43 protein-coding genes and 1 pseudogene (1 of these 44 running past the window's edge) are annotated in these 57,671 nt (G+C 65.9%); 19 read left to right on the forward strand and 25 right to left on the reverse strand.

All coding sequences use genetic code 11. The features are described from left to right. The first annotated feature begins 549 nt into the window (after positions 1-549). A complete protein-coding gene (locus tag QF819_05620) occupies positions 550-1,110 on the forward strand; it encodes an ATP-binding domain-containing protein (GenBank protein ID MDP6802641.1) in 561 nt (186 codons plus the stop codon). Positions 1,111-1,173: 63 nt separating this feature from the next. Here QF819_05620 and QF819_05625 read toward each other — a convergent pair whose 3' ends face one another. Further along, positions 1,174-2,643: a FlgD immunoglobulin-like domain containing protein gene (locus QF819_05625; protein MDP6802642.1), complete on the reverse strand. Its 1,470-nt coding sequence runs from the start codon at positions 2,641-2,643 to the stop codon at positions 1,174-1,176. Positions 2,644-2,843: 200 nt separating this feature from the next. Between QF819_05625 and QF819_05630 the strand changes: the two genes are divergently transcribed. Next, positions 2,844-4,589 carry a FlgD immunoglobulin-like domain containing protein gene (locus QF819_05630; protein MDP6802643.1) on the forward strand — a complete coding sequence of 582 codons (1,746 nt, stop codon included), beginning with the start codon at positions 2,844-2,846 and terminating at the stop codon, positions 4,587-4,589. On the opposite strand, the gene QF819_05635 is transcribed toward QF819_05630, so the two are convergent. Further along, positions 4,579-5,271: a DUF998 domain-containing protein gene (locus QF819_05635; protein ID MDP6802644.1), complete on the reverse strand. Its 693-nt coding sequence runs from the start codon at positions 5,269-5,271 to the stop codon at positions 4,579-4,581. The genes QF819_05630 and QF819_05635 overlap by 11 nt on opposite strands. 228 nt (positions 5,272-5,499) lie before the next feature. Here QF819_05635 and QF819_05640 point away from each other — a divergent pair, with 228 nt between their 5' ends. After that, positions 5,500-6,522 (forward strand): malate dehydrogenase, encoded by a 1,023-nt coding sequence (locus tag QF819_05640; GenBank protein ID MDP6802645.1) that lies wholly within the window; start codon positions 5,500-5,502, stop codon positions 6,520-6,522. Positions 6,523-6,530: 8 nt separating this feature from the next. Here QF819_05640 and QF819_05645 read toward each other — a convergent pair whose 3' ends face one another. Continuing rightward, entirely contained in the window at positions 6,531-6,758 is a 228-nt protein-coding gene (locus QF819_05645; protein MDP6802646.1) for a hypothetical protein, read from the reverse strand. 643 nt (positions 6,759-7,401) lie between these two features. Here QF819_05645 and QF819_05650 point away from each other — a divergent pair. Continuing rightward, entirely contained in the window at positions 7,402-8,415 is a 1,014-nt protein-coding gene (locus QF819_05650) for an SMP-30/gluconolactonase/LRE family protein (protein MDP6802647.1), read from the forward strand. 10 nt (positions 8,416-8,425) lie between these two features. Here the strand turns inward: QF819_05650 and QF819_05655 are convergent, their stop codons facing one another. Continuing rightward, positions 8,426-8,629, reverse strand: coding sequence for a hypothetical protein (locus QF819_05655; GenBank protein ID MDP6802648.1), 204 nt, complete (start codon positions 8,627-8,629; stop codon positions 8,426-8,428). Positions 8,630-8,699: 70 nt separating this feature from the next. On the opposite strand from QF819_05655, the gene QF819_05660 reads away from it, so the two are divergent. Both QF819_05660 and QF819_05665 read left to right on the forward strand, forming a co-directional pair. Then, positions 8,700-9,527: an ATP-binding protein gene (locus QF819_05660; protein MDP6802649.1), complete on the forward strand. Its 828-nt coding sequence runs from the start codon at positions 8,700-8,702 to the stop codon at positions 9,525-9,527. Beyond that, on the forward strand, positions 9,524-10,534 hold the full coding sequence (locus QF819_05665) for a tetratricopeptide repeat protein (protein ID MDP6802650.1): 1,011 nt from the start codon (positions 9,524-9,526) through the stop codon (positions 10,532-10,534). Before QF819_05660 ends, QF819_05665 begins: the two co-directional genes overlap by 4 nt. Here QF819_05665 and QF819_05670 read toward each other — a convergent pair. The 4 genes from QF819_05670 to QF819_05685 form a co-directional block, all read right to left on the reverse strand. Further along, the gene (locus tag QF819_05670) at positions 10,531-11,835 is read right to left on the reverse strand and encodes a multiheme c-type cytochrome (protein ID MDP6802651.1); all 1,305 of its coding nucleotides are present in this window, start codon (positions 11,833-11,835) and stop codon (positions 10,531-10,533) included. The genes QF819_05665 and QF819_05670 overlap by 4 nt on opposite strands. An 85-nt stretch (positions 11,836-11,920) precedes the next feature. Continuing rightward, complete coding sequence (locus tag QF819_05675; protein ID MDP6802652.1) at positions 11,921-12,565, reverse strand: response regulator; 645 nt, start codon at positions 12,563-12,565, stop codon at positions 11,921-11,923. A gap of 119 nt (positions 12,566-12,684) precedes the next feature. After that, entirely contained in the window at positions 12,685-13,698 is a 1,014-nt protein-coding gene (locus QF819_05680; GenBank protein ID MDP6802653.1) for a sulfotransferase, read from the reverse strand. 120 nt (positions 13,699-13,818) lie between these two features. After that, positions 13,819-17,295 carry a FlgD immunoglobulin-like domain containing protein gene (locus tag QF819_05685; GenBank protein ID MDP6802654.1) on the reverse strand — a complete coding sequence of 1,159 codons (3,477 nt, stop codon included), beginning with the start codon at positions 17,293-17,295 and terminating at the stop codon, positions 13,819-13,821. Positions 17,296-17,561: 266 nt separating this feature from the next. On the opposite strand from QF819_05685, the gene QF819_05690 reads away from it, so the two are divergent. The 3 genes from QF819_05690 to QF819_05700 all read left to right on the forward strand — a co-directional run bounded on the left by QF819_05690 (position 17,562) and on the right by QF819_05700 (position 20,665). Next, positions 17,562-18,359: a DUF547 domain-containing protein gene (locus tag QF819_05690; protein ID MDP6802655.1), complete on the forward strand. Its 798-nt coding sequence runs from the start codon at positions 17,562-17,564 to the stop codon at positions 18,357-18,359. Positions 18,360-18,452: 93 nt separating this feature from the next. Next, positions 18,453-19,589 carry a glycosyltransferase gene (locus QF819_05695; protein ID MDP6802656.1) on the forward strand — a complete coding sequence of 379 codons (1,137 nt, stop codon included), beginning with the start codon at positions 18,453-18,455 and terminating at the stop codon, positions 19,587-19,589. Beyond that, positions 19,586-20,665, forward strand: coding sequence for a glycosyltransferase (locus QF819_05700; GenBank protein ID MDP6802657.1), 1,080 nt, complete (start codon positions 19,586-19,588; stop codon positions 20,663-20,665). Before QF819_05695 ends, QF819_05700 begins: the two co-directional genes overlap by 4 nt. A gap of 24 nt (positions 20,666-20,689) precedes the next feature. Here QF819_05700 and QF819_05705 read toward each other — a convergent pair whose 3' ends face one another. Beyond that, positions 20,690-20,800 carry a helix-turn-helix domain-containing protein gene (locus QF819_05705; protein MDP6802658.1) on the reverse strand — a complete coding sequence of 37 codons (111 nt, stop codon included), beginning with the start codon at positions 20,798-20,800 and terminating at the stop codon, positions 20,690-20,692. 108 nt (positions 20,801-20,908) lie between these two features. On the opposite strand from QF819_05705, the gene QF819_05710 reads away from it, so the two are divergent. Next, the gene (locus QF819_05710; GenBank protein MDP6802659.1) at positions 20,909-21,223 is read left to right on the forward strand and encodes a FlgD immunoglobulin-like domain containing protein; all 315 of its coding nucleotides are present in this window, start codon (positions 20,909-20,911) and stop codon (positions 21,221-21,223) included. After that, positions 21,220-22,086, forward strand: a complete 867-nt coding sequence (locus QF819_05715) for a hypothetical protein (GenBank protein MDP6802660.1) — start codon at positions 21,220-21,222, stop codon at positions 22,084-22,086. The genes QF819_05710 and QF819_05715 overlap by 4 nt, the downstream gene beginning before the upstream one ends. On the opposite strand, the gene QF819_05720 is transcribed toward QF819_05715, so the two are convergent. The 8 genes and pseudogenes from QF819_05720 to QF819_05755 form a co-directional block, all read right to left on the reverse strand. Next, positions 22,083-22,520, reverse strand: a complete 438-nt coding sequence (locus tag QF819_05720; protein MDP6802661.1) for a FlgD immunoglobulin-like domain containing protein — start codon at positions 22,518-22,520, stop codon at positions 22,083-22,085. The genes QF819_05715 and QF819_05720 overlap by 4 nt on opposite strands. Continuing rightward, positions 22,521-22,694: pseudogene (locus tag QF819_05725) on the reverse strand (thrombospondin type 3 repeat-containing protein). Between the two features lie 923 nt (positions 22,695-23,617). Next, positions 23,618-24,490, reverse strand: a complete 873-nt coding sequence (locus QF819_05730) for a DUF6345 domain-containing protein (protein MDP6802662.1) — start codon at positions 24,488-24,490, stop codon at positions 23,618-23,620. Between the two features lie 98 nt (positions 24,491-24,588). Next, positions 24,589-26,220: a GMC oxidoreductase gene (locus tag QF819_05735; protein MDP6802663.1), complete on the reverse strand. Its 1,632-nt coding sequence runs from the start codon at positions 26,218-26,220 to the stop codon at positions 24,589-24,591. Beyond that, complete coding sequence (locus QF819_05740; protein MDP6802664.1) at positions 26,217-26,678, reverse strand: hypothetical protein; 462 nt, start codon at positions 26,676-26,678, stop codon at positions 26,217-26,219. Before QF819_05740 ends, QF819_05735 begins: the two co-directional genes overlap by 4 nt. Beyond that, on the reverse strand, positions 26,671-27,582 hold the full coding sequence (locus QF819_05745; protein MDP6802665.1) for an NAD-dependent epimerase/dehydratase family protein: 912 nt from the start codon (positions 27,580-27,582) through the stop codon (positions 26,671-26,673). Before QF819_05745 ends, QF819_05740 begins: the two co-directional genes overlap by 8 nt. Before the next feature lie 23 nt (positions 27,583-27,605). Further along, positions 27,606-28,910, reverse strand: coding sequence for an adenosylhomocysteinase (ahcY, locus tag QF819_05750; GenBank protein ID MDP6802666.1), 1,305 nt, complete (start codon positions 28,908-28,910; stop codon positions 27,606-27,608). A 65-nt stretch (positions 28,911-28,975) separates the two neighbouring features. Then, on the reverse strand, positions 28,976-29,911 hold the full coding sequence (locus QF819_05755; protein ID MDP6802667.1) for a metalloregulator ArsR/SmtB family transcription factor: 936 nt from the start codon (positions 29,909-29,911) through the stop codon (positions 28,976-28,978). Between the two features lie 161 nt (positions 29,912-30,072). On the opposite strand from QF819_05755, the gene QF819_05760 reads away from it, so the two are divergent. Together QF819_05760 and QF819_05765 are read left to right on the forward strand one after the other, a co-directional pair. Next, positions 30,073-31,944, forward strand: coding sequence for an endonuclease/exonuclease/phosphatase family protein (locus QF819_05760; GenBank protein MDP6802668.1), 1,872 nt, complete (start codon positions 30,073-30,075; stop codon positions 31,942-31,944). Between the two features lie 257 nt (positions 31,945-32,201). Continuing rightward, the gene (locus QF819_05765) at positions 32,202-32,402 is read left to right on the forward strand and encodes a cold-shock protein (GenBank protein MDP6802669.1); all 201 of its coding nucleotides are present in this window, start codon (positions 32,202-32,204) and stop codon (positions 32,400-32,402) included. Positions 32,403-32,411: 9 nt separating this feature from the next. On the opposite strand, the gene nadA is transcribed toward QF819_05765, so the two are convergent. The 7 genes from nadA to pepF all read right to left on the reverse strand — a co-directional run bounded on the left by nadA (position 32,412) and on the right by pepF (position 46,872). After that, entirely contained in the window at positions 32,412-33,758 is a 1,347-nt protein-coding gene (nadA, locus tag QF819_05770) for a quinolinate synthase NadA (GenBank protein MDP6802670.1), read from the reverse strand. 93 nt (positions 33,759-33,851) lie between these two features. After that, the gene (locus QF819_05775; GenBank protein MDP6802671.1) at positions 33,852-35,222 is read right to left on the reverse strand and encodes a sulfatase; all 1,371 of its coding nucleotides are present in this window, start codon (positions 35,220-35,222) and stop codon (positions 33,852-33,854) included. Between the two features lie 16 nt (positions 35,223-35,238). Next, the gene (locus QF819_05780; GenBank protein MDP6802672.1) at positions 35,239-37,794 is read right to left on the reverse strand and encodes a hypothetical protein; all 2,556 of its coding nucleotides are present in this window, start codon (positions 37,792-37,794) and stop codon (positions 35,239-35,241) included. Between the two features lie 214 nt (positions 37,795-38,008). Further along, positions 38,009-40,144 (reverse strand): glycoside hydrolase family 9 protein, encoded by a 2,136-nt coding sequence (locus tag QF819_05785; GenBank protein ID MDP6802673.1) that lies wholly within the window; start codon positions 40,142-40,144, stop codon positions 38,009-38,011. A gap of 103 nt (positions 40,145-40,247) precedes the next feature. Next, positions 40,248-42,785 carry a T9SS type A sorting domain-containing protein gene (locus tag QF819_05790; GenBank protein ID MDP6802674.1) on the reverse strand — a complete coding sequence of 846 codons (2,538 nt, stop codon included), beginning with the start codon at positions 42,783-42,785 and terminating at the stop codon, positions 40,248-40,250. Between the two features lie 103 nt (positions 42,786-42,888). Beyond that, on the reverse strand, positions 42,889-44,970 hold the full coding sequence (locus tag QF819_05795) for a GreA/GreB family elongation factor (GenBank protein ID MDP6802675.1): 2,082 nt from the start codon (positions 44,968-44,970) through the stop codon (positions 42,889-42,891). Positions 44,971-44,994: 24 nt separating this feature from the next. Beyond that, positions 44,995-46,872 carry an oligoendopeptidase F gene (gene pepF / locus QF819_05800; GenBank protein MDP6802676.1) on the reverse strand — a complete coding sequence of 626 codons (1,878 nt, stop codon included), beginning with the start codon at positions 46,870-46,872 and terminating at the stop codon, positions 44,995-44,997. Between the two features lie 178 nt (positions 46,873-47,050). On the opposite strand from pepF, the gene QF819_05805 reads away from it, so the two are divergent. The 5 genes from QF819_05805 to QF819_05825 all read left to right on the forward strand — a co-directional run bounded on the left by QF819_05805 (position 47,051) and on the right by QF819_05825 (position 54,254). Beyond that, positions 47,051-47,662, forward strand: a complete 612-nt coding sequence (locus QF819_05805) for a penicillin-binding protein activator LpoB (protein MDP6802677.1) — start codon at positions 47,051-47,053, stop codon at positions 47,660-47,662. A gap of 4 nt (positions 47,663-47,666) precedes the next feature. Next, the gene (locus QF819_05810) at positions 47,667-49,073 is read left to right on the forward strand and encodes a hypothetical protein (GenBank protein ID MDP6802678.1); all 1,407 of its coding nucleotides are present in this window, start codon (positions 47,667-47,669) and stop codon (positions 49,071-49,073) included. Positions 49,074-49,187: 114 nt separating this feature from the next. Then, on the forward strand, positions 49,188-49,496 hold the full coding sequence (locus QF819_05815; protein MDP6802679.1) for a hypothetical protein: 309 nt from the start codon (positions 49,188-49,190) through the stop codon (positions 49,494-49,496). A 72-nt stretch (positions 49,497-49,568) separates the two neighbouring features. Further along, positions 49,569-52,160 (forward strand): FlgD immunoglobulin-like domain containing protein, encoded by a 2,592-nt coding sequence (locus tag QF819_05820; GenBank protein ID MDP6802680.1) that lies wholly within the window; start codon positions 49,569-49,571, stop codon positions 52,158-52,160. 15 nt (positions 52,161-52,175) lie between these two features. Then, positions 52,176-54,254 (forward strand): S8 family serine peptidase, encoded by a 2,079-nt coding sequence (locus QF819_05825; protein MDP6802681.1) that lies wholly within the window; start codon positions 52,176-52,178, stop codon positions 54,252-54,254. Between the two features lies 1 nt (position 54,255). On the opposite strand, the gene QF819_05830 is transcribed toward QF819_05825, so the two are convergent. Next, positions 54,256-56,106 (reverse strand): DUF2723 domain-containing protein, encoded by a 1,851-nt coding sequence (locus QF819_05830; GenBank protein ID MDP6802682.1) that lies wholly within the window; start codon positions 56,104-56,106, stop codon positions 54,256-54,258. Positions 56,107-56,166: 60 nt separating this feature from the next. Between QF819_05830 and QF819_05835 the strand changes: the two genes are divergently transcribed. Continuing rightward, positions 56,167-57,671 carry the 5' portion of an acetate--CoA ligase family protein gene (locus QF819_05835; GenBank protein MDP6802683.1) on the forward strand. 739 nt of this gene lie beyond the right edge of the window, so only the first 1,505 of its 2,244 coding nucleotides appear in the window; its start codon is at positions 56,167-56,169; its stop codon lies beyond the right edge, outside the window.

Below are 57,671 nucleotides of genomic sequence, written 5' to 3' on the forward strand. Positions count from 1 at the left end.
CTGCGACAACCACTACTACGTCTTTGTGCTCCTCCACGGAGTTGGCATGCGTCCAGACTTTCATATCGTTCCAAGTGACGTTGTGGCCGAGCATATTTCGACAAACCACAGGCAATGGCTAGCCCGCCCCAAAGCAGACGGCAGCCCTCGGAAGGACTCCTCGATGCGAAATTTCCGCGACTCCGATGGCAAATACAAAGAAAGGTGGACCACTCTCAACCTGTGAGACAGGCCGGACACGAGATCGCTGGGTGGCAGCGGAGCACGGTGCGTCTGCCGAGACCCATCTCCGCCAGAAACTCGGAAAGAGTAAGCGTCTTCAGGGGGCCGATAGACACGGGTTCTGTCTCGCGCATCGACCGGAGGCCCTTTGCGACCCCGCGACTTTCGTCGGTTGCGCCGAATTGGCCCATCTCCATCTAGGGATCTGATATCGATTTCATGTAGTTCAGCGTGTCGGTTCCGGAGAAATTCAGCCATGCTTGATTGTTTCGGCAATTCGATTTGCCAGGCTACATCCTTGCTCACCTCCAGGATATCTTTAGCCCTGTGATAGACGCGTCTTGCCCTAGCCTTCTTGTCGAGAAACTTCCGTCGCAGGACCTCTCGACGGTCCCTTGCGGTCACCTTCCCCAACCTGGCAGCCAGTCTGTTTACCCTAACCCTAGATGCGCGGAAGATGAGGCAGAGGCGCCACAGTTCTGGCCCGTAGCCGCGGAGTCGCTCGTCAAGGCCACGCGCCGGACTCTTCACCGCATCATCAACGAGGACGCCGTCCCCCCGGGCGAAGTCGCCATTCTCACGGTCCGCAAAGCCGAGGACAGCATTCTCGCCCGCGAAGACAAGCTCGGGAACTTCCGGCTTCACATCGGCAGGCCCGGCTCACGCAGGGCGCCCGGCAAGATCTCGCTTTACTCCATCCACCGGTTCAAGGGGCTGGAGAGCGATGTCGTGTTGCTCATCGTGGAGGAACCCGGCCACAAACCCCGGCAGCCGCTGAACGACCTGATCTACATCGGGGCTTCCCGCGCCCGCGGGCACCTGGTGCTGCTCGGCCGGGAAGCGACGCTCCACCGACTGCATGAGGGGGCGGCCGCCGGGGTGGAGTGACCGGCCACCCGGCCCCGGCCCGGGCGGGAGTCTGTCTGCAAGGTCGAAGCCGCCCCGACTCCCCTATTTCACCCGCACGATTCTCCCCGAGACACGACCGGTCGGCGCGTCCACGCGACACCAGTACACGCCCGCCGCCACGGACCTTCCCGACGCGTCCCGCCCGTCCCACGCGACCGATGGCGCCCCGGCCCCCGCCCGGAGCGTCCGCACGAGCCGCCCCGTCGTATCGAACAGGGAAACCGTCGCGGCCTCGCCCGGCAGGCTTGCGCGGAAGGAGATCGTCGTGGACTCGCGGAACGGGTTGGGGGCGGCGCGAACCGTGGCACCCGCAACCACGCTCTCTCCCGCAGTCACCGCGCCGTCTCCCGCGACCCGTGCGATATACAGGTCGAACACCGGAAACAGCCCCGTCTGCCCCGTCACCCAGTATCCGCCGTCCGACGCCGCACCCAGCCCAAACGCGATGTCCCATGTGTTCCAACCCGGCGCGGAGTGAAACGCCAGCGTGCCCGTCGTGTCACCGCTCGCGTCCATCGCCACGAGATACGACTCCAGCCCGTCCGCTCCTGTCGTGGCCACGCCCGCCGCGAAGAACCCGCCCCCCGGTTCCGGGAGCACCGATGACGCCGCATCCGCCTGCGTCCCGCCCACGGTGCTCTCCCACAGCATCGCCCCCCATGCGTCGGTCCGGAAGACCCAGAACTGGTCGTCCCCCGCAACAGCGGACCTCGTCTGCCCCGCCACGACAAACCCGCCGCCGGACACTTCTCTCACGGAGAAGGTCAGATCCCGGTCCGCGCCGCCGTAGGTCGCCTCCCATTCCGTCAGGCCGCCCGCATCCGTCTTGACGAGATACGCATCCACGCCGCCCGCCCCGTAGGAGGTGGTCGAACCGGTGAGAACGAACCCGCCGTCGGCCGTCGCGTGCCCCCACTGGCAGTCCTCGTCTCCCGCGCCTCCGTAGGTCGCCTCCCACAGCGTCGCGCCCGTTGAGTCCGTGCGCACGAGCAGGAAGTCGCTCCCGCCCGCACCGCTCGACTTCGTCTCCCCGGCGATCGCGAAACCGCCGTCGGGCAGCGTCTCAATCCACTGCCCGTCATCGTGCGCGGCGCCGCCCCAGGTCTTCTCCCACTCCACCGCGCCTCCCGCGTTCGCCCGCACGACATACACATCGCTCTCCCCCGCGCCGCTCGACTTCGTCTGCCCCGCCATCGCCACGCCGCCATCCGGCAGGACCACGAGCGCCCGGCAGTCCTCCCATCCGGGGCCGCCGTATGTCCGCGTCCAGAGCGTGTCGCCACCGGCGTCCGCGCGCACCAGGAGCGCGTCCGTGTCTCCGGCGTTCTGGGAGTACCCGCCGACGAAAACACCGCCGTCAGCCGCCTCCGCGATCGCGTGCCCTTCCTGCCATCCGGGAAGCGCGACGAGGTGTGTCCATGATGTGTCGGGGGGGGCTGCGAGAGCCGGCGGAGCGAGAAGCGCGGCGGCAGCCACCAGCGTGCCTGACGCGAGGAAACGGGTTCGCTGCATGAGAAGCCTCCGGGGGGAGAGGGAACGCGGCCAAGCGACCCCAGCATACCACCTCCCGCACAGCCGATTCCATCCTGCCGCCGAATCCCCCCTGCGGCACGCCCGGACCGCTTCCTCCCCCTCGCTTGCAAGCGGCACGCAGTGAGCGGTATCCTTGCCGTGGGTCCACGAGACCACAAGGCCGGCCCGGGAGGACATCGATGATCCGCTTCCCCGCAAGGGCCGCCGTCTGTGCGTCCCTGTTTGCACTGGCTCCGCTCTCGCCCGCGTCGGCTTCCGCGCCGCCCGTCTTCAACCTGCAGCTTCCCAGCGACGCCACCGGAGGCGGCCACCTCGCCGTTCGCGTCACGCTTCCGCCTCCGTCGGTCGGGCCGCGCTACTCCGACGGAGCCCCGGTACTCGTACTGTCGCCGGGCGGCCATACCCCCGGGAGCCTCACCGGCGGAGACATCCTCGCCGGGAAGGGCTTCGCGGTACTCACCTTCCTCTATCCCGGCGGCTCCTCCGGCCCCTACTCCAGCGACGGCCTCTACGACTACCGGGGCGCGCTCTGCCGCATGGCCCTCCGCGATGTCATCCTCTTCGCGGCCGGACTCAAGACGGACACGCTCTCCCGCACGATCCACGATGTCGCCCCCATACCCGTTCGCACCGGCAACCTCGGGGTGCTCGGCTCCTCGAACGGTGGTCCCGCCACCATGGCCACCCTCGCGAACCACGGCTCGGAACTCCCCGCGCTGTCCTACTTTGTCGGGTGGGAGAATCCGACCGGCGGACAGACCGTATTGGGCGAGGTCGGCGTCAAGGACCGCGACTGCGACCCCTCCGTCGACGACGACGGCAACGGAGTCCCCGACGACGACGGCGACAACCCCTACATCACCGCCTACTCGGACACTTCGATCACGATCGACTTCACGAACCTGGCCTTCGACCCCACCTACACGCGGACCGTCCTTGATCCCGGTGGCGTGCACGCGCCGTATCCGCACACCGGCGTGCTCTTCATCGACGGGAACGCGAACGGAACGCTGGACTTCGACCCGTCGGACCCCACCTGCCTGGACCTCGACGGGAACGGCACGATCGACATCGGCGAGGACTACTTCTTCAATCCGCTCCCCGCGTACATCGGCGGGGCGCTCCAGTTGAATCACTCCAATGAAGTGACGCGCGCGGCGGCAGCCTCCGGAGTCTACGGAGCCTCCTGGCCCTCCGTGGTCGCGGACACGGCTCAGGCGAGCGCCTACTGGGAGCTGCGCGACCCCACCACTCAGTACGATGAAGTCGCCGCAAACCAACCCGGACTCCGCTGCATGCTTGCGTTCGGGCAATCCGACCATGTGCAGGCGCATGCGGGCCATCCGCACATCCAGCAGGCGTACCACGGCCTCACGGCAAACGGTCTCTGGTGCCGCCTCAACCCGGACGAGGTCTACTACCGTGAGGTCGTCGCGGCTCCCGCTCTCCCGCCCACCGACACCGACGCCGGAATCGCGGTCGCCTGGCCCGACATGTGGGACTACTGCGAACCGTATGGGCTCTCCAGCAATGCGGGGGCGACCGCGGGCGTCATGGAGATGGCCGACCGCACCCGCTACGGCGTCTGGAGCACGAACCTCGACGCGCTGGTCACCAGCGCAACCGGTGTCGACGCCATTCCGCCCGCGACCGCCACCGCTCCCGCCGCGCGCCCGAACCCCTTCGGCACCGGAACCGCCATCTCCTGGACGATGCCCGACGCGGGGGGCGCATCGCTCTCGATCGTGGATGTGCGCGGGCGTGTCGTCCGCACGCTCACCACGGGCGCGATGTCAGCCGGTCCGCAGGAGACGCACTGGGACGGACTCGACAATGCTCACCGCCCCGTACCCGCCGGCGTCTACTTCGCGCGGATCGCCGCCCCCGGAATCCATCGCACGGTCAAGCTGACTCTCATCCGATAGGCGATGAAGCGTCGCCGCGGCGCAGCAGATGCGCCGCGGCGACCAGAACAAAAACTACGGCAAGCGCAATCACGCACCACTCCAGCAGGGCCAGCAATCGAACTGCGGGCCGGGCGGACAGCGCATACGCTTCGAAGTTCCGGTGGGCGGCCATGAGTTCGCCTTTGGGGGCAGCGGTGAATGCGACGCATCCCGCGAGAAGCGCACGGCTCGCCCGATACAGGCCGCGTGCCCGGCCTTCCCGGGCCGCCTGACGAAACACCGCCGTGTAGAGAATCGCCCCAATCATCAGGAGCCAGAAGTACACCGCCGCCAGAACCAGATGCGGACCGCCGCCGCCCATGGGGACCAGGCCGACCAGCACGCCCGCAAGGCCCGTGGCCACGCCGACTCCCCCCGCCACGAACCCCCACCGCGTCCCTTCGAGTCGCGCCACTCTCCACAGAATCGGCGTGAACAGGAGCCCGGCAAGTGCCACGCCTCCATTGAACGCCCACGCGCGCGGCGACGACTCCGCCCAGCCGAGTTCGGATACGAAGTGGTTTGCGAACGAGTACCCCGGTCCACCCGGCCGATCATAGGCCAAGACTGCGGCAGCCATGCCTCCCGCCATGCACGCGACTCCCGCAATCCCCGCCACGGCGACACACCTCTCCCGCCGCGCACCGTGCAAATCCCGCATCCTGCTCTCCCCCCGTTTGTCCGCGGCTGCGCAGGATATTGCACGAGTGCCTGCATCGTCACGCACTCTTCGCCGCCCGCACGAAGCCGCGCCCTCCCTGAATCCCTTGATCTTCCGGTGTTCACCCGTACATTGGGCCAGTATTGGGGCGCGTCCGTCCCGGTGGCTCTCCCGGCGCGGAGGGCTTCCTGCCCGGACTCAATCGTGGGTTGAACAAGGAGTGCTGAAGTGCTTGAGAAGATCGGTGTCATCGGCGCAGGAAACATCGGGGGGGTGCTCGTTCAGGAACTCGTCCGGCGGCAGCTGGCCCGGACGATCGCGGTCACCGACCCGGCTCCCTTTGTGAATCCGGAGGATCCGCCCGAGAGGCAGGAGACCACGAAGAGCCAGTCCGTCGCGCGCGGCAAAGCGCTCGACATCCTGGAAGGAACTCCGCTCCTCGGCAGCGATGTCTCCGTGGAGGCCGGACGCGACTACGATGTGCTCGCGGGCTGCGACATGGTGATCAACACAGCGGGCGTGCCGAGAAAAGCGCGTCCGGACGGGACCTTCCCGTCGAGAGATGAACTCCTGTCGATCAACCTGAAGGTGACCGGCCAGGTGGCGAAGGGGATCGCGGACCACTGCCCGGATGCCACCGTCATCTCCGTCGCCAATCCGCTGGACGCCATCGTCTACACGCTCTATCGGAAGCTCGGCATCCCGAAGAACCGCCTGATCGGCATGGCGGGGGTGCTCGACTCGGCGCGCTACCGCTGGTTCGTCGCGCAAGCCGCCGGTGTGAGCGTGGACAATGTGGAGGCTCTCGTTCTCGGCGGCCACGGCGACACCATGGTTCCGGTGCGCAGCTGCTGTCGGATCGCCGGAATGCCCGTCGAGAAGTTCGTGTCCTCCGAAGACCTCGACGCCATCGAAGCCCGCACCCGAAAGGCGGGCGGAGAGGTCGTCGGTCTCCTGGGATTCGGCTCGGCGTTTGTGTCGCCCGCGCTGTCAGCGCTGGAGATGGCGGAGTCCATCCTCTTCGATCGCAAGAAGGTCACCCCGGTCTGCACCCTCCTCGAAGGGGAGTACGGCGTAGACGGTCTCTTTGTCGGCGTGCCTGCGGTGCTTGGTGCCAATGGCGTGGAGAAGATCATCGAGACCGAACTCACCGATGCCGAGGCCACCGCACTGGAGGCTTCCGTGTCCGCAGTGCGGACCACCTGCGAGGATGTCGACCGCATGCTGGAGCAGGCCACCCCGGCTGGCTGATCCGCGGATCACTTGCGACTGCCCCGATCCGTGAGTAGGGTCGGGGCACGCCGTTGGCAGAGCGCCTCCCCCACGGTTTCCACCATTCCCCGGGGAGGTCCCGCACCATGCTCGCCATCTCGGAAGTACGACGCCTCTTGAGCGTTGACACCCCACTGGAACTCCCGCCCGCCCGCCACCGCGCGTCCCGGCTCCTGCATGCCCTTCGCGCCGCGATCCGCCCGGCTGCGCAGCATCTGCACACACTCCGCGTGGGCGCCACGCGCTTCTGGGCCCTGGGAGAAGAGGCACCCCATGCGCTGGAGTTGTTTGAGCGACATGTGCTGGAACACGCCCTGGGCCTGCCCACCCGGCCTGTCCCCGAGTTCGGCGCGTCACGCCGGCAACCCGGAGTTCATCGAGAAAAGTGCAAGGTTCACAGAGAAACACCGCTCCCTGTCAAGAAAGGAGACCTTGCCGTCCGCTACTTTTCTCATCCCGGTGCCAGCTTGCACAAGAAACCCCTGAAACCACCGCAACTACCTGCAGTTTCACCTGTTGCGGGCTCCTTGGTTCGCAAGAAAGCGTCATAAACAATGCTCCCACCCTTCCAGCATTCGACGCTGAAATCATACCGCCTCCCTCGCAAACACCGTCAGCTCAGAACCTTAGCTTTTTACTGTCACCACCCCCTCTTCCCTGCTATAATATTCAACGAGTGGGAGAACTCTCGCCGGAGGTCTCCTTCTGTGGCGTGGAGTATCTGATCGGATCTCTGCGCAGTGCCCGGCCGAAGTGAACTCGGCTTGGCGGATCAAGCCCGGCACCGCACGGCCCGATTCAGAGGAAGGGCCGGGGAAGCCGATCGCTTTTCGAGTGGGTGGCAATGTGGAGGCTGGTGTGTTCAGAAAGCGAACACAAGGACTGATCGTGAAGGCGTTCGGGCTGCTCGTGTCGGCTCTTTGCGTGATCGCGATCGTGTCTCCTCCCGCGTCCGCCGTGAAGGCTCCTCCGGAGTATCTGTTGTCATGGGGAAGTCCCGGGAGCGGGGCTTCGCAGTTCTCCAGCCCGGCAGACCTTGCTGTCGGACCGGACGGTTGCGTGTATGTCGCCGACACCTACAACCACCGCGTCCAGAAGTTCTCCCCCGACGGGGCGTTCCTCGACTCATGGGGCGGCATGGGTTCCACCAACGGGCACTTCATTCAGCCCGCCGGGATCACCGTCTCCGATGACAACACCATCTTTGTCGCCGACACATTCAACCACCGGATTCAGAAGTTCTCGTCCGCCGGGATCTATCTCCACTCCTGGGGTTCGTTCGGAGCGGGTCCGGGTGAGTTCAGCAACCCCACCGGGCTCGATACCGACGCCGTCGGCAATCTCTATGTCGCGGACACCTACAACAACCGCATCCAGAAGTTCGCGCCTGACGGCACCTTCCTCGCCGAGTGGGGAAACATGGGCTTCGGCCCCGCCCAGTTCAACAGTCCGTTCGGGGTAGCCGTCAGCGTACTCGGCTATGTCTATGTCTCCGACACCTACAACTACCGCATCCAGAAGTTCCTCACCGATGGGACCTTCCTGGACCAGTGGGGAGGCATGGGCGGCAGCAACGGGTACTTCTCGGTCGCCAATCGCCTGACGACCGACGGGCGCGGACGCGTCTTCGTCGCCGATACCTACAACCATCGCGTTCAGGGCTTCACGGGCCACGGCAACTACTTCACCTCCTGGGGGTGGCTGGGAACCAATCCCGGCTGGTTCTACTTCCCCACCGCCGTTGCGATCGCGCCGGACGACGAGCACTACTATGTTGCGGACACGCTGAACAACCGTATCCAGAAGTTCGGCCCGGCGGTCATCGGTCTGGCCGATGCTTCCTGGGGCAAGGTGAAGAGCCTCTACCGCTAGGCCACGCCGCTCACGGCGTTTCTTCCGCCACACCCGGCCAGACTGCCTGCTCACCCTTCTCCCGCCCCGTCCGGTCAAGCACTCCGCTCCCTCTGCCGATACCCCGCTGGGAGGCTGTTTCTCCCGCCATCACTTCCGCATGGGGTCCGGGACTCCCGGACTCATCGCACGCTTCCGTCTTGAGGGGATCGATGAGCATCCTGAATACCGGCATCCGGCAATCCCGTGCCTCCCACTCTGTGGCTTCCGCGACGAGGATCCCGACTCTTCGCGAAATCTTCGGAATGGGTTACCGTCGCGGCATGGAGAGCGAAGCGACTCGACGCTCCGCCGAACTCGAACTGGCTCTGGAGAAAGCTCTCATGGCCAGCGCCGCGAAGAGCGCCTTCCTCGCAAACATGAGCCACGAAATCCGCACGCCGATGACCGCGGTCCTCGGCTACGCGGACCTGATTCTGGACGCGGAACTCTCCCGCGAGGACCTTGCCGAGTACGCGGGAATCATCAAGAGCAACGGGGAACATCTGCTGCAGATTCTCAATGAGGTTCTGGATCTCTCCAGGATCGAGGCGGGGGAACTGGTCATCGAGCACATCGACTTCGATCTGCCCCAGATGATTCAGGGAATCGTGTCCACCATGCGGATTCGGGCCGCCGAGCGGGGGATCACGCTGGTCGTGGACTACGAGGGCGAAGTCCCGGGCATCATCCGGGGAGATCCGACACGCCTGCGCCAGATCCTCGTGAACCTTGTCGGAAACGCCATCAAGTTCACGAGAGAGGGCAAGGTCGGAATCGTCACGAGGAGGAAGCCGGGGAGCGACGGCAACACGCTCCAGGTGCGCGTCGAGGATTCCGGGATCGGGATCCGCCCGGAGGAAATGGCGACGATCTTCGAGCCCTTCACGCAGGGAGACTCCTCCACCGCACGCAAGTACGGCGGAACCGGACTGGGCCTCAGCATCTCGCGCAGACTCGCACGGGCTCTCGGCGGCGACATCAGGGCAACCAGCCGCCTCGGCGAGGGCAGCGTCTTCGAGTTGAGCTTCGCGCTGGCTCCGTCGCACGGGATTCCCCACCCGGCCCCTGAGAAGGAGACGCCCGCACCGTGAACTTCGCGAAGCGTGGCGCCCCCTGCCACGAACCTCGCCTGCCCGCGTTCGCGTCCACAGCCACGCTTCTCCTCACGCTGCTCACATCCACATCCTGCTCCCCCGGCGGGGAATCGGAAAGCACCCCACCGTTTCTGGAGACGCCCAGCGCCGCCCTGTCCGAAGGCCGGATCGAGGATGCGTTCCGTCTTCTAGTCAAGGTGTGCGCGGACCACCCGGACTCCCCGCAGGCCCACCGGCTTCTCGCGCAGACCTGCCTTCGCGCCGGACGCACCCGTCGAGGCGTCCGTGCGATCACCCGCGCACTGGAACTGAACGACGCGGACCCAGAGTCGCACCGGATCTCCGCGCGCCTCGACGATTCCCGCTTCCATCCCGTGGATGCCATCGCCTCCGCGCGAAGGGCGCTGCACCTCGATCCCGTTCACCTGGAGGGCCACCTGCTGCTCGGCCGCCTTCTTCTGGGCGCCGCTGACAACGAAGGCGCGGTCGTCGCATTCCGAAGAGCGCACGAGCTCGCCCCGGAGAGTTCCCCGGCCCTTCGCGGCCTTGCCCGGTCGCTGGTGCTCGCGGGCCATCAGGACGAAGGCGACCCGCTGGTGGAGGAATACCTCCGCAAGCATCCCCGGGACGGGGAACTCGTCCACCTGCGCGGACTCTCACGAATGCGCGGGGGGGATTTCGACGGCGCGGAGGAGGACTTCCGCGCAACCATCCGGATGCAGCCGCACATCCCTTCCGCGCACTACAACCTGGCGCGGATCCTTCGCCAGAGTGAGCGGCCGGAAGAGGCGGAGCGAGTCCTCGCCACCTTTCATGTGGTGAACAAGCGCGACCGCGAAATCCGCATTCTCCAGAGGGTGCTCCTGGGCCGGCCGGACGACATCTCCGTGGCAAGGAAACTCGCGAGACTCCTGGAGAAGGCGAAACGCACCGAAGAAGCCGCGCGCGCCGCCGCACGGGTTCGGGAGCTGCGCAGAGAGGCTGAGGAGCAGAGCCGGGGCTAGCCCGTCACCGCCACGGTATACGATGCGCTCCACATATCGAAGATCTCGATCGGAAGCAACTCGGGAAGATCAATGGCGCGCAGAATGGGCGGGGCGATCGGTCGGAACCGAAGCATGATCTCCACCGTCAGCGGTCCGGAAGCCGCCGCGGGGACCGTCACCGGATAGTGCGCGGTGCGCGTGCTCATGTACGGAAGGAGCAGCGAATCGTCGATGGAGGTGGCCACAAACGAAAGAAGCGTGCGTTCCCCGTCTGCGTCGTAGAGCTTCGAGTGGAACAGCGTGAGATCCGGATCCTCCGCCACCGTGACCAGGTCTCCGTTGGCCAGAAGGTACCCTGACCGATACACCGACGCACCGGCACTGTCCGTCACGGCAATCGAGACCCACATCTCCCTCGAAAACGAAACGCCCGACGGGATGGAGTGCCCGGTCTGGTCGTTGGTCACGCGAACCACCACATCCAGCGCCTCGCCCGGGGCCGCTTCTGCCGGGATCCCTTCCACACTCACGGAGACCGCATTCTCCAGCAGATCCTGAATGTCCGCCTTCTGCGCCTCCAGATCGATCCCCTGAAACGGGGCGTAGGCGTAGTCCACGCCGACCACCGTATGCCGGTGGATTCCCTCGCGGACGGGCGAATCCGTAGCGGCACGACCCGTGTAGGTCTTCATGTGGCAGGTCTGGCATTCCACCCCCATGCCGGAGAGGTTGGTCTGCTGCCATTCGCGGAATGTGTTCTCCAGCCCGACCCCATCCGGTAGGTCCACCTGATGGCAAGGTGCGCAGATCGCGGAAGACCCGAAGAACGATCGGTGAAGAGACGGGTGGTCCTCGTTCGGGACGGGATCCGTCATCCGCCCGTACTTCGCGCCCGTGGGGTCCAGATCCGCAAGGAAGGAAATGTCCGCGACAGGCGGCACTTCCGAGATGGAATGGCAGACATCGCAGGACAACCCGTGCTCCGCCAGATCCTGCGGGTCCACGCCGGGGTCCTCCATCTCTTCCGCGCGAGCCTGCGAAGGACCATGACACTGAATGCACTCTTCTCCGACGCCTCCCGCGCCCATTTCTTCCGCGATCTCCCGCAGGCGAAGCATGATGGGATCCGTCGCGCCGTATGCGTGCATGGAACGCTGCCACTCCTGAAGATGCTGCGGATGGCAGGAGCCACAGTCTTCCGGGCTGTCAAAAAGGCCCGAGGCATCTCCCGAGCCCGGACCCGTCCCGCTTCCGGAGCATGCGACGATCAGAGTGACCATGCCGAGGAGTGTGAACGCGCAAACCAGCCTGACGGGCATCGGGACCTCTCATCATGACGCGCACGGGTGGGCAACCGGTATCGGCATCATCATACCGTGATCGCCCCGCACCGGGAAGAGGCCTTCAGGATCCGGTTGAACTCGGCGGCTGGCGGCGCATCTCGTCGAGGTCCGGCTTCAGGTGCTCCTGATAGCAGTCGGGGCAGACGCCGTGGCTGAACTCGGCGTGCGAATGCCGTTCCACATAACTCTCGACTTCCGTCCAGTAGTTCCGGTCATCGCGGATCTTCTTGCAGTAGGAGCAAATGGGGAGCAGTCCTCGAAGCGCCTTCACCTGCCCGAGCGCGGCCTCCAGCTCGAACACGCGTTCGGCAAGCTTCGCCTGAAGACTGACCATTCGCGCTCCGACGCTCAGTCGGGCTTTGAGTTCGTCCTTGTCGAAGGGCTTCGAGACATAGTCGTCAACTCCCGCACGCAGCCCTTCAAGCGTGTCCTCCCGGCTTCCCTTGGCCGTCAGCATAATGAGGTACCGTGCGGAGTGTTCGCCCGAATCCTCCTCGGCCTCGCGAAGGCGTCGCACAATCTCCAGACCTTCCATCCCCGGCATCATCCAGTCGAGCACCACCAGGCGGGGCGCATCGGGTCGTTCGAGCAACTCCCACGCCTCGATCCCGTCGCGCGCGGACACCACCTCGTATCCCCAACGCCCGAGGAAGGTCTCCAGGACCCTCAGTGAGGTGGGATCGTCTTCGGCAATCAGGATTCTCAAGGTCTTCCCCGGATGCACGGCAAGGGATGGTCAGTGCGAAGAGTCTCGTTCTCTCCTCTGAATCGGCCCGGGGGAGGACACCCTTGACGGGGGATCCGTGCGTGGAAAAGCGAGCTTGCCTATCGTCGCCGGAAGAGAGTGAAGACGCGGCGGATCTTGGAAATCCTGACCGGCTTGAGTCCGCGAAAGAGCATATTGAACAGCCGGACGGGTATGAGTGACAGGATTCGCGCCGTCTCCGGAAGGGACGGTGGAAGCATGCCGGAACGCGAGGAACGCGCGAAGCCGAGCTCTTCCATGACGCCGCCGAAGACCCGCTCACCGATCCAGACCTCCGTCTTCGTGAGTTCTGTCCGCCACCGGTCCCGGGAGTCCGTGAAGATCCCGGCGGCCGTTCCGGACGCCGCCTCGTCTCCGAACGAAGTGTTGGCGGAGTCCACGACCACCATCGCGGGGTCATACTCGACGCCGATGTGATCGCAAAGGAGACGCGTGTGCGCCTCCGGATCCGCCACCAGGTCTTCGTAGCGAAGTTCATGAACCGCCGCGCCCCACGGTTCCCCGCGCGCTTCCAGAAGTGCGGTCATGTAGCTTCGCCAGAGGAGAGAGTTGGTGATCGGGTTGTATCGCTCCCGGTAGGTGGACACTTCCCGGCGGTGGTAGTTCTTGTACGAGGCAAGAAAGGCGCGGGGGTCCCGGATGAGCGCCACGATGCGCGCGTCCGGAAACCACCGGAGGATGGTGGAAAGGTAGAGGATGTCCTGCGGGCTGGAGTCTCCCCAGAAGTCCGCGTGCTTCAGGTCCGCACCCGTTCGAAGCAGCACTTCCAGAAGCGCCCGGTAATCACCGCCGGCCGCTCGCACCCGGTCCCGGTATACATCCGGCCCGAGGACATCGGCCAGCAGAGGATCGCTGCCGTACTCCGCCACGATCCAGCGAATCCGTTCGATCGCGCGGTCCAGCGATGCGTCCTCCGAGAGATCCCCGAGCCGAGCGCGATCGTCGAGAATCCGCTCGAAGAAGTGGACTTCGTCCAGCAGGTGAATCCGCGGATGACGGTTGAGAATCTCTTTTGCGAGGGTGGTGCCCGTTCGCGGCGAACCCACGACAAAGACCGGTCGTCCCAAGGCCAAAGCAGCCGTCCTTCCTCGGGGAGGGGCGAGGGAAGCTCCACTCTAGCACAACTGGGGAATACCGACAGCGAGCGCAGGCGTGGGCGGCCGGAAGCAATCGGCCGACCGTCCCCTCCCCCGTCACCGCAGGAGCGTCACCTTCCGCGTGCCGGAATGCCCGGAGAGCGTGTATCGCACGAAGTAAACGCCAGCCCCCACCGCCACGGAGGCATCGTCGGTGCCGTCCCAGTTCAGCGTGTGCCCGCCGGACAACGCGGGACCGGACGCCAGTCGACGAACGAGGCGACCGCTGACATCGAAGATGTCAATCCGCAGGTCGCCCGACCCCTCGGGAACATCATACCGGACTGCGGTCTGCGTGCGGAAGGGATTGGGAGAGACGCGGTGCGACGCCGCGATGGCCGGGAGCGAACCCGGGCCGACATCGGTCGACGGGCTTCCCATGCGCACTCCATGCGTCCACTCCACCACGAGATCCGAACACGCGGGATTCACTCCGAAAGTCGCGACGGAATGGGAGGAACGCCAGCGAAGATCCGTGCCCGTGTGGACGACCGGATTCCACGCGCCGTCCGGGAGGATCGCCTGCCAGTTCGCGCCTCCGTCCGCGGTGATCTCCCAGGTGACCGTCTCGGCCTGCGTCGTCACAAGACGCACGCCGGTGATCGGTTGCGCCCCCCCGGTGCCGAGTCCCACGATCACGAGCCCCGCCCAGTGGTCCGCCACGAATGCGTAGTTCCCCCGCGTCGCCATGGAGATGGCATACGACGGGAGGCCCAACGCGGGACCGAGAACCGGCGCGGCCGGGTGAGTGATGTCCACCATCTGGAAGCTGGCCCCGTCGGATACGAGCGCGTACGCCCCCGCAACCGAAACACCCACGGCGTCTCCCGGAGTCTCCAGAGAAGCCGCCACTTCCGGCGCGGTCGGGTCGGTGACATCCACCACCGTAAGACCCGCCCACCCGTCCGCCAGGAATGCGTGATTCCCGTAGACGGCGACCTCCGTCATCCATCCCGGAGACCGGACGCTTCCGGCAAGCACGGGTGCGGACGGATCCGTCAGATCGAAGACACGCAGGCCATAACCCTTGTCTCCCGCGAAGAGGTACTGCCCGGAGATCTCCAGGTCCACGGCAAAGTCGGGTTTTGCGAGTGTGGCAACGAGAGACGGCGACGCGGGGTTCGACACATTCACCACCGCAAGGCCGCGATGGCCGTCCGCCACGAATGCGTAGTCACCGTGGAGCGCCACATCAAACGCATCCCCCGGCGTGTCCACGCTGCCGAGAAGCGTCGGCGCCGTCGGGTCCGAGACATCGTACCCGTGGAGACCCCGGAATCCGTCGGCCACCCACGCCACATCCGCAACGACCGAGACCGCGCGCGCGTAGTCGGGCGTTCCCGCGCTTCCGGCCAGTTCCGGATTCTCCGGGTCGGAGACATCCACGACGACCAGCCCCTGCGTATAGTCCGCGACAAATGCGTAGTCCCCCGCCACGGCCACACCGTGCGCGTAGTCCGGCGTATCGTACTGCCCGACAATCGCGGGATTGGCTTCCAGGCGCACCGGCATGGGGTTTGAGAGTGCAAGCGACTGCCCCGTGTTGCGAAGCGAGTCGAAGGCGGGGTCCATCGTGGCGATCCGCGCCACCTGCAGGCCCGAGTTGCCGTCGGCAACGCAGAGCAGCGTCCCGGATACCGAAAGCTGGTTCGCCTTGTCCGGCGTGTCCATGCCTCCGACGATCACCGGGTGGTCTCCGTCCGTGATGTCCATCGTGACCACCCCGCCGAACTTGTCCGCGACGAACAGTCGGTTCCCCCACACGCGCACGCAGTGCGCATAGTCCGCCGTATCCACCGTCGAGCCCACGACCGGATGGTCCGGGTTCGTCACATCGACCACGGTGACGCCCTCGTACCCACAGGCCACGAATGCGCGGTCCCCGGAGATCGCCACGGCTCGCGCATACCCGGGAACCGTGGTCGATCCGACGGCGACGGGGTTCAGCGGGTCGGAAATGTCCACGACACCCAGTCCATCCAGATTCCCCGCGAGGAACGCCCGGTTCCCCGCGACCGCGATGTCCCATGTGTAGCGCGTCGGAGAGAGGATCGTCGCGGCTTCGGTCGGATTCGTCGGGTCGGAAATGTCCACAACGGTCAAAAACCCGGTGACTGAATCGCAGATGTAGACATAGTCCCCCTCGACGGCCATCTCCTCCAGTTCGGTGGCCGTCGTCTGGAGCGACCCGAGAAGTACGGGGTGGGTCGGGTCGGACACATCCACCGTGTAGAAGTCGTCATGCCGCGAGTTCAGGAGTGCCAGGTCCCCGTCCACCAGAACGCTGTGGTGATCTTCCGGAAGCGGAAGCCCTCCGGCGAGCACCGGATTCCCGGGGTCGGAGACATCCACGACGGAGAGCCCGTCTTCAAAGTCGGCGACGAAAGCGTAATCCCCGTCGAGGAAGACATCCCGTGCGTAGCCGGGAGTATCCAGCGAGGCCAGAAGCGTCGGATCGGGGACGGGTTCGCTGATCCGGACCGCCACCAGATGCGAAGCTCCCGCTCCGGACGCCGCCACGAATGCGTGGAAGCCGCTGAGGGCGACCGCCTGCGCCGAAGCCACGGCGACCACGCCGGCTTCCGGAAGCGGTGCGAAGGGATCGGAGACATCCACCTGGAGAATCCCCGCCTCCCCGGCGGCGACCCACGCCCGATCCCCGTCGATCGCCAGATCCAGGGCGGAACCCGGGAGTGAGGCAGCGCCCGCCGCGACCGGGTGCGCCGGATCGAAAATATCCACGCCGCAAAGACCCTGATCCGCATCCGCAATCCACGCCGTTTCTCCCCGAAGGGCGACCGCTCGCGCTTCGCCCGGCGTGTTGAACAGCGCAAGCGGCACGGGAGCCGCCGGATCGGTGACATCGAGAACGGAAAGCCCCGCCGCGCCACAGGCGACAAACGCACGATCCCCGGCGACCACAACATCCAGCGCGGGGGCGGTGCCGGACTCCGTCGCGAGAAGCGTGGGTGAAGCAAGGTCGGAAATGTCCACAACATGCACGCCGCCCGACCCCGCCGCGAGGAAGAGCCGGTTTCCGCGCACGGCGATTCCCTGTGCGTCGCCCACAAGAGGCAGTTGCGCCAGGAGTCCGGGAGCCAGGGGATTCGTCCCGTCAAAGACGGCCAGCCCCGCCGCGCCGCACGCGACAAAGATGGCATTCCCCTTCACGGAAACCGCCAGTGCTTCTCCGGGGGTCGCGATCCCGACACGCGCGGAACCCGGCGCCGTCGGATCCTCAATGTCGAACACGGCCAGCCCGGCCAAGCCACACGCCACAAAAGCGCGATCTCCCGACACGGCCACATCCATCGCATCCCCGGAAGTACCCGCCGAACCGATGACGCAAGGAACCGTCCCCGCGCCGGGGTACAGCTTGAGTTCCGCCTCCACCGTATCCCACCAGGCGGTCGTGGCCGCTTCGTCCCGATGGATGACGGTGGAGAAGTCCTCGTGGAAGGACTCGGCAAGCACACCGGAGACCGGGCAGAGCATCGCCGCAGCCGCCACCGCTGTCACCTTCGCCCGTCGCACCACAACATCACCTCGCCGTTGGGGCTGAAATCCTTCCCTATTCCTCTCCGATCCTCGCGAGTATATCACAGATAGCTCGATCGCTGCGTCTCTCTGTTGAATCCTCTTGCATCATGCCTGATTTTCGCGTCCGCCAGCGCAGATCCACCCCTCTCCGCTAATGGCCCCCGCTTCGCCCTGGATCGTGCCCGGGCCGGGCGGATCGGGTCTGGCGCTCCTCCGCTCGCTGCCGCACAGTACGATCCACCCTCATCCGGAGGTCCGCCATGAACACCACGAGGCACCGCTCACCCGGCGCGCCGGGGGCGTTCGCCCTTGTCGCCGGGATGGTTCTCATCGGCATCGTGGCCGCGGCCGCCCCTTCCGTGGATGCATCCGAGGCCTTCGACCACGCTCCCTTCGACGAGCTCCTTTCGGAGTATGTCGCTGCGGATGGCGTGGACTACGAAGCCTGGTCCGCCTCATCGACGGATCTCGCGGCGCTCGACTCCTACATTGCGTCGGTGGCTGCGAAAGACCCCGCAACGCTCTCCGGAGATGCGGCTCTCGCGGCGTGGATCAATCTCTACAACGCGTTGACGCTCCAGCTCATTCTCACGCACTACCCGCTGGACGGAATACGCGATCTCCGCAAGCCGTGGGATCGGAAACTCGTGACGGTCGCGGGGCAGGAACGAACGCTCAACGACATCGAGCACGGGATCATCCGCAAGACCTTCAGCGAGCCACGCATCCACTTCGCCGTGAACTGTGCGTCGAAGGGATGTCCGCCGCTCCGGCCCGGTGCGTACACAGCGGACGCGCTCGACGCACAGCTGGAGGAGCAGACGATCGCATTCCTCCGAACCGCCCCGGACAACTTCATGGACGAGAAGGGGGATCTCCACCTCTCGAAGATCCTCGACTGGTACGCCGGGGACTTTGAGAAGGCGGCCGGGTCCGTGGCTTCCTTCGTCGGGCGATATCGGGAAGATGTTTCCCGCGCGCTGGATTCCGGAAAGGTGCGCGTTCGCCATGAATCCTACGACTGGTCGTTGAACCGGGTGCCGCTCCCGCTGGAGTGACAGGGCGCCCGGGAGTCGCGACCGTTGACGATTCCCCGGGCCGCGTTTATCGTCGCGCGGATTCGCTAATGAGGGCCTTCGGCCGGGACGCCCATGGACATCCTCTTCATCGTCAACTCCTTCTCAACTGGCGGGTTTCAGCAGCTCACGCTGGACCTTGTGCGCCAACTCACGCCGCGCGGGTTTCGCTTCCGGATGGTGTGCCTGAAGAGAAGGGGAAGCCTCGCCGACGAACTCGAAGCCGCCGGGTGCCCGGTGGACGCGGGGTTCCTGCGCCACAAGTTTGATGTGTTCGCTCTGTGGCGAATCCTCCGTGCGTTGCGCGGCGACCGGAGCCGACTGATCTTCAGCGAGCCCGGCCGGAACGCACTGCTGGTGGATCGCGTTCTGGCGGCCCTCTCCCCGGGTCGGGCGCATGTCTCCGCCATTCACGCGACCGGCAGATGGGGTCACGACCATATGTTCAGCCCCGATGTGCGCTGGATCCTCCGCCGGCTGAACGGAGTGATCGCCTGCGCGGGCGTGCAGAAGGAGTATCTCGTCCGCGAAGAAGGCATCTGCCCGGACAATCTCCATGTGATTTTCAATGGCGTGGACCACAGGAAGTTCCGCCCGCTGGACCGCGCCGGTCTTCCGCCGATTGCGGACGGCCCCGCTCCCGGTGAGAAGGCCGTGGGGATTGTCGCGTCGCTCACCCCCGAAAAGGCGCACGATGTCTTCGTCCGAGCGGCAAGACTCACACTGAACGCGGTTCCCGAAGCGCGCTTTTACATCCTGGGGGATGGTCCCGAAAGAGAACGCATCGCGACGCTGATCCGGGAGGAATCGCTCACCGACTCTGTCAAACTGCTGGGCCGCCGCCGGGATCTTCCCACATTCCTGCCTCGACTGGATCTCCTGGCGCTGTCCTCGCACCCGTTTCGGGAAACGCTTCCCATCTCCACGACCGAAGGAATGGCGTGCGGCATTCCGACGGTGAATACGGAGGTCGGAAGCGTGCGCGATCTTGTGGTCGACGGGGAGACCGGCTGGATCGTCCCCCCGGGAGATCCGGAAGCGCTCGCCGCCGCCTTCGTGCGCGTACTCGAAGATCCCGCACAAGCGGCGCGCATGGGCGCGGCGGGAAGGCAACGCGTCGAGGATCACTTCACGCTCGACCGAACCGTGAACGACTATGCCGATTACTTCCGGCGCATCGTCGGCGGGAACCAGGAAGAGGACCGTTCATGAAACTGCTCGTCGTCTCCAACACCTTCCCGTCCCCGCGCAAACCATACGGCGGCACCTTTGTGAAGGAGCAGGTCGCGGCACTCCGGGCTCTCGGAACCGATGTGGATGTGATCGGAGACACCGGAGAGGGGAAAAGCCCGCGGGATATCCTCTGCAAGTACCTCCGGCTCTTTGCGAAGACGGTTCGCGCCGTCTTCCGAACTCGATACGATGCCATTCACGCGCACTACATCTTCCCGACCGGCACCATCGCGCTGCTGGCGGCCACCCTCCGGCGAACGCCGGTCATCGTCACTTCGCATCGCGGAGACATCTACCACATGCCGCAGCGCGCCCGCGTGCTTCGCTTCCTCACCGGCTGGACTCTCCGGCGTGCCGCGGCCATCGTGGCGGTCAGCGAAGAACTCAAGGCCGACATCATCAGCGGCTACGACATCCCCCCCGAGAAGGTCCGCGCGATTCACATGGGAGTGAACACGGACAAGTTCACTCCCGGAAAGAAGGCGGCGGCAAGGGAGAAGGTGGGGCTGTCGACCGATGGGCCGCAGGCGTTGATGGTTGCGCTGAAGTTCGAGCGGAAGGGCGGGCTGGTGCTTCTGGACGCGCTCTCCAGGATTCGCGACACCCTCCCCCCCGGACTCCTGGTCCATGTGGTGGGGACTCCGCCGGAAGCTCGCTGGACGGAAGCGGCGGCGGAACACGGCGTCGCGGATCTTCTCCGGTTCCACGGATCCATGTCGCACGATGCGGTCGCGTCCTGGATCATGGGATGCGATCTCTTCCTGCTCCCGTCGTACAGCGAGGGACTGCCGATCTCGCTGTTGGAGGCCATGGCCTCCGGCCGCGCGGTGATCGCTACGCCTGTCGGGGGCGTGCCGGAAGTCGTCCACCACGGCGAAAACGGGCTCCTGGTGGAACCCGGCGACGCCGCGCAACTGGCGGACGCACTTTCCCGAATGCTCGCGGATGCCAACCTTCGCGACAGCATGGGCGCAGCCGCCCGGACCACCGTGGAGGCCCACTCCACCAGAGAAAGTGCCGCGGCGGTACTCCGAATCCTGGACGGTATTCTCTAGATTCGCCTTGCGCGGACGGGCACTCTAGCCGTCCCGCGGCTCCTTGCTCTCCTTCAGCCGACGCCAGAGGGTCGTGCGACTGATCCCGAGCGCCTGCGCCACCCGTTCCCGATTGCCGCCGTAGCGCTCCATCATCCGAAGAAGGTCGGCGGAGTCGTGGCGGCGGCCGGTCTCCCTTCCGCTTCCCGGGGCAGAGGCCGGCTCCGCCGCCGGATCCCGGATCGCTCCGGGGAGATCCCCGTCGTGGACGCCGGGTGGAGCGCGACAAGTGCGTCCACCCTCGCGCTCTCCGCCTTCCCCAACCCGGCCGGGTCGGGTACTGTGTTCGACTATTCGATCCCGGCGGCGTCCGGAGAGGGCCACGCCGAGATCACCGTCCACGATGTGGCGGGAAGAGTGGTTCGCGTCCTGTCCGGCGCACCCGGCGGTTCCGGACGGCATGCCGTTCCGTGGGACGGTCTGGACGCAAGCGGCCACTCCGTTCCCGCCGGAGTGTACCTCTGCCGGGTCCGGCACGCCGCCGGGTCCGCCACCGGAAAGGTGACGATCCTCCGATGATCCCCCTTCGCATACTGCTCGCTTCGGCGGTCCTCTTCGCGGGGACCGCCTTCGCGGCGGACGCACCCTCCGCCACCGGCGCGACGACCTACGGTTCTCTTCGCGAAGTCGTACGCGAAGGCCGCCTCGACGCCCGCGTGCGCCTGGACGAGATCACCCCCGGACCGCACACCTATGCCCTCGGCGCACTGGCGGACCTGGAGGGAGAGGTCACCATCGTGGATGACGAGATCTGGCTCTCGCGGACCGATGAGGACGGCACGGTCGTCACAGAGCGAATGCGAACCAGCGAGGCGGGTGCGGCCGCGCTCGTCGCGGCAAGAGTGGACGGATGGACGCGTCACTCGGTCGGGCAGGATGTGCCGTTTGAGGAACTGGACGCTTGGATTCTGAGGAGTGCTCTTGTCGCGGGCGTGGACACTTCGTCCGCGTTCCCGTTCATGGTGGGCGGGTTCGTGCGTGACCTCGACTGGCATGTCATCGTCGGAGATCGGCTGCCGCCCGGCGCGTCGTCCCACGAGGAGCACATGGCCACCGCCGTGCGCGACTCACTCGATGTGACCCACGCTACGCTCCTCGGCTTCCACTCCACCCGCCATCACGGCGTCTTCACGCACCACACTACCAACACACACCTGCATGTCGTCATGAAGAAGCCGAACGCGTCCGGCCATGTGGATGGAGTCACGGTCCCGGCAGGCGCATGGCTCCTTCTGCCGGAGCGCGCACCGGAAGTCCCGGAGGAAGACCCGACGGAGGCAGGCGAAGCGACCGACCCGACAGACGCAGGCGAAGCGACGGAAGCCGACGATGCCACCAACACGGAGGTCGGCGAGCAAGAAGCCGACCCGGAGGCGAACTAGCGGAGGATCGTGACCTTCTCCATGGCCGATCCGGAGATCGTCCGCACACGGATAAAGTAAACTCCGCCCGCAACCTGTGTGCCTTGCGCGTCCTGACCGTCCCATGCAACGCGATGAGTCCCCGTCCGCTCGAAGACCTCTTCGGTGAGGTTCCGTACAACGCGTCCGTGGATGTCATACACATCCACGCGAACGAGCCCGATCGAGTCCTCGCCGAGCGTGAACTGAACGCCTGCGCTGAGACCCACCGCCGGGTTCGGGTGAACGCTCAGAGAGAGCGGCGTGACCGCAGAGCCATCGGGCAGCGGGCCGATGCCTGTTCCGGCACCGCACAGGCTGCCATCTCCTTGATAAGTCCCGCTGTCCGCGGCGCAGATGGCCGCCGTCAGGACTTCGCAAGTGAGGTCGAGCAGGATGCAGGCTCCTTCGGCCATGTCACAGGCATCCCCGAATCCGTCTCCATCGCTGTCGATCTGGCTCGGATTGTAGATGTCAGGACAGTTGTCGCACGGATCACCGGCGCCGTCGTCGTCACGGTCCTCCTGCCACGGGTTGGGCCGCTCGGGACAGTTGTCTTCGGCGTCCGGCTTCCCGTCGAGATCCCAGTCCCCGGGTAGATCGACCAGTGGCACGACCAGCACTTCCCCGGAGCGCGGATCCGAGAACGCCACGACCGCCGCCGGCAGGAAGCGTTTCCCCACGGGTGCGTAGGCGATCCGGATGCCCATTTCCACCTCCGCGCCAAACTCCGCTTCCCAGACCCTGTTCGCGATGGCGTCCACCACACTTGCCCGTGGGAGAAGACTGAGCCCGGCGGGCACCTCAAAGCGCGGCCAGACAACGAGAAGCCGCGCAGGTGTCGCCAGGTTGGAAACCGCCACTCGCACATGGGATTCAAACACCGGGAATCCGTTTGCGGTCCGCACCACGGTCACCAGCTGTTCCCGGTCGTGGCTCGGCTCCTCGCCGCCCGGACCCACGGGAGTCCCGATCACCGTCGCGACGGAGACACCCGCGCGCTCCGCTGCGGGAATACCGAGCGCATCGCAGACTCCAAGTACCACCTGCTGCGCAACCCCCTGATCCACTGCGGAATGCGGCGAGGTGTCGAAGTCGAAGCGGCGGGTCTTGTTGGCCCATCGAACGCGCCCGATGCCGCGGTCGATCTTGACGAACTTGGTGTCTCCGGCGTCGTGCGCCTCGGTGAGCAGCCCTTCCGTCACGATGTCCCCGGGCGCGGGAAGATCATTCACCGCCAGCGCTACCTGCTGGACATCGACGCTTGCGAGCCAGTCGGGGCCGGGCTGGACGTCGAGCATCCCGGAACTGTAGGCGGGAAGCGTGGACTCGATCTGGTTCTTGTAATCCTGAAGGGTGAGGTTGCGCGGAAGATCCTGCTCGGGCGGGGCCTCGTCCGCCATCACCCCGGGAGCCGCCGCAACAAGAAGAGCCCCGGCCAACAGTACGCGACAAGCCCGCGCCATCACGAATCTCACGCCACTTCTCCGCATGATAGAACTCCCGGTTGTCATCAAGGGTGCGCTTTCGGGTCACAACCGGAGATGGAGATATAGCAGAAGTAAGTAGATCCCGGATCGGAGTAGACATAGTCGTACTCCTCGTTGCTGACACGGGACGACGCGTTGCTGGAGCTGTTCCCGGCGACCAGCGAAACCGGGCAGTGATCGTAACCCCAGGTCCAGAACCCGCCGCTGTACTGATTGTCGGCCCAGGACTCCGCGATCGAGATGTCGAAGGCGTCGTCGGAAAACCCGCTGTAGCGACCGTTGAAGAGCGTGCTGATCCACATGAGCCCGTAGAACCCGTTCACCTGATGCAGTTCGTTGTAGGCATTCATCCAGTTTGAATACCCTTCATTGAGGTCGCACATGCTGTGGCAGGACGACAGGTGCAGGAATTCCAGATCGTGGTCGCCCAGCTCCATGTGCGCCTGCCATGCGCCGCAGTTCCCGCTTCCCGATTCGTCCACGCGCACGCTTCCCCGCCATTCGCCCGGAGCGCCACCGTTGTGCGAGCCGTGCAGGGCGACCATCAGCGCATCGACATCGTCCACATTGTCGTTGGAATCATCGTCACCCCAACTGACGATGTCGTCGTCGGTGAACTGGCTGTCGACAATGGTGCCGTTCTTGTAGAAACCGTCCCGGGACCATGCCTTGGAACTGTGTCCACCCGGTGTCGATCCAGAATCGGTGAAGTCGTCGTACCAGGCGTCCGCCATGTTGTCCCATGAGGAACGAGTGCTGCCCGAGCAGCTGGAGTTCCACTTCGTCACAACGAGAACAAGCGCTTCCTTTTCGGAAGAGGAGGGAGCGCCCGCCGCAAGGGCGAGGACCGGCAGAAGTGTCGGGAGAGCGATCGCGAAAACGAGGGAGCGAGTCATGCCTCTTCTCCGGAGGGAGACAGGGAAACGGAAAGCGACCGCATCAGGATATCACTGTTGGCTAGACACATCCACCAGAAACGACCGGTCGGAAGTCATCAAGCCTCACTTCGTGCGTCCGCCATCCGGTCCGCGACGCGCGTCGCGTTCGCCATCAGGGTGAAGGTGAGGTTCTTTGACGGAAGAAACGGAAATACGGAACCGTCGACCGCATAGAGGTTCTCCCAGTCGTGGCTGCGCCCTTCCGGGGAGGTGGTGAGCGGCGCGGGCGAAAGCGACATCGGCAGCGTCCCGGCGTAATGGACGCTGGCGCCCATGGGGCGCGTGTGGGCCATTCCCGGCACCGCGAAGCACCCCAACTCCCGCAGCGCACCACGCACGCGCCGCACCGCCCGGCGGATTCGCCCGGGCTCCCCGCGTGGCGGTTCGTAACGAATGACAAGCCGCGCGTCCTCGCCCGGCGCCCCGTCCTCCAGCGACAGGTGGCAATCGTCCCGCCGGTGGTCGGAGAGATTGACATTCACAAGGCCCAGCGCGGCGTGCAGGTTCCCGAACACGCGAAGCGCCGACGCCATGTCGAGCGGAAGGTTCTGAACAATGGGGTGGATCATCGTCGCCTTGAGAGTCGTCACAATCCCGTGGATGGAATCGGCCGCGGAGTCCCCGTCGATGCCGAGCAGCACCTGATGGTACTGATAAGTAGCCGGATCGACCGGCCGACCGGCCATTGCCGGATTCACAAACGGCACGAGAATCTGGCGGTTGTCCATGAGTCCGGGCAGACGCACGCTCCGGCCCGTGTCCCGGCGAATCGACTCCATGACGATACGGCCCGTCGAGAGAGTGCCCGCCGCCAGAACCAGAACTTCGACCGGAGTCTCCTCCTCCGCGCCGCCACCGGCTGGCCTCGACACAACCCCCAGGACGCGACGGCCTCCGTCGGTCCGGAAGCGAGAGACATAGCGACCGCTCCGGTAACGGAAGCCCGGATGACGCAGGCACTCCTCCAGCGTGTGGCCGGGTGTGTAGAGCGCTCCCACCGGACACCCCGGCAGGCACCGACCCAGATAGCCGCACGCGCCACGACCGTCGCGGTCCTCCAGGAGAACCGCCACGCGCGACCGCCCCACGCGGCAGCGGTGCTTGCTCCGGAGAGGCTCGCGGCGATCCCGCGCACGATCCAGCAGCACCCGGGAGTGCTCGTCCAGGTCGCCCGGAGTGCCCAGGTTCGCATGGACGGGCATCCAGGGAGCGAGATCGTCCTCGACTCCCGTCACGCCGATGCGGGCCGCAATCTCCCCGTACCGGGAGAGCAGATCATCGGACGAAAGCGGAAACTCCTCCAGATCGGCCGCGCCAAATGGAAACGCCCCGGCAGTCCACGCCTGAGCCAGCCCACCGCGCGCGAAGGAGATCAGCGGCTCAAACCCCGCGGCCCTGAACTCGAAGGACTCCTCGCGTTCGAACACATACTCCTTCCCGGGAGGGAATCCGTAGTACTCCTTCTCGCCGCCCGGCAGCGTCAATCCTTCGAAGTGCTCACCGAGAAGATGCCTGACCGGATCGGTCAGGTTCCGCTTCAGGGCCGGGAAGGTGTCGTCCGGGTTGGGGGGCGCGGGTCCGTCCCGCCCGACATCGAACATCTCCACTTCCCACCCGCGATCCAGGAGCGTTCGGGCAAAGTGCACGCCGCTCGCGCCGGAACCGACGACGGTCGCGCGCTTCGTCATGCGCGCCCTCCACTCCTGCGTCGCAGCGCCAGGTGCGCCGGGCCGAATACCGGGATGGAGAACGCCGCAAGCACCGCGAAAGCCGCCGCGCGAAATGCCGCATCCAGAAACGTGCGCGTGCGACCCGGCGCGGTGACGCGGTCCACGGCGGCGTCCGTCGGGGCGACACTCTCCAGGAGCGCGACAAGAAGCGACAGTTTCCGGCGAAGCAACCCGCCGCGACGGAAGAGCGCACAGTAGGAGTCGGCGAAGCGCGTCAGTCCGTGACCGCCCTGCGCCACTTCGACCACAAGACGATCGAAGGAGTCCGCCCCGCCGGGAGGCTCCACCACCCCTGCCGCGTGCGCCTGCACATACTTCTCCAGAATGAACATGGCGGGGCCCTCGCCGAGGATGTACCGACCCAGCGTCCGGCCTTCGTCCTCCAGAATCCTCCGGGGCGAACGAACCTCATCCATCGGCATCCATCTCCTGAATCATGGCATCCAGACTCCTCCAGGCACGCCCTTCGCGAGGGCCGGGAAAGTCCGCCCGAGCGGAGCCATCGCACAGGAACGCATAGATCTGCGCGGCCGTCACGGGAAGCACCGGCCCCGTGACCGATTCGATCGCGCCGAGAACCGCGACCGCCGCGCGGCCGGGAACGCGCAGCAAGCGGGGAGAACGCCCGCACACCGCTTTCCCGATCCGCGCAAGAAGCTCCGGCCACGGCACCGCCTCCGGGCCGCCCGCGTCCAGAACTTCTCCGTCGAATCGGTCCCCTTCGACGATCCCGGCCAGCACTTCGGCGACATCGTGCACATGCACCGGCTGCACGCGGGAGTCTCCAAAGAGCGGAACCACCGGAGCGCGAACAGCGCGCGCCAGCGAACGGCCGATGGTGGACCCGGCACCCAGCACCACCGTAGGCCGCACGATCGTGTGAGCAAGGCCGCTGGCCGCGACGATTCGCTCCGCTTCCGCCTTGGAGAGCGCGTAAGGGTAATGCCGAACACCCGGATAGGCGGCGGCGATCGTGCTGACATGGAGGAAGCGTTTCCCTCCCGCGCGCACGCACGCATCTACCAGCGCACGCGTGCCGTCCGCATTGGCGCGAAAGTGCTCTGCGGAGGACGCCTTTCCGGTGAGCGCCGCACAGTGCACGACCACCTCGGCCTCTTCCAGTGCGGCGGCATACCGCTCCGGGTTCAGGAGATCCCCGGACACACGACGCACGCCGTCCCCATCCGGAAGAGGCCCCGCCCCGCGACACAGGCACGACACGCGACGCCCCCCGCCCGCAACGCGAGCGAGGAACGCGCGTCCGACAAATCCCGTACCGCCCGTCACAAACAGCGGGGCGCGTGCGCCGTCTTCCCTCATGCCGGGCTCACCATTCCCTCCGGTCAGTACCGATAAAACTCCGGCTTGTACGGCCCTTCCACCGGAATCCCGAGGTAGTCGGCCTGCTCGGGCGTGAGTTGCGTGAGCTTCACGCCGAGCTTGCCCAGATGAAGCCTGGCGACTTCCTCGTCGAGGTGCTTCGGCAGCATGAACACGCCCACTTCATAGTCCGAGCGCTTCGCCCACAACTCTATCTGTGCCAGCACCTGATTCGTGAACGAGTTCGACATCACGAACGACGGATGCCCGGTCGCACAGCCCAGATTCACCAGCCGTCCCTCCGCGAGCAGCAGAATGTGGTTCCCGGACGGGAGCTTCCATCGGTCGACCTGCGGCTTCACCTCTTCGCGTTCGGCGTTCTTCTGAAGCCAGGACGCTTCGATTTCCGAATCGAAGTGCCCGATGTTGCAGACGATCGAGTCGTTCTTCATCCGACTCATGTGCTCACCCGTCACGACATCGCAGCACCCGGTCGCCGTGACGAAGATGTCGCCCACGGTACAGGCCTCGTCCATGGTCGTGACTTCGTAGCCCTCCATGGCCGCCTGCAACGCGATGATCGGGTCCACTTCCGTGACGAGCACGCGCGCACCGAGGCTCCGCATGGCGTGCGCGCATCCCTTCCCGACATCTCCGTAACCCGCGACCACCACGACCTTCCCCGCGATCATGATGTCCGTCGCACGCTTGATCCCGTCCGCAAGAGATTCGCGGCATCCGTAGAGGTTGTCGAACTTGGACTTCGTGACGGAGTCGTTCACATTGATCGCCGGGGCGGACAGCTCTCCCGACTCGTGCATCTGGTAGAGCCGCCGAACGCCCGTCGTCGTTTCCTCGGTAATCCCGCGGATTCCCTGGAAGTAGTCCGGGTACTTGTCATGGACGAGCTTGGTGAGGTCCCCCCCGTCGTCGAGAATCATGTTGAGCGGCTGCCCGTCCGGGAAAACCAGCGTCTGTTCGATGCACCAGTCGTACTCCTCTTCCGTCTCGCCCTTCCATGCGTAGACGGGCACGCCGGTGACGGCGATGGCCGCCGCGGCATGGTCCTGCGTGGAGAAGATGTTGCAGCTCGACCACTGTACTTCGGCGCCGAGTTCGCGGAGCGTTTCGATGAGCACCGCCGTCTGGATCGTCATGTGAAGACACCCGGCGATCCGTGCACCGGCCAGCGGCTTCTCCTTGCCGAACTTCCCGCGAAGCGCCATCAGCCCGGGCATTTCCTGCTCGGCCAGCGTCATCTCCCGCCGGCCCCAGTCGGCCAGCGTGATGTCGAGAACCTTGTATCCGGGTTTCGTCGTCGTGTTCAAGAAAGATCTCCTTCCGTGGAATGGTCCTCCGCGAAGCCCGTCCGGGCAAGCGCGAAGGGTTGAGGTCAGGGTTTCATCGCTTCCATCAAGACAACATCCGGACCCGCGAGACTCCGCGAATCCGTCGATACAAGCCGGTGCGTCACCCGCGTGAAGCCCGCTTCCCGCAGCCAGGACACAAGCTGCGGCGGCGAGAATCCGGGCCAGCGGGCGCCGAGGGTTTCGCGGAGGTCCTCGTCGCCGTGTTCGGCAAGGTCCGCGATCACCAGCCGCCCCTCGGCGGCCAGGCCACGCCGGATCTCCGGCAACACGCCTCTCACATCGGCGATGTGTTGCAGGACAAGGTTGGCGACCATGACATCGGCCTCGCCGTCGGACAGCGGCAGGTGCTCCAGCGCACCCAGCCGAAGGTCCACCTCGGGGAGTTCCCGCGCGTCGATCCGCCGCCGGGCGATCCCCAGCATCTCCGCCGACTCGTCCACCCCAATGAGGCGAGCCGACACCCGCGCGAGATCCCGAAGCGCAAGCCCGGTGCCCGTCCCCAGGTCCACGAGCGTCTCCGCGCGCCCCACGACTTCCACCAGGGCGTCCATGTGAGCCGTGGGGTCAAACGCGGCGGCGCGCCGCTCCTCGTACTCCGGGGCGATCTCGCGGAAGAACGCCGAGGTCTCCCGGCGACGCTCCGCGAGAGCACGCTCCACCGCGGGGAGGTCGGGCGAGTCCGCCCCGGCGAACTCCTCGCGCAGGCACCCGAGCAGCCGGGACGCGTGCGAATCCTCCCCGGCGGGTGCGGAGGAGTAGAACGCCCATGTCCCGGCCCTCCGAACCGTGACCAGCCCGGCATCCTTCAGTATGCGAAGGTGCCGGGAAACCGACGACTGACCGAGACCCAGGATTCCGGTAAGCTCCGCCACATGAAAGGGGCCGTCCGTCAGGATCCGGAGAATGCGAATCCGGTTTCGATCGGCGACCGCCTTGGAGGCGCGCAGGATTTCTTCCACGAAACGCCTCCGGGGCGGGAGCGGGAGCGGGAGATATATCGCTATATGTCGATGAATCACTTTAGCACGCGTTTCACCCTCCGCGCAACCCCCTCCCGGTGTTGCGTTGATTGGGGTTGGAGACGCGTCCGCCCGACTCCAGGGCGTGCAGGCGCCACTTCATGACTCGCAATCACTTCCTGACCGCGCTCGGCGTCGTCCTTGGCCTGCAGATGCTCCGGGGGCTCTTCCCGCTGCTCGTTTTTGGGCTGGGAGACCGCTTCGGCTGGCCCGCGCCGGTGCTCGGACTCATCGGGCTGGGGACGCTGGGAATGGCCTTCCCGCTCTGGCCGGCCATGCGCCGGGGGAGTGCGTGTGTGGCTCCGGCAGCGCTGTCTCTGGTGGCGCTCCGGCTCCTCTTCCAGATCCGGGCGGTGGATCCCGTCGCTTCAGCGGGGATTGCCGCAGCCGGGGTTGCCGCCTTTCTCGCGCTTCTCGCCGCGCTTCGCCGTGCCATCCCCGCGCGGGATGTGGCGCTGGGGGTCCTGGCGGGGATCGGCCTCGACGCCGCCCTGCACGCCGCCGCGGGAACGCGCCCCCTTCATGCGTCGGGCGGGTGGGCGGCCGCCGCGGCGGTCTCCGTGGCACTGGCCACCGGAGTCACGGCGCTGTGCCCCCGGCGAAAGAGACCCGCGCAGTCTCCCGCCTCGTCCTTCGCCGAGCGCACCACAGGTCTGGCGGATCTGGGATGGGGACCGCTCTTTTTCCTCTCATTGGAGTGGCTTTCGAATGTCGCGCGGCTCTCGGCAAGAACGGGGCTCTCCACCCCCGCCGCGGGCACCGTTGTGGTACTCGGCGCGGCACTGGCCATCGTGGTGGCGGGAGCGGTATGTCGGGTTCGCCGGGGGTCACTCGCCACCACGCTTGCCGCCGGGCTTCTCCTTGCCGCGCTCGCATGGGCGGCGGAGTCCGGCTCCCTGCCCGCCATCCCGCTCCTTCTCGCGGGGCAGATCGCCGCGGCGTTCCTTGCGCTTCGTCTCGGCGCGTCCCGCCCGGGGATCGCCTCCGGCGTGGCCTTCGGAACCGGGTTTGCGCTCCTCGCCGCCCTGGTCTTCGCGGCCTACGGCGGCTACCAGCTCCCCCTCCCCTTCGGACGCGCCGCCGTCCATGCATTCGCCGCGGCGGCTCTGGCCACCGCTGCCGTTCGCCGGCCCGCCCGCCCGGATCCCGCCCGCCTCTTCCGGCGCGCGCCCGTGGTCGCGATGGTCCTCGCGGCCGCGGCGCTTCTCCCGGCAGCCCGGAGCCTGCGCCGTCCCGCCCCGCCGCCGCCTCTTCCGGCAGATGCCGCTCCGGGCGAACTTCGCATCATCACGCTGAATCTACACAACGGCTTCGACGAGCACGGGCGGTTCGCGCTGGACCGGATGGTCGCCTACCTGCGCGACGCCTCCCCCGATGTGATCGCTCTTCAGGAAGTGAGCCGAGGGTGGCTGACAAACGGCTCCGCGGACCTCTTCGAACTGATCTTCGGCGAACTCGGGTTTCATGGAGTCCATGGCCCGTCGGAAGGGGCGGACTGGGGGAACGCCATCTTCTCGCGACTCCCCATCATGGAGTCGACCACGCATCCGCTTCCCCCGGCTGACCTCCTGGTGAAGCGAGGCTGGACGACTGCCCGCTTCGATGCGGGGGGACGCATCGGCGGGTTCCTCCTGCACGCGACTCACTTCCACCATCCGGACAGCCCCGCCGACGAGGCCGTCCGCGTGCGGGCAGCGCGCCACCTGGCCGGGCAACTCTCGCAGGAGACCGGGATTCTGCTCGGCGACTTCAACGCGGAACCGGCGTGGGACTCCATGCGGATCCTGCGCGAAGCGGGCTGGACGCACGCATTGGATACCTCCGAAGGTGAGTCCGGGGCTACCTGGCCCGCAAGTGACCCGCACCAGCGCATCGACGCCATCCTGTTGCGTGGAGAGCTGAAGTGCGTGGAAGCGCGTGTCGGGCCGGCCGTCGGCTCCGACCACCGGCCTGTAGAGGCCCGTATTCGCTGATTTCCGGGGAAATCGACGCTCCCCCCCCCGACCTTGACCGTTCGCGCACCCTGCCCTACGATGACCCCGATGGACGGACTCAGCCCCCCATTCGCGGGTTTCCCGCTGCGCTCTCTCCCCGGAAGATCTTCGGGCCGGCCTCCCCGGTCCGTTTTCCGGAGAGTCCCGGTCCGTCCGGATTTCGTTCACAGACGCCGTGGAGAGAACCGTTCTCCGGGGCGTTTCTTCGTGGGCCAGAGTCAGGAGGTGATCGTTTGATGCACGAAGGCACCGTGAAGTGGTTCAACGACTCCATGGGATTCGGCTTTATCTCAAGAGAATCGGGGCGTGATGTCTATGTTCACTTCACCGCCATCAGAGCCGATGGATTCCGCACGCTGAACGAAGGGGACCAGGTTCACTTTGAGGTGAAAGCGAAGGGCCGGGGACTCCACGCGGAGAATGTGATCAAGGTCTAGCCCGGCAGGTCACCCCCGGGCGGCGGCGTTCACCACGGAGATCATCCGCTCCAGAGCGGCGCGCGCGTCGCGAACGATGCGCGTCCGTTCTTCCTCCGGCAGGCGGTCTCTTGTGCCCGTCACTTCGTCGACGGAATCTCCGGGCAGTACACGGTTGATGTCCGGCGGGCATCCGCGACGGAGCAGATCCAGAATGCCGACAAGATGCGGCGGGTCGTTGCGTGACATCGTCGCGCATCCGCACTCCATCGCCCCCGGGCGCCCGGGAATGTCCGCCATGTGGACCACTTCCACTCCACGCAGCGCGGCCTGCTCCCGCGCGTTTCTGACGAAGTGCCCCTCGGTCGCGACCGCGAGGCACGAACCGGCGGGCGCGTTCAGAATCTCCCGCCAGAGGTACTTGGTGGAGCCCGCGCCATCCGCCGCGTCCACGACGGCCCGCGGGCACTCGGGGTGTACGAGCACCCGATGCCCCCGGACGCGCCAGTACTCCACCTGCTCGGTGGTAAAGACCGTGTGCACGCCGCAATGACTCCCCCACAAGATCATGCGCGCGCCATCCAGCCGCTTCCGGTCCGCGGGGGTCAGTTCATCAACCCGGGGGAAGCGCCCTTCTCCGGCAGGTTCCCACACGAAGAGATCCTCCCGAGAAATCCCGGCCCATCCCGCCGCGACCTCTCCCAGATGCCGATCCGGGACGAACAGGATTCGCTTCCCTTCGCCCAGCGCCCACAAAACCACATCCCGCGCGTTGGAGCTGGTGCAGACAGAACCGCCCGTCTCTCCGGCCAGCGCCTTCACGCGCCCGGAAGTGTTCATGTACGCGACCACGAGAAGATCGTCGCCGAAGCGTTCGCGCAGGTCGGTATAGACCGGTTCGACCATGTGCTCCTTCGCCAGCATCTCCATGGTGCAGCCTGAGCGCGGGTTGGTGATCCATACCTGCTGATCGGGACCGGCGAGAATCGCGATCGACTCCGCCATGAAGTGAACGGCGGACTCGACGAAGATCCGCGTCTCCGGAGATCGCCGGGTCTGGAGCGCCAGTTCATACGAATCCGCAATGTGCCCCCCGTATCGCTCCACGAGTTTCACGATCTCCCCGCCCATGTAGTAGTGCGCAAGAAGCACCATCTCCGGACCGAAGTGTTCCAGCGCGGGACGGATGTACCCGTCCATCCAGGGGAGAACGCTCTCCGGCGTTCGATCCGGAAGCGCCAGGTACTCTTCCGCGTACGGGCGGAACTCATCCTGATACCGATCCAGCGGGAAGTCCTGCTGACAGATCGGCATATCGGGGATGATACGGATGCCGCTGGGGTTCGAAGGCGTTTCCGCCGGGGAAGTGTCGTTCATGAAACCCATCCGACCTTCGGGTGAAGCAACGCCGCGCCCTTCGCCGCGTCCGCGCAGGCAAGCGTACTCCGCGTCGCTCTCGACCGGAAGAGGCTACTGCACATATCCGATCGCCTCCAGCGACCGGCGGATCTCCTCCGGCACATGGCGCGTCTCATGGGTTCGCGCGCGCTCCTCCCAGTCGTGATCGGCACACCAGACGCGAAGCCGCGCTTCCAGTTCGTCTTCCATCTCCGGGAGTTCGCCGGCGTGATTCACCAGTTCCTCCGGATCCTCCTCGATCAGAAACAGCTCCCGCTCCCCGAAACGGATCCACGCAGGCGGCTCCGTCCGGCCCACCCGATACGCGAACCCCGACGGATTTGACACAAACCGATGCGACTCCGTTCGCACCGAAAGCACCCGGTTCTCCAGTTCCGAAAAGGCCGCGGCCTTCCCGCGTGCACCGGGGGAACCCTCGGCAAGCCCGCGAAGGCTCACCCCCTCCCATGCGTCCGGCGCGGAGATGCCCAGGTAGTCCAGCACGGTCGGGGCGATATCGAGCGCCTCCACAATCCCGGGCGCGATCCTCCCCGCGGGCACCTTCCCCGGCCAGCGCAGCATGAGCGGAATGCGCAGGGAGGAGTCATAGATCGACGCGGAATGGTTGATGTAGAAGTTCCGCTGATAGAGGTCCTCTCCGTGATCGGAAGCCAGAACGACGAGCGTGTTGTCGTCGAGTCCGGTCTCCTGAAGCGTCTCCAGCAGCCGTCCGATCAGTCGATCCACGGCCACGATCTCGGCATCGTACCGCGCAATCAGGTGATGCAGGTCGGTCTCCGGCAGTTCGCGGCGCTCGGCGGTGATGCGATCCATTTGCTCGATGCTGCCGTCAATGGGACCGTCATAGCCACGATCGAAGAGCGGGGTCAGAGGAACCGGCGGCTGGAAGGGCCGGTGCGGGCCGAAGAGGTGGATCCAGAGGAAGAAGTTGCCTCCCTGCCGGGCGCGAAGCCACCCCGCCGCCTGCGTGGCCAGCGATGCATCCTGATCGCGCATGTCGAACGACACGGAGAAACCGGGCCACTCCGCCTTCCCGCTGTTCGACAGGAACGATGCACAGTCGTACCCGCGCTTCGCCAGAACCTCGGCGATTGTCTGAGCGCCGTCCTCCAGCGCCTGTCCGTTCCGGCGAACGCCGTGCGTCACGGGATGAAGCGAAGTCAGAACCGTCGCAAGGGTGGGCCATGTCTGCGCGCGAGGGGCGAAGGTGTCACGAAAGGTGACGCCCGATGCAGCCAGCGCGTCCATGGCGGGAGAAGTCGGCCTTGCGGAACCGTAGCACCCCAGATGCGAGGCGCGCAGCGTGTCCACCGTGATCAGCACGACACCGGGACTCGGCTTCCGCGAACAGGCACCGCCGACAAGCAGAAGCAGCGCGACCGCGAGGACCCCGGGCGTTCGGCCAGTCCGTCGCGGTCGCAAGCTCATGCCTCCCGGGTTACCGGGTGACCGTCACCTTCCGGGACATCTGCACACCGCCGGATCGAAGGACCGCGAAATACACACCGTTCGGCACATCGTCGGCCATCCAGACAGCATGGCGGATGATCCCGTCCCCGCGCGGATGCTCCGCCAGTCGGTTCACGAGTCGCCCGGCGACATCGTAAATGTCGAGCACGACCCCGTCATCCCTCTTCGACGCGTAGCGGAACAAAGCCTCATGCGTCACGGGATTCGGCCTCGGCGCGTCCAGCATGAGCCCGGCGGGGGCACCCGGAAGCGCCACGCCCGCACCCGTGGAAAGAGGCGCGGCAATGTCCACTTCCCATGCGCCCCGGCCGAATGTCCCGGCCACGAGCTTGCGGTCCGACTCCTGGATCTCCAAGTCCATCACGACCGTATTGGGAAGCCCCTCGTCAAACGGAATCCAAGCCGATCCTCCGTCCGTACTCGCCCAGACTCCCGTGTCGGTGCCGATGAACCAGCGGTCGGTCTGCTGGGGATCCACGAGGATGACATTCACGGGCTGCGGCGGAAGATCTCCGGTGATGTCGATCCACGAAGCGCCCAGGTCGGTTGTCATGGCCATGTGCGCCACATCCGCATAAGAGGAGAATGTGACGAACGCCGTATTCACATCGGTCGGGTGTGCGTGAATGCGAAGGCCCGACCCCGTGTCGAAGCCATAGTCGGCGGCTGAGTTCCAGCTCAACCCGTCGTTCGTGCTGTAGATGACGCCGGTGCCCGCCACCGTCCAGACGACATTCCCGTCCACGCGGCTGATATCGATCCAGACCGGGCTGAAGTCTCCGACGGCATCCCACCAGCTCCCACCGTTCGTGGTCCGGTAGGTCCGCGCCACGGTCGCGGTGTAGAGGTGGTTGCCCGCGTTCTGGTCCTGCGCCACCGGGGTCACCCAGCGTCCCTCTTCGTCGATCCCGTTGTTGATCGGCGTCCAGTCGTCCCCGCCGTCGAAGCTCTTGTAGTGAACGCCGTTCTGGATCTCCGCGTAGATGGTCGAGTTCGCCGGATTGATGTTGCAGACCATCCCGTCCGCGAAGAGACCGTTCTGCCAGACGGTGGACCCGAACCAGCGATCCGTTCCGTTGTCCTGCGTCCCGCCCCCCATGAAGGCGGCGTCGAACTGGGAGACACAGATGTCGTAGAACTGATAAGTCACGAGCCCCGTGTTGCGGTCTATCCAGTTCTGGCCGTCATTGACGGACTCCCAGACACCGCCGTCGGATCCGACAAAGAGGTTCGCGTCGGTCCCGGGCCGATAAACCGCCGCATGATGGTCCACATGTACGGCCCCGCCGCCCACCGTTCCCCAGCTCACGCCGGAGTTCTGCGACCGGTACAGGCTCACGCCGCCGACAAAGACGCGGGTCTCATCGTTCGGGTCCACGACGATCGTGTTGTTGTACCAGCCCTGCTGCGAGTAGAAGTTCGGGCTGTCCGCCTGAAGAGACCACGACCCGCCGCCATCCGTGCTGAGGTAGATCCCCACGAGCGTCGGGTCCGAGTAAGTCCGTCCCGCATACCCCGCGTAGATCCACTCCGGGTTGGCGGGGGTGACCGCGATCTTCGTCTTCCCGAGAAGCCACGCCGAGGGCTGTCCCGTTCCCGCCTTCGCCCAGGTGAGTCCGTCATCGGTCGAGATCTTCACGCCGTTCCCGACATCATCGTCGCCCTTGACGGCATACACCGTCGACGGATCCCCCGGCTTCCACTTCACATCAAACCAGTGACCGCCCGTTTTTACATCCGTCCAGGTCTCACCGTCGTCGGTGGAACGCCACAACCCGTCCGTCGCACCCGCGAGAATCGTCCCGGTGACGGCGTTCGCTTCCATGATGTGGAACCCGTGGCCGTCGGACACGGGATAGGACAGTGCCGTCGTGCCCCAGGTGGCTCCGGCATCGGTCGACTTGAGAATCCCCACGCCCCCGATCCGGTAGGCGTTCAGCGTTCCCTCACCCGTTCCAATCAGGACCGTGTTCGAATCCCACGGAAGAACACAGACCGCATTCACGGCCAGCGTCGGCAGATGGTCGGTGATGGGCGTCCAGGAAACCGCGCCGTCCATGCTCTTCCACAGACCCCCGCCCGCGGCACCCGCGTACACAACATCCGTGTCGTTCGGGTCGAACTCGATGTCCAGCATCCTCCCGGAGAAGTTGGTCGGCCCGCGATTGAACCACCCGGCACGCGGCGTCCCGGTCTCCAGAGACTCCCGCGCCCTACGCTCCGCTCCGGCACGCCAGCGTGCTCCGGCAGGAATGGTCCCGTCCGGCCCCACCCGTCCTTCGCGGAACCACTTCAGCCGGTTGTACGGCTTCCAGCCGGTCCCGGACTGTCCCGCCAGTTCAGGATTCCGCGCGAAGAAGGCGTCCATCCGCGCAATCGAGGAGGTCAGGTCCCCGGCGGCTTCATCAACGACTGCGGCCTCTCCGGGATTCGGAGCGGCTTCCACGCCGGAGGAAGAGGACGCCACCGTCATGGCGGCGACGAAGACGGCGATGAGCGAGACTCGGAATGCGGATGCTCTCATGAGTGCGGACCTCGTGCGGGTTGCGGGTACGGGGGGGTGCGCCCACCGGATCACGAGGCCGGCAGCACGCAGGGTCTGATTCTACCATGGATAGAGTGGCCATCCTACCGGTGCGTGAACTGGAGAAAACGCGGCCGGGCCGGGGAGCGCGACAGGGTGCATACCGCCCGTTCGGCCCCTGCGGCCGTGCCTCGCCGGAACGGGGGTTCCTTTCCTACGGTCCCGTCAGGACGACGCGCGCGCCACTCACCTGCCCGTCCGACGACAGCCTAAGGTAGTACACGCCCGGAGGCGGCCCGCCGGACGCAATCGACGGCACGCTCCAGACGGCGTTGTGCGGGCCCGGATCCTGAACGCTGTGAACCAGTGTCTTCACCTCGCGCCCGTGAACATCATGCACGCTCAGCCGCGTGGGTGACGGCGACGGGAGAAGGTACTGAACGGTGATCGCCCCTCGACCCGGGTTCGGAAATGCCCGCGTCACGCGAACCGGTTCCTCCCGCCACCTGCGATCCACCTCTTCCTCTTCGGACGGGGGAAGGAGCCCGGGTGCCTGATTGCCCGAACTCAGGAATCCGACCAGCGCAATCAACGCCGTCTGCAGGTTCACCGCCGGTTCGTTCAGCGTGTAGTTCCCGCGGTTCGCGTACGCCGGATCGGCGATGTCCTGATAGCATCGACCCGGGTACGAGGAGATATGCCAGTTGTCGGCCTGATTCGGCCCGCCGACCAGTTGCCCGGGAACGGGAGCGCAGTCTTCATCGTCTACCGCCACATACCCTGCCGCGAAGTTCCACGCACCATGGGCGTGCAGCACCGGGCGCGTCCCGACGCCCGTCATGTAGCACTTGCCCATCGGGTTTCGCCCCAGAATGTAGTGAAGCTGGTCGGACGCGGCCTCCCGGTGGCTTTCGTTCCCCGTGTATCGCCAGGCCTGAATCTGCGCCCATGCATAGCGAAGCACCACGCCTGTGAATCCCCAGTAGTAGTCGCCGTATCCGGGAGAGGCCTTCGCGACGCAGCCGTAACCGTCCTGAAGCGACCGGTTCGTCCAGACCTCTGCATTGAACCGCGTCGTCTGTTCGATACCGCCCCACGATCCGCCGACCACATCCGGGTCCGCGCCGGGAGCATCGTGGTAACTGAACGCACCGAGGTTGGCGACAGCCGCCCACGAATCCGGGTAGATGACGCGATCGACGCCCCCGGAGGTCCACCACTCGTCCACCGCTTCTCGTGCGGCACTCCACCGCGTAAGCCGGAAGATCTCCGCCGCGGCCCAGAACCGGCGCTCCGTCTCGCTGCCGAGAATGTACTCCGCCCCCTCGTGCCCGAAGCGATTCGCAAACCCTCCGACAGGAACGCGATCCTCATGCGTGAGAAGCCATCCCCATGCGGAGGCCGCGCTCGTACTGCACGCTGCGGCGAAGTCGCGATCCTGAACCCGATAGACGCGCGCCGCCAGCGCCATGGCCGCGCAGTGGATGGCCGTGGCGTCGCTGGAGATGGCGGTGTGGTAACGATGCTCTTCGTCGAGGTGCGGAACCGCTTCTCCCGTGTACCCCGCCACGGATTCGCGGTGCCGAACCGACCCGTCGATTCCCTGCATCCGAAGCATCCATTCCAGCGACCACCGCGCCTCATCGAGAATGTCGGGAATGCCGTTGCCGCTTTCGGGAATGCCGCAGTCGTCGTGCCGGTACAGCGACGGATACTGCTCATACGCCTGAAGCAGGATCCCCACCGCGTATCCGTTGTTCGTGGAGTACTTGCCGTAGTTCCCCGCATCGTGCCAGCCGCCGCGCGTGTCGACAAATCCGGCCGGGTTCGAGCTCGTCGTGCTCCAGTGATACGATGCGGCCGAAGGACCCGCGGCGTGGCACTCGTCATGCTGCCATTGCCCGCCGTAGATCGGGCCGATGGCCGTACCGCACCGCTGGTAGTAGAGGCCCTGAACGGCAATCCGAAACAGCCGGTCGTAAATGTCATCGGAGATCAGGAAGGGAGGAGAGTCCCCGACACGCGGAACGCGAAGGTAGTACCAGCCCCCCTCCGTCAGCGCGGAGAAGTCCGCCTCCCAGACATCCTGTCCACTCGCGGGGTCCGCGGCCCTTCGAAGCTGAAGCGGGCCGGAGAAGACCACCTCATGGCTCGCATGCCGCCGCACTTCGAACCCATCGCCGGAGACCGGAACGGCGGCCCACTTGCGCCCTTCGGTCAGGAAGCCGAACTGGTTCAGGTGCACAGGCCCCTGGCCCGCGTGCGTGCATCGGGGAGTGGCCGCAGGGATCACCGCGCAGAACACGGCAAGAAGCGCCACAAACGAGGGGTTTCGTCCGGATCGTCTCATGCCCTGGGCATCGGCAGAAAACGCCGTCTGGTGAAGACCGGGGTCCGGGGAGCCGTCTTGCCCCGAACCCCGTCATCCCACCCGCTGAGGACGCGCAGTCCGCCTACCGCGCCAGAACGATCTTCCGCGTGGTCTGCTTCGCTCCGGCCTTCAAGACCGCGAAATAGACGCCGGACGGCGCGTCATCCGTCAGCCAGGAGGCGGTACGGACGATTCCGTCCCCGGAAGCGTGTTCTGCAATGCGAGCCTGCCGTCGTCCCGCCACATCCACAATCTCCAGCGTGACGCTCCCGTCGTGCCATGCCGCATACCGAAGCCGCGCCTCGGAAGTCGCGGGGTTCGGCCGGGGCGAATCCAGCAGAAGCCCCCCGACACCCTGCGGCGAGGTGACGGACACATCGGTGACACTGGGCGAAGTGATGTCCACTTCCCACATTCCGCGCCCGTGCGTGCCCGCAACCAGTTTCCGCGCGGCGTCTTCGATCTCCAGATCGACGATCTTGGCGGACACAAGCCCCGAGTGGCAGGGAATCCAGTTCACTCCGGCATTGCTCGTTTCCCAGACGCCCAAGTCGGTTCCGATGAACCAGATGTCCGGGTTCTGCGGGTCTACGGCAATGGCGTTCGCGGGCACATCCGGGAAGTCGCCGGTGACATTCTGCCAGCTCACTCCCATGTCCGTCGTGCGCGCCACATGCGCCATCCCTCCCCCGTAGCCCGAGAACGCGACAAAGGCCCCGTTCGCGTCTGTCGGGTGCGACAGGATCTTCGTGGCGCCTCCCGTGGAGAACCCCCAATCGGAGGTCTGCGTCCAGGTGCCGCCATCATCGGTGGTGACCCAGGGTGCCCCTCCTCCGACCGTCCACACGACATTCCCGTCCACCGGACTGATCGAGATCCAGACCGCGGTCTGGTCGCCCACCTTGGTCCACGGGTTTCCTCCCGCCGTGGTACGGAAGATCCCGTCGGCGCTCGAAGTGTACAGATGGTTGGCGGTGTTCTGATCCATGTCGACCGGCGTCACCCACGGCCCGTCTCCCGAGATGCCGTTGTTGATCGTCGACCAGCTGCTGCCGCCGTTTTGCGTCTTCCGGTGATCTCCGAAGTAGAGTTCGCCGTAGATCACATTGGGAGCCGTCGGCTTGATGTTGCACACCATTCCGTCTCCGCCGAGGCCGTTGCTCCAGTTCACCGTGCCGTTCCAGATGTCCGTTCCGTTGTCCTGCGTCCCTCCGGCCGCACGCGAAGGATCCGACTGGGAGACGCAGATGTCGTAGAACTGATAGGTCACAAGACCGGTGTTTCGATCGCTCCACGACGCGCCGTCGGTGGTGGACTCCCACACGCCCCCATCCGAGCCGACAAAGACATTGTTGTCGCTCCCGGGCCGGTAGGCGATCGCATGATGGTCCACATGAACCTGGTTCCCGATCTGGGAGAACGAAGTCCCGCCGTTCACGGATCGGTAGAGGGCCACCCCTCCGACGATGATGTGTTCCGCATCATTCGGATCCGCCTGAATGGTGTTGTTGTACCACCCCTGCGTTCCGTAGATGTTGGGACTGCTCGCGCGGAGCTGCCAGGTGGCGCCGTCATCCGTGCTCCGGTAGATCCCGAGAAGCCCGTTCGATGTCTTGTCCGCAAACCCCGCATAGATGGTGCCGGGAGCATCCGGCGTCACGGAGAGCCGGGTCTTCCCGACCAGCCAGGAACTGGGCTGCCCCGTGCCTGCCTTCGCCCAGGTGAGGCCTTCGTCGGTGGAGACCTTGACATTGTTCCCGGACCCGCCCGACCCCTTGACCGTGTACACGCGATCGGAGTCTCCGGGCTTCCACTTCACATCGTAGTAGTCGTCTCCGTCCTTCACGAGATCCCAGTTGTCCCCGTCATCGGTGGATCTCCAGAGGCCGTTCGTCGCCCCGGCGAGAATGGCGGTGCCGCCGTTCGGGTTCGCCTCGATGATGTGAAACCCGCGGCCTCCAACGACCGCCTGCGTCAGCGAAGTCGCCGCCCAGGTGTAACCCCCGTCGGTGGACTTCAGCAGGCCGACGCCGTCGATCCGGTCTATGTTCCAGGTGGGTTCGCCCGTCCCGATCAGCACCACGCTTGAGTCCCACGGGAGAACCGCCACCGCGCCGACCGCCGACGACGGGAGTTCATCTCCGACGGAAGTCCAGGTGGCTCCCCCGTTCGCGCTTCTCCAGATCCCGCCCCCGGCGGCCGCTGCGAAGAGGGTGTTGGAGTTGTTCGGGTCGAACTCCAGGTCCAGTATCCGCCCGGACAGATTCTCAGGCCCCCGGCAGAACCAGCTGGCTCTCGTGGACACAGCCCCGGACTCGAGCAGGTCCATCGTGTATTCCCATGCACGGAGGCGCGCGCCCAGTGGAACCTCCTGACCGTTGATCATGCGCTGCTCGTAGAACCACTTGAAGCGGTTGTACGGTTTCCAGCCACTCCCCCGGGTGTCCTTCAGGTCGGGGTGGGCTTCATAAAACGCCGCTTTCCCGGAAAGCCAGGCGGTCATCTCCGCAGGAGACCCGCTCGGGGCCGATTCGCTCGAAACGGCGATGGCGAAGAGAAGAACAGAAGCCGCGAACAGCACCGGAAGAACGGTGCGCACATCGAAAACTCTGCTACGCATGTCAGACCCCTTTCGGGGGGAAAGGCGGTTTCGGAAAGGGGGAAGTGGAGCAGGCTCCACTCTACCACGAGTGGAACCCCTCATCCACTAAGCCGACAGGGGCCTATGACAGCTGGGAAGCCACCCGGATCGATTCCACCCGGTACGACTTCTCCTCCAGGTCGACCCCTTCTCCGGTCGCCGTGCCCAGAAGGCCCAGCGCCAGATCCGAAAGGTGCGAGAAGACGCGCGCGTCGGGGTCGGAGTCCCACGGGCCGAGGATGGTCACCTCGATGGAATCTCCGCCGTCTGTCGGTGCCAGCGTCGCGGTCGTACCCACTGCGATGCTCCCGACATCCACGGACGATCGGTCGATCACCCGCACACGGCGAAGATCCCGATCCAACTGAGCGGCGCGCGTGTTGAGAAGTTCGTGCTTCTGCCGGGCGGCATGGTATTCGAAGTTCTCGCGAAGATCCCCCTCTTCCCGCGCAATCCGAATGGCCTCCGCGTTCTGCGGAATCTGCACCTTCACCAGGTCGTCCAGTTCCGCACGCTTCGCTTCCACCGCCTCCATCGTTGCATGGAAGGAGTCCTCCGACTTCCGCTTCCGAATGTCCGGATACGCACGGAAGATCTTCCGCCTGAGCGTCGTCTTCCGGTGATCCTCCAGCCCGCCCGCGGAATCCAGTGTCGACAGCAGGCGGTCCGCCTCCGCACGCCCGCCCATGTCGAAGACGGCGAACGCCAGCCCGTCTTCCTCAAAGTGTTCCCGAAGCGGCGTTCGCAGCGTCTTGAACTCGGGCAGTTCCAGCGCATCGAGAATCCGCGAGATCAGTCCCAGCGTCGCCCTGCTCTTCAGCTCATCGCGAGCCAGGACCTGTCGCGTTACCCATACGAACCCGTGCGGCCTCCGGCGCGGCACCGCCAGCGCGTCCGCGACGAGCCGGTCCGCACTGCCCTCCGGACCCTCCGTGAGAAGTTCGTCATAGAGCGCACTCATGAGGCGATAGTCCGTCTCCGCAAAGAAGAGCGTGCGATGAAGCGTGGGCCAGTCGTCGGGACAGATCTTGCGAATCCGGCGATGGAATGCCTCTCGATGTCTCCGGTCCGGCAGGGACGACAGGATCTCCGGTCCGTCTTCCCGTGCGAGGATCGACTCCAGAGGAAAGACCGCCTCGTGGTCCGACGCAAGCTCCTCAAGAAGACAGTCCATCTCCAGAGACTCGCGGGAGAGTTCGTCCGAACACCGGCTCAGATCTTCGCGCAGCCCCGCAATCAGGACATCCTTCACCCGGCCGCCGCGCCTCGCATGCTTCCTGGCCAGTTCCACACGAACGGCAAGCGGCGCCCCCTCAAACTCCACGAGGATCGCGTCTTCCGCCGCATCGGGCGAATGGCTCCACGCGAAGGCGTTCTTCCGGCCCCGCGCGGGCAACAGTTGCGGGTGCTTTCGCGCGCGTGCCCACCACGAAGTCCACTTCGCGCCTTCCACCACTCCCGTCAGGCATTCGCGAATCTCCCCGGCCGACAGCGGACGATGGAAGACAGCGAATACTTCGCGGAGGATTTCGCCGGGGTCCGCCTTGGCCAGTTCACGAATGCGGTCCGGATCCGACAGCCGTTCCATCATGAAGTGGTTCTCGGGAATGTGCGTGATGAGACGCTTGGCTTCGTCCGCGCGCGCCACGAGGCTTCCGCCCTTCTCGAAGCGGACCGTGACCTTCTGGAGACCGAGGTTGGTGGCGACCACCTTCCCGAGTCCCTTCCCGAACAGGAAGAACCCCGCGTCCCTTTCGAAGCGAAGCCAGTCCCGTAGATTCGTGAAGACGCGCACGGGATCCGTCGCCTCCTCCAGCGCGAACAGCTCCAGCACCTCCTCCAGATCCTCCCGGTCGGCGTGCCGGGCGCGCAGGATCTCGATCGTCTTCGTGCGGAGTCCCTGATCCTGCGGCGACAGCCTGACCCCCTCGGCAAGGGCATCCAGCGCATCCTTCCACAGCTGCTTCTCCGCCAGCGCGTCCGCCCGGAGCGCGATCAGTTCCGCCATCTTCGCCCGGGTCTTCGCCGCGCACATTCCCCGCGCGACCTCCACGAACCACTCGGTGTCCTCCGGATTCGACTCCAGCCGGGAAAACCACTCGTTCTCGATCTCGTCGATTCGCTTCCTCTTGATCAGCCGAAGAAGCTCGGTGTCCAGTTCCACGGTTCCTCCCGGTAACATCGAAGCCTAGTTTCTGCCCGGCACGCCGTGCCGTTCCACATGCTCGTCCAGTCGGTCGAGAAGCGTTTCAAAGAGGTCCAGCGTATCCGTAACCGCTTCCGGCCCTGCCAGGTCCACCCCTGCGCGGCGCAGGGTCTCGATGGGATAGTCCGAATCTCCGGCCGCAAGAAAGTCCAGGTACGCCTGTCGCTCGGAAGGCCCTCCGGAGAGAATCCTTCGCGACAGGGCCACGGCCGCCGAGAAGCCCGTGGCGTACTGGTAGACATAGTACCCGGTGTAGAAGTGCGGAATCCGCGACCAGGCGGCCGCCGCACGCTCCCCAAAGGCAAGTTCAGGACCCATCATGTCGCGGTAAGCATTCCCGAACGCGCCACCGAGCGTCTCATGAGTCAGCGGGCGCCCCTCTTCCGCCATGCAGTGAACCTCGTGTTCGAAGCGCGCGTAGATCACCTGATGGAAGACCGTCCCGCGCAACTGATCCAGATACTGGTTGAGAAGAGCAAAACGCCGGTCCGGTTCTTCCGTGGTTGCAAGGAGGTGCTCCATCAGGAGAACTTCGTTGGTGGTGGACGCGACCTCCGCAAGAAAGATGGGCGTGTGCGAATACGCATACGGCTGCGACTCGGATGTGTAGTGATGATGCACGGCATGCCCCATCTCGTGCGCCAGCGTAAAGAGGTGGTCCAGCGTGCCCTGATAGTTCATGAGGACGAATGGGTGGGTGGCCCATGCGCCCCACGAATAGGCACCGGACCGCTTCCCGCGCGTCGGGAGTACATCCACCCAGCCGCCCCCGGAGATGCCGTGGGCCATGGTCGCCCCGTACTCCTCTCCGAGCGGAGCCAACCCTTCGCGGAGAATGCTCCCCGCATCCTCCCAGCGAACTTCCCACGACGGCGCATCTCCCAGCGGCACAAACATGTCGTGTGGATGAAGCTCGTCGACGCCCAGCAGCCGCTTCCGCTGCGCGACATATCGATGCATGGCACCCGCGCGGCCGGCCACAGAGTCGAGAAGCGTGTGAAAAACACCTTCCGGGATGTTCGACGAATGCAGCGCCGCCGCGAGACACGACGAATACCCCCGGGCGCGCGAGTAGAAGACATCGCGCTTGACCGCCCCCCCGAGAAGGGCGGCCAGGGTGTTCCTGTGCGCCTCGTACCCACGCATCAGGCTGTTCCACGCACCCTCACGAAGAACGCGGTCCGGGTTTTCCATGAGGACGGGGTACCGCGCGGGAGTGACCTCGTGCTCCTCTCCCTCGGAGTCCGGGACGGCGTCGAACCGGAGATCGGCGTCGTTCAGCATCCCGAATGCGGAGTTCGGCACGCGCGAGAGTTCGCCGGCGGACGCCAGCAACTCTTCTTCGCGGGAGGAGAGCATGTGCTCCCGAAGCCGCACGAGGTTCTCCAGGTAGTGACGCCATGGGGAAAGTTCCTCCGCGCCGAGATAGGTCTGCAGCTGTTCATCCGGCAGCGCGAGAATCTCCGGTTCCACGAAGGCACCCGCCTCCGCCACGCGAACCGCCAGACGCGCCACCCGGTCGGCCATCCCCTGCGGCCCCGTGGCGCGGGTGTCCTCATCGCGAAGGAGGTGCGCCCAGACATACGCCGTGTCGATCGCCGACTCCAGCTCCGCCTTCCGGGAGAGGACTTCGCAAAGCGGCCCCGGACCATCGCCGAGCGTTCCCCGACATTCGCTCAGTCGTTCGGCCTCGTCAGGCAGGCGGTCCATCTCCGCCCCCCAGGCCGCCTCGTCCGCGAATATGTCCGACAGGCGCCACCGGAGCGACTCGTTCACGCCGCTTCGGTCGGGCGTCACGGCCGGCGCGGAGGGCGACGACGACGCGGAGAAAACGGATGCGATTGTTCGGGCTGGCTCCACGAGGAGGTGCTCCTTCCGGAAATGCCGGGATGACGAAATCGGCCGCCCATTCTCCTCCAGATCGATGCCGGGTGGCAAGCCCCGCGACGACACCTGTCCGAAAAGCCCAGATAGGTGTATCGTCCGCCCCGGATCCCCCCGGCTGTCATGATCTGACCTCGCTACTCAGGAGGCCCCGATGAAACCGATGAACCCTCTTCTCACGGCTGCCGTGGCAGTCGCCCTCTGCATGATTCTCCCGGGTTGCGGCGGCAAGACCGTCACTCGCCTCGATCAGGACACGGTGACGGACCTCTCCGGCCGGTGGAACGACACGGACTCCCGGATCGTGGCGGAGGAGATGATTCGCGACTGCCTCTCCCGGCCGTGGATTCGCCAGCATGTCCTGACCGAGGGCAGGATCCCCGTGATTGTCGTTGGGGCGGTGCGCAACAAGACGATGGAGCACATCCCCGTGGACACCTTCATCAAGAGTATCGAGCGGGAGTTCATCAACTCAGGAGATGTGAAGGTGGTGGCGGACGCCGGAGAGCGTGCGGACATCCGTACGGAACGCGAAGAGATGCGGGGGAATGTCACGGCAGAGACCCTCAAGCGATTCGGCCGCGAGACCGGCGCCGACTTCGTGCTGACCGGCGCCATCCAGCAGATCGTCGACGAAGAAGGCCGCCGGAAGGTCTCCTTCTATCAGACGGACCTTGAGTTGATCCATGTGGAATCCAACGAGAAGAAGTGGATCGGGACGAAGCGGATCAAGAAGGACATCGACCGGGCCCGTTTCTCGGGATAGCCCTGTGAACTTCCCGGGCTGGTTCCGAAGGCGAACTCCCGCGTGGGGACTGCTCCTTGCCGTCCTGGCCGGATGCGCCACCTACACGATGAAGGCGATCGGCGTTCGAGACCCGCTGTTGCGCGGCGATCTCCCCGCCGCACACTCCTTCCTCACGAAAGAGAAGCCGGGCGGCGACGGGCTTCCGTATCTGTTTGAACTCGGACTCGTCCTGCGAACGCTTGGGCGATTCGACGAATCCAACGCCGTCTTCCAGCGCGCCGAAGATCGCATCGACGACCTGCTCACAAAGTCCCTCTCGCGGGAAGTCCTGTCGCTGGCCACCAGCGACGAGACGCTCCACTACGCGGGAGAGATCTGGGAGCAGGTCCTCCTCCACCACTACCGGGCGATGAACTATGTGGACCTCCTCCGATTCGACGACGCGATTGTCGAATGCCGGAAGGCCAGTCATCGGCTGGCGGTGTATGCGGACGCGCAGTCGAATCCGCACACCTACCGCGACGATGCGTTCATGCAGTACGAAACCGCCATTTTGTACGAGGCGGCCGGGGAACTGAACGACGCATGGGTCTCCCTGCGACTTGCGGAGGAGGCGTACGAACGGTACCTGGCATCCTACGGAATCGCGGCGCCCTCCTGGTTGGCGCGGGATCTCATGCGGGTTGCGGCCGCACTGGGATACGACCGGGAACTGGAGAAGCTCCGGTCGCGATACCCGGGGACGGAACTGGTCGAAGTGGAGGAACTCCTCCGGGCCGGGGAGATTGTCCTCTTCTGGGAAGAGGGGTTCCTCCCGGCGAAAATCCAGGAGGAAGTCCACCTGCCGGTCTACAAGAACGACGGGGATGAGGAAGACCGCGAGAAGTTCGCTCGCATTCTCGCTCATCGACGCGGACAGACGAAGATCCCGCACGGAAAGAAACTGGACTACTTCCTTCGCGTGGCGCTCCCGGCCTATCTCCCGCAGGCTCCGAATCACGCATCCAGCCGCGCGGTTCTCTCTGCCGCCGGGCGGTTCGCGACGACTGAAGTCGCCGAGGATCTGGACGCGATTGCCCGCGCGGGTCTGACCGACCGAATGCCGACCATCCTCTTCCGGGCGGTGCTGCGCGCCATTGGCAAGTACGGGATCACGCGCGCAGTGGAAGAGGAGCGAGGGGAGATTGCCGGGCTCTTCGCCAACCTCCTGACCGCTGCCACGGAAAAGGCCGACACGCGCAGTTGGATCACGCTTCCACGCACCATTCAGATGGCACGGCTTGTCGTCGAACCCGGAACGCATGACATCCTTCTGGAGTGCCGCGGGCCGCACGGACAGGTCACCGAGTCCGTCCAGTTTGAAGGCGTGGAGGTCGGCGCGGGAGAGATCCGCGTCCTTTCTCATCGCACCTTCTTCGGGGCCCGATAGAGCCCACCGGCACGCACGGTCTCCTCCCCCTTGCACCCGTGCCGATGTGTTCCTAGTGTGGAGCGTCCCCCGGGGGGGAGCACCATGCCGCACCACTTATTTCCCCGGCCCCAGATGGCCGTTCCCGTCGTTCTCTTTCTGGGTGCTTTCCATACCGCCCAGCAGAGCCTCCTTGCGACGGGCGCAGCCCTTCTGCCCATCTCGTTCTCCATCGGGTTTCAGACGCATCGGGGGGCGTGGCCCCGGGCGGTTCTTCTCGCACTGGTGGTCCCCGTGTTCGACCTCGCTCTGCGCGGGTGCCTGGCGGTCGACACGACTCCGCTCTCGCTTCTGCTCACTGCGCCCGCGCTGCTTGGATTCTACTGTGGCGCCGCCTCAAGGCGCGGATTCGCCTACCTCGGGCGAGGGACACGCCGGGGCTGAAGTCCGGCCGGGGACATGGTAGAATGACGCCTCCCCTCCCCCCCGCTCACCTCTTCTGCGGAGAGCCGCACCATGCGTCGAACCACGATCGGCCCCGTCCTAGTCGCGGGTACCGCGCTCTCGCTCTTTCTTGGCGTTCGCTCCGCACCGCTCGCTCCTCCGAAGGCGCCCAACGAGCACTTCCACCTCGAACGCGCCTGGCCGCACGCGGACATCCCGCCCGGCGCTCATGCCCGCGCACTGGAGCAGGCGCGCGCCATGCCGGTGGCGGTCCCCGGGGATGCGAACCGGGGAACCCCCGTCGTATGGGCGGAGACGGGTCCGGACAATGTGGGCGGGCGAGTCACGGCGGTCGTCGTCGACACGACGGGGGCGGCGGGGCGTGCGTGGATCGGAGCCGCCGACGGGGGCATCCTTCGCACGACAGATACCGGCACGACCTGGGAACCGCTACTGGACGACTTCGGCGGATTGTCGATCGGGGCGCTCGCACAAGATCCGACCGCGCCCGGCACGCTCCTTGCGGGAACCGGCGAGGCCAACGCAAGCGGCGACTCCTACGACGGGATCGGGATGCTCCGCACCACCGACGGTGGAGACTCGTGGGCCGTCACCGGGCTTGCGGACTCAAAGCGCATCGCGCGGATTGCCTACGACCAGACCGACGCCGCACGAATCCATGTGGCCGTTTCCGGTGCTCTCTATTCCAAAGGCGGTGATCGCGGAATGTACCGGTCGACCGACGGCGGCGCATCGTGGCACCAGACGCTCTTCGTCAGCGATTCCACCTCCGCCATCGATGTCGCCATCGACCCCACGGATGGCAACATACTCTACGCCGCGTTCTGGGAACGGATGCGCGCACCGGACGCGCGCAATGTCGCCGGCCCCACGAGCGGCATTCACAAGTCCACCGACGGCGGAGATTCGTGGACGCTTCTTGCGGGAGGGCTCCCGTCACCCGGCCCGAGCGTGGGGCGGATCGGACTCTCGATCGCACCCTCGAACCCGAGCACGGTGTACGCGATCTATGCGGACACCCCCGGCTACTTCGCGGGAGTCTACAAAACGACCGATGCGGGAGGGTCGTGGGTTCGCATCGACGACGGGGTCTCCCTCAACAACCTGTATTCGAGCTTCGGCTGGTACTTCGGCAATGTCCGCGTCCTGCCCGCCAACGAGAACCGCGTGTACGCCCTGGGGGTCGGACTCTACCGCTCGACCGACGGGGGTATCACCTGGAGCGAGATCACCGGCTCCCAGCATGTGGACATGCACGACCTGGTGTTCGCCGACTTCGACGGGAACGGACAGGTCGATCTCGTCTCCGGAAACGATGGCGGCATCTATGTCGGGCCGCGGTCCGGGAGTTTCTGGACGAAGAAGTACGACCTCCCCATCTCCCAGTTCTACGCGGTGACGCTGGATCCGTCGCTGCCTCATCGTGTGTACGGGGGCACTCAGGACAACGGAACGCAGCGCACGCTGACCGGCAACACGGACGACTGGGATCACATCCTCGGAGGGGACGGCTTCACCTGCGTTGTGAATCCGACGAACTCCGCGGAGATCTTCGCCGAGTATCAGTGGGGATACCTTTACCGCTCGACAGACACCGGCGCCAGCTTCTCCTGGGCGGGCAACGGGATCGACTACAACGACCGCATGAACTGGCACACGCCCTTCGTGATGGACCCGTCCAACCCCAACTCGCTCTACTATGGATCGCATCGCGTCTACCGCACGCTGGACAGCGGGAACAACTGGACGCCAGTCTCCCCGGACCTGACCGGCGGTCCGGGGAGCGGCAATCTGACCTTCGGCACGCTGACGACACTGGATGTCCTCGGAATCGTCGGTGGGCCGAGTACTGTCTACACCGGATCCGACGACGGGAATGTCCATGTGACGACCGACAGCGGGAACAGCTGGACGAACATCAGCGCGGGACTTCCCGTGCGATATGTCACCGCGGTCGCCATGGATCCCGCCAGTCCCGCCATCGCGTATGTCACGCATTCGGGTTACCGCGAAGATGTGTTCCTTCCGCATGTTCATCGCACGGCGGATTACGGCGCCACCTGGACCGACATCACCGGCAACCTCCCCGAAGCGCCCGTGAACGACATCCTCCCGGACCCCGACTTCCCGACGCGGCTTTTCGTGGCCACGGATGTCGGCGTGTACTGGACGCCGGACCTCGGCGGCGTCTGGCTCAAGGTCGGGACGGGGCTGCCGCTTTCGGTGGTGACGGATATCGACCTGCACCCCGCGTCCCGTACGCTTCTGGCCGGAACGCACGGGCGGTCGGCCTTTCGTGCGGACATCTCCACCCTGGCCGACGGGACCGTGACCACTGAGGAACTCACGCCTGCCGCCAATGCGGTGATCCGACTCTCGCCGCCGAGTCCGAACCCGTCTCGGGGCGCGGTTTCGTTCTCGTTCTCCGTACCCGACGCGAACGCGTGGGCCCGTCTTTCGCTGGTCGATGTGGCCGGGCGGCTCGTTCGCGTTCTGCACGACGGTCCGGTGCCGGGGGGCAGCGTGAACGCCCAATGGGACGGGACGACGGAGACGGGAACTCCGGTGTCTCCGGGAGTCTACTTCGCGCAGCTCATGTCCGCCGGGGAACTGAGAACCCGCAAGGCCGTTCGCATTCGATAACGCTGGAGGAGCACTATGTCGGGTCATGGTCGCAATGTCACCGCCGCCGTCGCCGGGTTGCTCTTCTCGCTCTCGATGATGCCCGTGGGTTCGGCCCGGGCCGAACCGGTGACGCGGGTTGCGGAACTCCTCGCGCTTGCCGAGCGCACGCGGGCCGAATGGGAAGCGCGCCAGACGCCCCTCTACCACCAACTCCTCGCGGGAGACAGCCCGGCGCAGGCGGCGCTCAATGCGGACCCCGATGTGGAACTGATGTTTGTGCTCCATGGAAGACCTGTCTTTCATGAAGCCCACAACCTCGACGCCGCCCGAACCCTCTCCACCGTGGACGTATGGCCGGGCGGCTCGGCAGGGCTGGCCCTCACCGGTTCCACGACCCCTTTCGGGGGACTCGGTATCTGGGACGGCGGAGGCGTCCGGACCACACACGATGAACTCACCGGCCGGGTCACGCAGATCGACTCGCCATCCGGCCTCTCTTCGCACGCGACCCATGTCGCCGGGACGCTGATCGGCACCGGGCTCGATCCCGACGCACAGGGAATGTCCTGGGAAGGCGTCCTGTCCGCACACGACTGGTCCTACGACGAGCCGGAGATGGCGACGGCCGCCGCGGCGGGCATGAATGTCTCGAATCACTCGTACGGATACGCCACCGGTTGGAGGTCCAGCGGCGGAAACTGGTACTGGTACGGGGATCCGGCGATCGATCCTGTGGAGGACTGGTCGTTCGGGTTCTATTCGTCTTCCTCCGTTCTTTGGGATGAGATCGCCTTCGATGCGCCTTACTACCTCATCTGCAAGTCCGCCGGGAATGACCGGAACGACGACGGACCGGGGGCAGGCGGCACGCACTATGTCTGGAGCGGAGGGAGCTGGGTCACCAGCAACGACACGCGGGATCCCGACGGCGGCGCGGACGGCTATGACTGCCTCCCGACGAAGGGCACCGCCAAGAACATCCTCACCGTGGGGGCGGTTGACGACATTCCGGGCGGGTACACCGTGCCGCCCGATGTCTCGATGACTTCGTTCTCCGGGTGGGGTCCGACCGACGACGGGCGCATCAAGCCGGACCTTGTGGCCAACGGGAACAGCCTCTACTCCTGTCTCTCCTCGGGCGACAGCGCTTACGGCACGAAGACCGGCACCTCGATGAGTTCTCCCAATGCGGCGGGTTCCGCCAACCTGCTCGTGCGGCATTATGCGGATACGCATGCAGCACTCCTCCCCACAGCGGCGGCGATCAAGGCGCTCCTGATCCACTCGGCCGACGAAGCGGGAGCCGATCCCGGTCCCGACTACGCCCACGGATGGGGGCTCATGAATACGCGCAGCGCCGCGGACCTGATCACCGAAGATGCCTCGTCCGGCGGCGAGAGCAGAATCGTCCACGCGTCGCTTGCCGACGGCGCGGAAGACCTCTACTCGTTCACGCTCGCGGCGGCTGCCGACTTCCGCGCCACGATCGTCTGGACGGATCCTCCCGGGACACCCGTGGCCAACGCGCTGGACCCGCCGGACGCAATGCTCGTGAACGACCTGGACCTGGCGTTGGAGACGACTTCCGGAGCGCTGCTGGCCAGCCCGTGGATTCTGGATCCCGCGGACCCCGCCGCGCCAGCCTCCACCGGGGACAACACCGTCGACAATGTGGAACAGGTCTTTGCGCCCGGACTTTCCGCCGGAGACTACGCACTGCGCGTTTCCCACAAGAGTTCGCTCGATGGCGGACTCCAGGACTACGCCCTCGTCTCATCCGCCCCGCTGGTCGCGGGCGGCGCGCAGACCGGCGCGGCAGAGCGTGTCGCGGCGGACGGAGTCGCGGCGGCCACCCCGAATCCCTTCGCGCGGGAGACCGTGATTCGCTTCACGCGCAAGGCCGGAGTCGAAGCGCGCATCACGTTGTACGACATCGCCGGGCGCGAGGTGCGAACGCTTCGCGCGGATGCGGGAGAGGCGGGCGCGCACGCCATCCGCTGGGACGGCCGGAACGCGCGGGGACGAACCCTTCCCGCAGGCCTCTACTTCGCGAAGATCCGCGCCGGCCACCGGAACACCACGGTGAAACTGACGCTCCTCGGCCGGGACTAGGCTACAGCCCTTCCGCCGGAACCGGCATCCGAACCCGGGCCATGGCCTCCGCACGATCGCGCAGACGCCTCGCGGAATCCTGTTCGCCGCGACTTGCCTCCCATTTTGCCGCCGCCACCAGGGCATCGCGATATGCCGCATGGACCTTCGCTCCGGCAAGATCCCACCGGTCGTAGATCCAGCGTCGCTCTTCGCGAATGGGCACCTCACGGAGTGGCGGCGGGTCGTCCATGTCGCGGAAGAGCCGATACACCAACCCTTGCGGCATCCAGTAGCGATCGGCCGCCACCCCCTCCTCCACCGGGGCCATCACGAATGCGTCCCCCCCGGTGTCCTCCCCCGCCCGGACCAGCGCATTCAGGAATGCCAGAAAGGACGCTTGAATCGTCGCGGGGTCGTACGGGCGGTCCCGCTCGAAGAGGTCCAGTTGCTCTCGAAAGGCCGCCTCCTCGACGGCCGCGCACTCCATGACTTCCGGCATCTCGCGGCGAAGGTAGTCCAGATACCACGAACGCCGCACGAGGTTGACATCGACCACGCGCAAGTCGGGCCGAAACCCCTCCAGATGGTGAAGCGCCAGCCACGGCGAATAGAACTGCCACTCCTGTGTCAGGAGGATCCCGTCCGGGCCTGCCGCCCCGGCGACATCCTCCACGAAGGCGCGCGCCCGGCCATCCGCATGGCGATCAGCCGCCCTCACCGTCATCCCGGCGACCGCAAGCGGCACCACCACGGCCAGCGCAATCCCGAAACGCCGGGAGCGCACATCCTTCCGCGCCATCAGTTCCAGAAGACCCGCCGCGAACGCAAGGCCGATCGCCCAGGTCGCCGTGGCGTAGTACGCCTCCTTGTCCTCCGCGATCTCGTAGCAGAACGCGAAGACCAGCCCCAGCCCCGCAAGCAGAGCCAGTGCGATCGCTTCGGGAGGGCGCGTCTTCGCAATCCGTCGCCAGCCGCGGACCGCCAGCACGATCCCCGGCGGCGTCCATGCGACAAGCGCCAGCCACGACAGCCGCTTCGCTTCCAGCAGCAACCCCTCCGGGCGGAAGGTGAGCAGGTTGACGCGGTACTGCTTCCCTGTCACATGCCAGAAGAGGCGCTCCAGGTCTTTCACGCCACCCCAGTTCATCCACGGATCGGTGCGACCGATGACGAGGATCGACCCGTAGCAGAAAAGTCCGACCGCCGTGGCCGCAACCGCCGCGACACCGACATTCCGCCAGCGGTTCATGTCGCGACCGCGCCGGGAAGCCACCAGCCAGATCATGGCGGGAAGGGCCAGTCCGGCCGTGATGTGGTGGCAGGACGCCGCGAGTCCCCAGAGTACGCCCGCCGTCAGAAGACGCCCGTCGGACGGCGCCTCACGCCAGTGGGAAGTGGCGAGCAGCGCCCCGACAAGAAGCGCCGAGGTCACCGTATAGACCTCCGCGAACCCGGCGAACCCCCAGATCGGGAAGGCGAACGCCGCCAGCATGGCCCCGGAGAGCGGCGCGAACTCCGACGCGGCGGGCCCGGGCATGCGGCCATCCCGGGCGGTGAGCCAGTGCCGTGCGAGACGGTATACGAGATGAACCGTCACCGTGCCTGCCAGAGCCGACAGGAAGTTGACATGGACGATCTCGCTGCCCGGAATCCGGGACGCGATCCACCCGAGCATGACCCAGACCGGAAAGCCGGGCGCGTGCGCCACACCCGGGCCGGAAGCCGCCAGCACCAGTTCGCCCGAGTCCACCAGCGCGACATCGCGCGCAGCCGTCATCCCGTAGATCGCGCCGGGCAGAATCCACGACAGATGCAGCGCGATTCGCCGCCACGACCGCGCACTGTCGGCCGCGCTCACTGCTTCGCCCATGCCGCCTCCCTTGTTCTACGGCCGTCACCGAGTATCGTGGCGTGTGAAAGGAGGAGCGTCTTGTCTCTCCCGGCTCCCACCGCCGCCGAACTTCTGCGCACCGCCCGCGACAGCGGGGTCGCCACTCTCCCGGAGCACGAGGGAATGGCGCTCCTTTCCTCGCTCGGGATTCCCGTGCCGACGCACTTCATCGTCCCCTCTCCCGCCGACATCCGCCAGACGCTTCTGAACGATCTTCCGGGAGATCGAGTGGTGCTGAAGATAATCTCCCCCGAAATCCTCCACAAGACCGAGGTGGGCGGGGTGGCCATCGTCCGGAAGCGGCTTCGCGATGTCCGCAAGGCGGCCACGGAAATGGTGGAGCGCGTCGCGGGAAGGCCCCTCAGCGGGCTCCTTCTCGTTCGGCATGTCGCCCACGAGCGCATGCTCGGCCGGGAACTCCTGGTGAACCTGCGCTGGACAGAGGATTTCGGCCCGGTGGTCACGCTCGCGGCAGGGGGGATTCACGCCAACTTCTATTCGCGGCATCTTCGTCCGGGTCGGGAAGTCGCCATCGTTTCGCCCGGGATCAGCTCGGACGAAGCCATCGAGCGCGCCATCCACTCGACCGCCGTGGGGGCGCTCCTCACCGAAGGCCAGCGCGGCGGCGAGGCTTTCCTCTCGCTCCCGAGAATGCGCGATCTCCTGCGGAAGTTCATGGGCCTTGCCGAGGACTACATGCCGGACCTTCTGGGCGAGTTGGAAATCAACCCGCTGGTCGTGACCGCGGGCGGGTTTCAGGCGCTGGATGTGCTCGTCAGACCGGCGAAGTCCGCCCCCCGCCCGACCACGGCGCCGCGGCCGCTTCACAAGCTCGCCCATCTCTTCGCGCCGAAGAGCGTGGCGGTGGTCGGCGTGTCGCAGCGCATGAACCCCGGGCGCATCATCCTGCGCAATCTCCTGCGCGATGGCTTCGACCCTGACGGCATCACGATCGTCAAGCCGGGCGCGGACCATATCGACGGGTGCCGATGCGTGCCGAATCTGGAATCGCTGCCGGAACGCGTGGACCTCGTGGTGCTGGCCATTGCCGCGGCGCAGGTTCCGGACGCCATGTCCGCCATCCTCAGCGGGGAACGCGCGGAGAGCGTCATCGTCATTCCGGGGGGGCTGGAGGAAACGCAGAGCGGCGCGGAAGCCGCTCGTACGCTTCGTGCGGAACTCGCGGCGTCCCGCAAGACCGACTGGGGCGGGCCGGTCGTCAACGGCGGCAACTGCATCGGCATCCGCTCCGCGCCCGGCCGCTACGACACCATCTTCCTGCCGCCGCACAAACTCCCCGCGCCGGACATTCCCCCCGCACCGGTCGCCGTGGTTTCGCAAAGCGGCGCGTTCGCGGTGGCTCGGGCCAGCCGTCTTCCTTCGGTCCGGCCCCGCTATACGGTTTCGGTCGGAAACCAGACGGACCTCACCATCGGAGATCATGTGGCCTACCTCGCGGAGGATCCACAGGTGGAACTCTTCGCGGTGTATGTGGAAGGGTTCGCGCCGATGGACGGGCGGAAGTTCCTGCGGGCCGCGGCGGA

Source organism: Gemmatimonadota bacterium, assembly GCA_030747075.1.
Classification (GTDB): domain Bacteria; phylum ARS69; class ARS69; order ARS69; family ARS69; genus ARS69.

Coding starts and splice junctions, on each gene's coding strand:
- QF819_05690 (MDP6802655.1), top strand. CDS start 17,562: ATGAACACCACGAGGCACCGCTCACCCGGCGCGCCGGGGGCGTTCGCC.
- QF819_05805 (MDP6802677.1), top strand. CDS start 47,051: ATGAAACCGATGAACCCTCTTCTCACGGCTGCCGTGGCAGTCGCCCTC.
- QF819_05645 (MDP6802646.1), bottom strand. CDS start 6,758: ATGCTGCGCAGCCGGGCGGATCGCGGCGCGAAGGGCATGCAGGAGCCG.
- QF819_05655 (MDP6802648.1), bottom strand. CDS start 8,629: ATGCCGGTATTCAGGATGCTCATCGATCCCCTCAAGACGGAAGCGTGC.
- QF819_05830 (MDP6802682.1), bottom strand. CDS start 56,106: ATGGGCGAAGCAGTGAGCGCGGCCGACAGTGCGCGGTCGTGGCGGCGA.
- QF819_05815 (MDP6802679.1), top strand. CDS start 49,188: ATGGCCGTTCCCGTCGTTCTCTTTCTGGGTGCTTTCCATACCGCCCAG.
- QF819_05785 (MDP6802673.1), bottom strand. CDS start 40,144: ATGAGACGATCCGGACGAAACCCCTCGTTTGTGGCGCTTCTTGCCGTG.
- QF819_05820 (MDP6802680.1), top strand. CDS start 49,569: ATGCGTCGAACCACGATCGGCCCCGTCCTAGTCGCGGGTACCGCGCTC.
- QF819_05790 (MDP6802674.1), bottom strand. CDS start 42,785: ATGCGTAGCAGAGTTTTCGATGTGCGCACCGTTCTTCCGGTGCTGTTC.
- QF819_05730 (MDP6802662.1), bottom strand. CDS start 24,490: ATGACTCGCTCCCTCGTTTTCGCGATCGCTCTCCCGACACTTCTGCCG.
- QF819_05765 (MDP6802669.1), top strand. CDS start 32,202: ATGCACGAAGGCACCGTGAAGTGGTTCAACGACTCCATGGGATTCGGC.
- QF819_05735 (MDP6802663.1), bottom strand. CDS start 26,220: ATGACGAAGCGCGCGACCGTCGTCGGTTCCGGCGCGAGCGGCGTGCAC.
- QF819_05720 (MDP6802661.1), bottom strand. CDS start 22,520: ATGGCCGAAGGAGCCTGCATCCTGCTCGACCTCACTTGCGAAGTCCTG.
- QF819_05700 (MDP6802657.1), top strand. CDS start 19,586: ATGAAACTGCTCGTCGTCTCCAACACCTTCCCGTCCCCGCGCAAACCA.
- QF819_05740 (MDP6802664.1), bottom strand. CDS start 26,678: ATGGATGAGGTTCGTTCGCCCCGGAGGATTCTGGAGGACGAAGGCCGG.
- QF819_05780 (MDP6802672.1), bottom strand. CDS start 37,794: ATGAGAGCATCCGCATTCCGAGTCTCGCTCATCGCCGTCTTCGTCGCC.
- QF819_05715 (MDP6802660.1), top strand. CDS start 21,220: ATGATCCCCCTTCGCATACTGCTCGCTTCGGCGGTCCTCTTCGCGGGG.
- QF819_05670 (MDP6802651.1), bottom strand. CDS start 11,835: ATGCCCGTCAGGCTGGTTTGCGCGTTCACACTCCTCGGCATGGTCACT.
- QF819_05625 (MDP6802642.1), bottom strand. CDS start 2,643: ATGCAGCGAACCCGTTTCCTCGCGTCAGGCACGCTGGTGGCTGCCGCC.
- QF819_05825 (MDP6802681.1), top strand. CDS start 52,176: ATGTCGGGTCATGGTCGCAATGTCACCGCCGCCGTCGCCGGGTTGCTC.
- QF819_05635 (MDP6802644.1), bottom strand. CDS start 5,271: ATGCGGGATTTGCACGGTGCGCGGCGGGAGAGGTGTGTCGCCGTGGCG.
- QF819_05760 (MDP6802668.1), top strand. CDS start 30,073: ATGACTCGCAATCACTTCCTGACCGCGCTCGGCGTCGTCCTTGGCCTG.
- QF819_05695 (MDP6802656.1), top strand. CDS start 18,453: ATGGACATCCTCTTCATCGTCAACTCCTTCTCAACTGGCGGGTTTCAG.
- QF819_05660 (MDP6802649.1), top strand. CDS start 8,700: ATGGGTTACCGTCGCGGCATGGAGAGCGAAGCGACTCGACGCTCCGCC.
- QF819_05630 (MDP6802643.1), top strand. CDS start 2,844: ATGATCCGCTTCCCCGCAAGGGCCGCCGTCTGTGCGTCCCTGTTTGCA.
- QF819_05705 (MDP6802658.1), bottom strand. CDS start 20,800: ATGATGGAGCGCTACGGCGGCAATCGGGAACGGGTGGCGCAGGCGCTC.
- nadA (MDP6802670.1), bottom strand. CDS start 33,758: ATGAACGACACTTCCCCGGCGGAAACGCCTTCGAACCCCAGCGGCATC.
- QF819_05745 (MDP6802665.1), bottom strand. CDS start 27,582: ATGAGGGAAGACGGCGCACGCGCCCCGCTGTTTGTGACGGGCGGTACG.